We start from the raw sequence: 55,463 nt of genomic DNA, 5'->3' as shown, positions 1-55,463 counted from the left end.
CTCGCCAGGCGGCCCGAGCGGGTGATCGCTCCCTTCGCCCTCAACGTCGTCCACCACACCGCGGTCGAGGGGCCGCTGGTCAACGGCAAACCGATCCTCGGCCAGCGGGCGTACGCCCAGTTCGCGCCGTTGATGTGCAAGCCGTCGGTCAAGCGGGTGCCGGCCGCCTGGAGCTCCGCCTCCCACGGGATCAGGGCGCCGTTCGTGCCCGATCCCGGCCTGTTCATGCTCCACATGAAGTTCGCCGACGTGGATCTGCTCCGGCGGCAGGCCGACCGTCGCAACGAGCTCGCCAAGGCGGTGGGCCGCGGCAAGGGCAGCTCGTGGGGACGCTCCGGCGACGATCTCGCCGACCTGCTGACCAGGGTGACCGCCTCGGTCTCTGCCGATGTCGAGGAGTTCGACCCGACCTCGGTGCTGCCGGCCAGGCTCGTGCGCGAGGAGAAGCAGAAGGGGCTGCACCGTGCCGTCGGCGCGGGCCACATCGACAACCTCCGCAACCAGCCGTTGCTACGCATCCCGGAACGCCTCCACGGGATGGTCTGAGCTAGGTTACCCTCCGGTAATCAACGCTTCGCCAGACTCACCGACGAGAGGCCGCAGATGAGCAAGACGAACCCCGGCAACTTCTTCGAGGACTTCCAGGTCGGCCAGGTCATCGAGCACGCGACGCCGCGCACGGTGACCGAGGGAGACCGGGCTGCGTACGGGTCGCTCTACCCGACCCGCTTCGCGGTGCCCTCGAGCGCGGCCTTCGCGGCCTCGGTGGGTCTGGGCGTGCACCCGGTGGAGGAGCTGATCGGCTTCCACATCGCCTTCGGCAAGACCGTCCCGGACGTGTCGCTGAACGCGGTCGCCAACCTCGGCTACGCCGAGTGCCGCTTCCACCAGCCGGTGGTGCCGGGCGACACGCTCTCGACCCGGTCGGAGGTCATCGGCCTCAAGCAGAACTCCAACGGCAGGTCCGGCGTCGTCTACGTACGCTCCACCGCCACCAACCAGCGTGGCGAGGTCGCCATCGACTGGGCGCGCTGGGTGATGGTCCACAAGCGCGACCAGGAGGCCGCGGCCCCCGAGACCGTGATCCCGGAGCTGGCCGCTGTCGTCGACGCGAAGAACCTGATCGTGCCGAAGGGTCTCGACTTCTCCGCCTACGACTTCACCGCCGCCGGTGAGCCGCACCGGCTCGGCGACTACGAGGTCGGCGAGAAGATCGACCACGTCGACGGGGTGACCCTGACCGCCTCCGAGCACCAGCAGGCCACCCGGCTGTGGCAGAACACCGCGAAGGTGCACTTCAACGTCGAGGCGCGGCCCGACGGCCGCAACCTCGTCTACGGCGGCCACATCATCTCGCTGGCCCGGGCGCTGTCGTTCAACGGCCTCGCCAACGCCCAGCTCATCGCCGCGATCAACGCCGGCGCGCACACCTCCCCGGCCTTCGCGGGCGACACCGTCTACGCCTGGTCCGAGGTGCTCGACAAGGTCGAGACCGACGCCCCGGGCGTCGGCGCGCTACGGCTTCGGCTGGTCGCCACCAAGGGGCGCGACGAGTCGATGACCCTGCGCGGCGAGGACGGCAAGTACGCCCCCGGGGTGCTGCTCGACCTGGACTACTGGGCGCTCATCCCTGTGTAAGGAGCACGTCATGGCAGGTAAGAAAGCACTCTTCGTCTCCGGCTCCGCCCAGGGGATCGGCAAGGCGATCGTCGAGAAGTTCGCGACCGAGGGCTGGTTCGTCGGCGTCTACGACATCGACGCCGACCTGGCGCGTGACGTCGCCGCGATCCTCGGCTCCGACAACGCCATCGGTGGCACGCTCGACGTCACCGACCCGGCCTCCTGGAAGGCGGCGCTCGAGGAGTTCGCCACCGCGGCCGGTGGTCGCCTCGACCTGCTGGTCAACAACGCCGGCATCCTGCGCGCCGGTCGCCTGGCCGACGTCGACCTGGCCCAGCACCACCAGACCATAGAGATCAACGTCAACGGTGTGATCAACGGGTGCCACACGGCCTACCCCTACCTCCGGGCCACCCCGGGCTCCGGCGTCATCAACGTGTGCAGCGCGAGCGCGATCTACGGCCAGCCGGAGATCGCCTCCTACAGCGCCTCCAAGTACGCCGTGCGGGGGCTCACCGAGGCGCTGGAGCTGGAGTGGCGCAAGGAGGGCATCCGGGTGCAGGCGGTCTGGCCGCTGTGGGTGCGGACCGCGCTGCTCGAGGGCAACGTCGCCTCCTCCCACCAGACCCTCGGCATCCGGCTCACCGTCGAGGACGTCGCCGACCAGGTCTGGGAGATGGCCCAGCCGCGCAAGGGACTGCTCCGGCTGCCCAAGGTGCACACCACCGTCGGCCTCCCGGCCAGGGCGCTCTCCACCGCTGCCGACCTCGCCCCCAACGTGTTCGTCCGCGAGGTCAACCGGCTCATCACTCGGGCGTAGCGCGTCGCCTGGGCGGATGGCTGGTTGGATGGGGGCATGGCGCTCTACCTCGTCAGGCACGGCACCACCGAGTGGTCCCTCAACGGCCGGCACACGTCCCGCACCGACCTTCCCCTCCTGCCCGAGGGGGAGGAGGCGGCGAAGTTGCTCGCGTCCCGCCTCCAGGACCAGAAGTACGCCGCGGTCCTGACCTCCCCGCGACAGCGGGCGCTGCGTACGGCTGAGCTGGCGGGCTTTCCCGACGCCGAGGTCACCGAGGACCTGGTCGAGTGGGACTACGGCGACTACGAGGGCATCACCACCGACGAGATCCACCGGACCGACCCCGGCTGGAGCCTGTGGACCGGGTCGACGCCCGGGGGAGAGGCGGCGGCCTCCGTCCAGGAGCGGCTCGGCCGGGTCGTGAAGGCTGCCCGCGAGCGCGACGGCGACACCCTGGTCTTCTCCCACGGGCACGCGCTGTGCGCGCTCGCGGCGGTGTGGCTGGAGCTCCCGGTCACCGAGGGACGGCTCTTCCGGCTCGACACCGCGACCGTCTCGATGCTGGACGCGCACCACGGCCAGCCCGTCGTCAAGCAGTGGAACACCTAGCCGGACCGAACGGGTCCGCGGGAAGACGAGCGATCGACGCTCGACCCTGACGCTTGACCAGACGGATGCCACGGGTCACCGTTGGGGGGTGGCACTTGCGGTTGGCTGTCCACGCTGCGCGACGCCGGTGGCGAGCATCGGCGCCGGCGGCACCCGGTCCTGCCCGGAGCACGGCGTGGTGACGCCGCTGTGGCATACGGACGTGGCCTCCTACGAGGACCTGGTGCAGGTTCTCTCGTTGGCCGGCGACGTACCCACCTACGTGCCCTGGCCGATCGAGTCCGGCTGGTCGATCGCGGACCTGGCCGTGGTCGGCGACGAGGGCAAGGGAGCGGCGACCCTGGTCACCGTGACCGGTGTGACGCCCGACGACGGCCAGGTGGAGATGACCGTGGTCACCGAGGAGGCCGGTGTCGGGCTGGGCGCACGGTGTGCGCGCACCGAGGGACCGGATCCCGGCATCGACGCCTGCACCGGGCCACCCACGACGCGGGTCCGCGTCGGCGGGCAGCTGGTGCCGCTGTGGCCGATCACCCAGTGGACCAACGGCGCCGAGGAGTGGGAGCGGTCCGTGATGGTCGGCGAGGCCGCCGGACGCTGGCTGTGGCTGGTCTTCCGGCCGGCCACCGCGATGCTGACGCTCCAGGACGGCTGGCACCTGCGCCAGGTCGGCGACCTCGGCGTCCAGATGGTCGAGCTGCCCTTCGGTGGCCCCGGTGGATCTTGGTCGAACTCCCCGTAGAGGCTCCGCGAGCAGAGGCGACCTGCTGCGCGCCGCGATACGCGCACTCTCGCGGCGTTGCCGCCTCTCGACGGTGCAACCAGACCGCCGTCGAGACGGCGCCTTGCGAGAGTACGCGTCTCGCGCCGCTCGCGACGGCCGCCTCTGCTCGCGAAACCTCTAGGATGTGCAGGTGCGCATCGACCTCCATACTCACTCGCGGGTGAGTGACGGGACCGATTCGCCCACCGAGCTGATCCAGGCGGCGAAGGCCGCGGGCCTCGATGTCGTCGCGATCACCGACCACGACACGGCCGCCAGCTGGGACGAGGCGGCCGCTGCGGCCGCCGAGGCCGGGATCGAGCTCGTACGTGGCATGGAGATCAGCGCCAACCACGCCGGGCACGGTGTCCACCTGCTGGCCTACCTGCCCGACCGGACCTTTCCGCCGCTGGTCGAGGAGCTCGCTCGCGTGCTCGCCGGCCGCGACGGACGGCTGCCGCTGATGCTGGACCGGCTGGCCCGCCTCGGCATCGAGGTGTCCCTCGAGGACGTCGCGGCGGTCTCCGGCGATGCCGCCGCCTCGGGGCGCCCGCACCTCGCCGACGCGCTCGTCGCCAAGGGGTACGTGCTCAGTCGTGACGAGGCGTTCAACCGTTATCTCGGGGCCGGCAAACCTGCGTACGTCAATCGCTACGCGGCCCCGCTCGAGCCGATGATCCGCACCGTCGCCGCCGCCGGCGGAGTCACCGTGATCGCCCACCCGTGGGGCCGGTCGGGACGCGAGCAGCCCGACGAGGCGGCCCTGTCCGCACTGGTCGACGCGGGCCTGTCCGGGCTGGAGGTCGACCACCAGGATCACACCCCGGAGACCCGCGAGAAGCTGCGCGTGATCGCCCGCAACCTCGACCTCGTGGTGACCGGATCCAGCGATTACCACGGCACCGGGAAGGTGGGTCACCATCTGGGAGTGAACACCACTGCACCGGCCGAGTACGAGCGGCTCCTGGAGCGGGCCGCCGCAGCCTCGGCGGCCTCCGGACGCACCACCCCTGAGGTCGTACGGTGACCGAGATCTTCGTCTCCACGTTCGTGACGCTCTTCGTGATCATGGACCCGGTCGGGACGATCCCGATCTTCCTGTCGCTGACCGCGGGACAGTCACCGGGCAAGCAGCGCCGCGCGGCGCTCCTCGCGGTCGCGGTCTCGTTCCTGGTGATCACGATCTTCGCGCTCTTCGGTCAGGCGATCCTGCACTTCCTGCACATCTCCCTCGAGGCGCTGCAGTGCGCCGGCGGCCTGCTCCTCCTGCTGGTCGCCCTCGAACTGCTCACCGACAACTTCGACGACCCCGTCGCCGCCGCCGGAGCCAACGTGGCGATGGTGCCGCTCGGCACCCCGCTCCTGGCCGGCCCCGGCGCCATCGTCGCCACCATGGTCTTCACCCAGGAGGTCGACTCCGTCGGGAGCGCCTTCGGGCTCGGCCTCGGACTCGTCGTCGTCCACATCGCCCTGCTGATCGCGATGATCTTCTCCATCCCGATCCTGAAGGTCCTCAAGGAGTCCGGCGTCCTGCTCATCACCAGGATCGCCGGTCTGCTCCTCTCCGCGATCGCCGTCCAGATGGTCGCCGACGCGGTCACGACGTTCATCGCGAACGCCTGAGCCGTTTCCGTCCCGGGCTACTTCCGGCCGAGCGACTGGAACTTCTGGAGTACGCCGGAGGGAACCGCTCGCGCGACGGTGGCCAGGGCCTTGTAGCGCTTGCTCGGGATCGAGAAGGTCTTGTCGTCCTCGTAGTCGTCGAGGGCCTCGCGGACCAGGTCGTCGACGTCGAGCCACATCCAGGCCGGGGCGGAGTCGTAGCCGGAGCCGAGGCGCTCGTGGAACTCGGTCTTGGTGAACCCGGGCAGCAGGGCCATCACCTTGATGCCCTTGCCGGCGTACTCGTTGTGGGCCCACTCGGTGAACGAGTTGATCCAGGCCTTGGCGGCGGAGTAGGTGCCGCGGGGGAGGTAGGAGGCGACGGAGCCGACGTTGATGATGCCGCCGTGGCCGCGGGTCACCTGGGCACCGAGCGCCGCGTGGGACAGGCGTAGCGGGGCGATGACGAGCACCTCGGCCATCGCGGTCTCCTCGTCGGCGGTGTTGTCGAGGAACCGGTGCTTGAGGCCATGGCCGGCGTTGTTGACGAGCAGGTCGACCGGATGGTCGAGGTCGGCCAGCCGGGTCTCGACCCTGGCCAGGTCGGCGCTGTCGGTCAGGTCGGCGCGGAGCACCTCGACGTCGACGCCGTGGGCCTCGGTGAGGTCCTTGGCGACGCCGTTGAGACGCTCCTCGTCACGGGCGACGAGCACGAGGTGGTGGCCCCGTGCGGCGAGCTGCTGGGCGAAGGCGAGTCCGATGCCGGCGGTCGCGCCGGTGATCAGGGCGGTGGGGTTCGACATGGGGCAATCCTGCCACCACCGCGGGCGCGCGATACGGGCGTCGCGCCGTCGGATCCACCGAGGAATCCCGGTTTCTGTCTGTCGTGTGACAGTTGACTTGCGGTCGTACGAGTTTGGATGATGTTCGACGTGGATTGGGCATGCGGACTCGGGCGCGTGATGGAGACGTGAGCAGCGGTGGGCGACATCGGATGATGTCCCGGCCCCTCAGGCGCATCAAGATGCTCTTCGCCGCGTCCTTGCTGACCTCGGCCGGCCTGTACGGCGGGATCGAGATCGTCGCCGAGCCCGAGGCCGACGGCCGGACCGCCGTGGCCGACAACGGCATGAAGATGGGCGTCGACGACGAGGCGCGCACCCCGGTCTGGCCGCACGAGGCCCAGCGTGAGGCGGGGATCAACCGCTACGTCGACGCTCGGACCGCGGCCCGGGAGAAGGTGCTTCCCGCCGACTCCGGCCGGGGTCGCCGCGCGGTCTTCTCGATCAGCCGTCAGCGGGTCTGGATGGTGTCCGCCGCCGACAAGGTGCGGCGTACCTATCCGGTCTCGGGCAGCGTCTACGACAACCTCGAGCCCGGCACCTACAAGGTCTTCTCCCGCTCCAAGCACGCGAGAGGGATCGACGACTCCGGCACGATGCAGTGGTTCGTACGCTTCGCCAAAGGCCCCAGGGCCGCGATCGGGTTCCACAACATCCCGGTGGACAAGGGCAAGCGCGTGCAGACCCGCGCGCAGCTCGGCACACCCCTGTCGCACGGGTGCATCCGCCAGGCCGAGCCGGACGCGAAGGCCATGTGGCGCTTCGCGCGGCTCGGCACCAAGGTGGTCGTGATCCCCTAGGGGCTCAGCCGAGGCTCAGGCGTCGGCCTTCGGCGCGGAGCTGCCGCTCGAGCCCGACGAGCGGCGGCGACGACGGCGACGGGGAGCGGAGCCCTCGGCGCCAGCCTCGCCCTCGGCGGGCTTGGCGGAGGCAGTGGCCTCGGCGCCCGGAGCAGCGGACTGCTCCACGACCTGGCCGCCACGGGACCGGGTGCGCTGGCGGTTGCGGTTGCGGGGAGCGCGCTCGCGCTTCTCGCCGTCCGTGCCGGCGTCCTTGTCCTTCGGCTTCTCGGGCGCGGCCTTCTTGATCCGGCCCTTGGTGCCCTTCGGGATGCCCATGTCGTGCAGGAAGTGCTCCGAGGAGGAGTAGGTCTCCTGCGGGTCGTCGAAGGGGAGGTCGAGAGCCTTGTTGATCATCTTCCACTTGTGGAGGTCGGCCCAGTCGACCAGCGTCACGGCGACACCGGAGGCACCGGCACGGCCGGTGCGGCCGATGCGGTGGACGTAGGTCTTCTCGTCGTCGGGGGTCGTGTAGTTGACCACGTGGGAGACGCCGGTGACGTCGATGCCGCGGGCGGCGACGTCGGTGGCCACCAGGACCTCGACCTTGCCGTCACGGAACTTCTGCATCACCCGCTCGCGGGCGGCCTGCTGCATGTCGCCGTGCAGGGGAGAGGCCGGGAAGCCGCGCTCGGCGAGATCGTCGGCCACGCGCTGGGCCTGCCGCTTGGTGCGGGCGAAGACGACGACCTTGTCGTGGTCCTCGCACTGCAGCAGGCGGCCGATCATCTCGGGCTTGTCGAGGTCGTGGGCCTGGTAGACGAACTGCGCGGTGGCGGGCACCGTCTCGCGCTCGGCCGCGGACTCGGCACGGATGTTCATCGGGTGGCGCATGTAGGAGCGGGCCAGGGCCACGATCGCGCCCGGCATGGTCGCCGAGAACAGCAGGGTCTGGCGGGTCTCCGGGGTGAGCGTGACCAGCTTCTCCACGTCGGGCAGGAAGCCGAGGTCGAGCATCTCGTCGGCCTCGTCGAGGACCAGCGCGTGCACGTGGGAGAGGTCGAGGACCTTGCGGTTGGCCAGGTCGATCAGCCGGCCCGGGGTGCCGACGACGATGTCGACGCCCTTCTCCAGCGCCTCGATCTGGGGCTCGTAGCCGGCGCCGCCGTAGACGGTCAGCACGCGGAGGCCGCGGTCCTCGGAGATCATCGAGATCTCGGCCGAGACCTGCATGGCGAGCTCGCGCGTCGGCGCCACGATCAGCGCCTGCGGCTTGCCCTGCGGAAGGTCGATGTAGTCGCGGTCCTTGGGGGACACGCTGCGCTGCACGACCGGGATGCCGAAGGCCAGCGTCTTGCCGGAGCCGGTGCGGGCCTGGCCGATCAGGTCGGTGCCCTGAAGGGCGACCGAGAGCGTCATCTCCTGGATGGCGAACGGGGTGGTGATGCCTTTGCGCTCGAGTGGAGCGCAGATCTCGGGATGCACCCCGAGGTCCTTGAACGTTGTCATGTTTTCGTCGCTACTCGCTTGTCTCATCGAATGCGGCGAGCGACTCACGGGTGTCTCGAGCTTGCCAAGCGAGTGCCACGCCGCGCACATACGGGAACCAGACCACCGCGATATCGAGTTGAATATCTGCAGTGCTGGGTCGGTCAAAAGGCATTCTATCGGTAGGGTTCTCCCGTGGTTGCATCCTCAGAGTTCACGGGTCCTCAGAATCCCTTCGATGATCCTGTTTACAAGGCTGCCGTCATCGACCTGTTGGGTGCGGTCGCCTACGGCGAGGTCTCGGCCGTCGAGCGACTGACCGACGACGCGAAGATGGCTCCCTCGCTGGAGGACAAGACGGCCCTGCTCGCGATGGCGGCCGCGCAGCACGCCAAGATCCAGCCGGTCCTGGACCGGCTCGTGGAGCTCGGGGTCGACCCGTACGTGGCCATGGAGCCGCTGCGCGAGGGGTTCGACGAGTTCCACCGCCACACGAAGCCTGCCGACTGGTGGGAGTCGCTGGTCAAGGCCTACGTCGGTGACGGGCTCGCCAACGACTTCTACCGTGAGGTCGCGAGGTATCTGGACGAGGAGACCCACAAGCTCGTGGTCACCACCCTCGAGGACGCCGGCCGGGCCGACTTCGTCGTCGACCGGGTTCGGGCCGGCATCGAGGCCGACCACCTCATCGGCGGCCGGCTCGCGCTGTGGGGCCGTCGCCTGATGGGCGAGGCGATCATCCAGGCGCAGCAGGTCGCGGCCACCCGTGAGGGCCTCAGCGAGCTGATCACCGGCGGTCACCTCCCGGGCCTCGACCTCGGCACCATCGGCGAGATGCTCACCCGCCTGACCCAGCGCCACGTCGAGCGCATGGGCAAGCTCGGGCTCGAGCACTGAGGTTCCTTGAGCCCTGACATCTGCTGGACCGGCTGGTCGGGGGCGCAGATCGCGCCCGAAGCCGGTGTCTGGGTGTCGCCCGAGGTCAGTCCAGGGTTCACCTTCGACGAGCTGGTCGCCTCCTGGAACGTGGTGACGCCGCCCGGGAGCTGGGTGGAGGTCGCGGCTCAGGTGGTCGCCGAGACGGGGGAGCGGAGCGGCTGGCTGGTGCTGGCACGCTGGTCCTCGGACCCGGCGTTCGCGTCCACCTCGGTCGCCGGTCAGGACGACCCGGTCGCGGTCGCGGCCGACGACACCATCCTGGGCCGGGACGGCCGCCGCTTCACCACGTTCTCGTTGCGGCTGAGCCTGCACGGTCCCACCGACGGCCTGCCGCGGGCGAGCCTGCTCGGGGCGATGGTCTCGGCGGATGCCCGGGGCTCGCAGCCGGCACCGGGCACGGTGGCTCGCGGGGCGGTCGTGGGTGGCGTACCGGCCTATTCGCAGCAGCTCCACCGCGACCGCTACCCGCACTGGGACGGTGGCGGCCAGTCCTGGTGCAGCGCCGCCTCGACGGCGATGGTCGCCGACTTCTGGGGTGTCGGGCCCACCCCCGCCGAGACCGCCTGGGTGGACTACGACACCCCCGACCCGCAGGTGCCGTTCACCGTGCGGGAGGTCTACGACGAGTCCTTCGGCGGCGCCGGCAACTGGGCCTTCAACACCGCCTATGCCGGTTCGCGCGGCCTGGTCGCGTACGTCACCAGGCTCCGCTCGTTCGCCGAGGCCGCCCGGTTCGTCGAGGCCGGGATCCCGCTGGTGCTGGCCGTCTCCCACCAGGCCGGCGAGCTGACCGGCGCCGGGTACGTCACCAACGGCCATCTGCTCGTGCTGACCGGCTTCGACGACGACGGCCGCCCCGTCGTCCACGACCCTGCCTCCCACAAGATCGCCAGCGATGCGGAGGTGCGGGCGACGTACGACCTCGACGAGCTCGACCGTGCCTGGGCCCGCTCGGGGCGGATCGTCTACGTCATCCGGCCGCCGCACGTGGTGCCGCCGGAACCGCCGGCTCAGCGCAACTGGTGATCGTGCACCGGGCCGGCCCGTGCACATGCAGAAGCGGTCCCACCCCGAGGGGCAGGACCGCTTCGCATGACCTGGGCGAGGCTCAGGCCTTGGACCTTCCGGTGATTCCAGATGCGACGACGACCGCGACAGCGGCGACGACGACCTGCCAGATGTGACGCCACCAGTCGACACCGTTGGTGGCGTTGTCCCAGGCAGCTTCGTGGCCATCGAAGGCCGGGTTGTTCTGGCCGAAGATGACCCAGTAGAGCAGGCTTCCCACGATCATGCCGACGATGCCGCACACGACAGTCAACCAGAGCGGGATGTTGTCCTTGTCGCCTGGCGCAAGCCACTTGCCAAGCAAACCGATGACAACACCACCGATGAGGGTGACGAGAATGGTCCCGATCATGCCCTTTTCCCTTCAGGTTGTGGTTGGCGCCAACGATGCGCCTATTCCTCGATATTGCACCTGTTGAGACGGCTTTGCACGGGCAACATGGCCCAAACCAGGAACTTCTCCGTCGGAATCAGGGTCATCCCCGACTGGATCAGCCGGCGAAACCGACCTTGCCGACCTTGGCCGGGCCGATCTCGACGTAGGCGAGCTTCTCGGTCGGGACGATGACCTTGCGGCCCTTGCTGTCGGTCAAAGCGAGCACAGCGCCGCCGCCGAGGGCGTCGGCGATGAGCTTCTCCACCGATTCGCTGGACTCCTCGGTCTCCACGACGAGCTCACGGGCGGCCTGCTGGACGCCGATCTTGACCTCCACGGGTCCTCCTTGCGATGGGTCGATCAATGCTTCGGAATCCTCTCACACGGAAGGTGAGGAACCCCGTCGTTGCGCTACGAGCGGAATCAATCCGTCTTGGGGTAGCCGCCGATGCCGCGCCAGGCGAGGCCGGCGACGAGACGCGCCGCGTCGGCCTGGGAGAGATCGCCGTTGTTGTGGAGCCAGTAGCGTGCGCTGACCTGGATCTGGCCGACGAGGCCCACGGCGAGCAGGTGGGAGGCGGTGGCGGCGAAGCCGGTGTCCTCGGCGATGACCTCGGCGATCACCTCGGCACACTCGTTGGTGACCCGGTCGACCTGCTCGCGCACGGCGGGGTCGTTGGTCAGGTCGGACTCGAAGACGAGCCGGAAGGCACCGGACTCGGAGGCCACGTAGTCGTAGAAGACCTCGACGGTGCGGGCCACGCGCTCCTTGTTCTCGTCGGTCGACGCCAAGGCCTCCCGGCAGCGATCGATGATCTCGCTGGCGGACTTCTCCAGCAGGGCGAGATAGAGGTCGAGCTTGCCGGGGAAGTGCTGATAGAGAACGGGCTTCGAGACCCCGGCCCGCTCCGCGATGTCGTCCATCGCGGCAGCGTGGAAACCGTAGGCGACGAAGACCTCGAGAGCGGACTCGAGAAGCTGGGCTCGTCGCTCCGTTCGGGGCAGTCGCGCCCCTCGCGGTCGAGTGGGGTCGAGCTCGGATTGGTGCGTGGTCACCCCAGCAGCCTACCCGCTGGTACTCGGATCGCGGGACGCGTCGTTGCCTTGCCCACGGATGAGGGAACATGGAGAAGTGCCCGCGGTGTTCAAGCAGGCATACGTACGTCCGAACTGAGGAGCCGTTGTGTCCCTAGCCCCGCTCGTGGAGCCCGCTGACGAGCTGACGATCGACGAGGTGCGCCGCTACAGCCGCCACCTCATCATCCCCGATGTCGGCATGGACGGGCAGAAGCGCCTGAAGAACGCCAAGGTGCTGGTCATCGGCGCCGGCGGTCTCGGCTCGCCCGCCCTGCTCTACCTGGCCGCGGCCGGCGTCGGCACCCTCGGCATCGTCGAGTTCGACGAGGTCGACGAGTCCAACCTGCAGCGCCAGATCATCCACAAGCAGTCGACCGTGGGTCAGCCGAAGGCCGAATCGGCCGCGGCCGCGATCCGGGAGGTCAACCCGTACGTGAACATCGTGCTGCACGACGTGCGGCTCGACAACGACAACGTGCGCGAGATCTTCACCGGCTACGACCTCATCGTCGACGGCACCGACAACTTCGCGACCCGCTACATGGTCAACGACGCGGCCTACTTCCTGGGCATCCCGTACGTCTGGGGCTCGATCTACCGCTTCGACGGACAGGCTTCGGTGTTCGCGCCGACCCTGACCGACGACGCCCCGTGCTACCGCTGCCTCTACCCGGAGCCCCCGCCCCCGGGCATGGTCCCCTCTTGCGCCGAGGGCGGCGTGCTGGGCGTCCTCTGCGCCTCGATCGGCTCGATCCAGGTCAACGAGGCCATCAAGATGCTGACCGGCATCGGCGAGCCGCTGGTCGGCAAGCTGATGATCTATGACGCACTCGAGATGGAGTATCGCAAGCTGAAGGTCCGCAAGGACCCCAACTGCGCGCTGTGCGGCGAGAACCCGACGGTCACCGACCTGATCGACTACGACGCCTTCTGCGGTGCGATCTCCACCGAGGCGGCCGACGCCGCGGCCGGCTCGACCATCTCGGTCAACCAGCTCTCCGAGATGATCAAGGAGCGCGAGGAGGGCAGCCGCGACTTCGTCCTCGTCGACGTGCGCGAGCCGAACGAGTACGAGATCAACAAGATCCCCGGCGCCGTCCTGATCCCCAAGGGCGAGTTCCTCAACGGCAACGCGATCCCGCAGGTCGCCGAGCTCACCGGTGACGGTGCCAAGCCGCTCGTGTTCCACTGCAAGAGCGGCGTCCGCAGCGCCGAGGTGCTCGCGATCGCCAAGGGTGCCGGCTACGCGGACGCGGTCCACGTGGGCGGTGGCGTGGTGGCATGGGTCAACCAGATCGACCCGTCGCAGCCCTCGTACTGAATCAACCCGGTCTGAGCATTACTGAACTGTTGGCCAGCGGTGGCTCCTCTGGGGCCGCCGCTGGCTTTATCTGTGCGTGGCGATACCGATAGTTTTGCGATCGCAGCTGCGGGGGGCGGAGTTGCATCAATGCACGAACCTCGGAGGATTCGACGTTGTCCACACGCGCTCGTCTCAGCGCGACGCTCGCCGGTGCCACTCTGGCCGGCGGACTGTTTCTCGGTGCCCCTGCCAACGCGAGCGACCAGGCCCCGGAGCCGGCCTCCGGCGCGGCCGTAGGCTCTGCGATCGACCCGGAGAGGCTGGAGTCGAACGTCGCGGACCCGACCCGCGGCGTACCGCCGTCCTATGTCTTCGCCGGGGTCGGTGCGCTGCTGATGGGGGCGGGGGCCGGAATGGCCATCCGTCGCAGACGAGCTGAGGCTGTGGCACGCTCGGCAGAGTGAGCAACGGCCACCACCCCCACGAGCCTCCCCGGCGACCCAGGCAACCCAACCTGAGGACCTTCCTCGGGGAGATCTTCGTGGTCGTCCTGGTGGTCGCCGTCGCCGTGCTCGGCTATGCCGCCTACGACTACTACACCAAGATCGACGAGGCGCAGAAGAGCAACGCGACCCCGCCGGCGACGACGTCCTCGATCCCGGCCGAGGCGCTCGCCGAGGTGCCGAAGAAGAAGGGCAAGGTACGCGGCGTCTCCATCCCCACGCTCAACGTCCATGCCGACGTGGTGCCGCTGGCGATGGACGGAGGCACGCTCACGCCGCCCGCCGACGCCGCCCTCATGGGCTGGTGGAAGGGCGGCGCCAAGCCCGGTGCGGACGAGGGATCGGTGCTGATCGTCGGCCACACCCTGCACAACGGCGGCGGCGTCCTCGACCGGCTGGGCGAGGTGAACGAGGGCGACGAGATCGTCGTGCGGACCAAGAAGGACGAGTTCAGCTACACCGTCCGGTCGGTGCGCGACCTCTCCAAGGAGCAGGTCGCCAAGCGCAGCTCGAAGCTCTTCGACCCCGACGGCGAGGCGAAGCTGGTCGTGGTGACGTGCGACGACTGGGACGGCACCTCGTTCCAGGGCAACACCGTGGTGGTCGCGATCCCGGAGGGATGAGGCGGGGGCGCGGACGCCCGGAAACCCCGGGTGGTGTAAACGGGTCGTAACCTCAGCCCACCGGTCCTCGTTGTTCTGTGAGTCACATCACCTACGAACAGAGGCCCCCACATGCTCCGCACCCGTAGCTCCGTACGCCGCGCCGCAGCAATCGCCGCCGGCACTCTGACCGCCGCGCTCGTCCCGGCCCTGATCCCGACCCCGGCCCACGCCTGGGCGCCGGCGGACACGGCCACCATCACCCCGGGCGTGATGATGTACACCGACGGTGCGCAGTGCACCGCCAACTTCGTCTTCGCCGACTCCGCGTCCAACGTCTACGTCGGCTACGCCGCTCACTGCGCCGGTCTCGGCGAGGCCACCGACACCAACGGCTGCGCCGCCGAGTCGCTCCCGCTGGGCACCCCGGTGACCTTCAACGAGGGCGGCTCGCTGCTGAGCGAGGGCACCGTCCTGGGCAAGGGGAAGCTGGCGTACTCCTCGTGGCTGACCATGAAGAAGCTGGGCACCAAGGACGAGGACACCTGTGCCTACAACGACTTCGCCCTGGTCAAGGTGGACGCCGCCGACGCGGGCAAGGTCAACCCGAGCGTTCCGATCTGGGGCGGCCCGACCGGCATCGACACCGACGGCACCGTGGCCGGCGACAAGGTCTACTCCTACGGCAACTCCTCGCTGCGTGCCGACGTCGACCTGCTCTCGCCGAAGATCGGCCTCTCCCTCGGTGACAGCGTCAACGGCACCCGCTGGTCGCACCCGCTCTACAACCTCACCCCCGGCATCCCCGGTGACTCCGGCTCCGGTTTCCTGAACGCCGACGGCAAGGCGGTCGGCACGCTGTCGACCCTGGGCCTGGCTCCGCTGGCCGGCTCCAACAACATCGGTGACATGGACCTCGAGCTGAAGTTCGCCCAGGCGAACTCGGGCATCTCCGGTCTGCATCTGGTCAACGGCACGGAGCCCTTCAGCCCCATCCTGTGACACCGCGCTAGCCTGCCGGACATGAGTGACCGGGAGGCGTACGTGGAGGCCGTTCTGCGTCTCGTCGAGCAGATCCCTCGCGGGAAGGTGACGACGTACGGTGCGATCGCCGATGCCCTCTTCGACGAGTTTGGAGGTGGGCCTCGGCAGGTCGGTTCGGTGATGGCGCGCGAGGGCGCGGGAATGCCGTGGTGGCGGGTGGTGCGGGCCGATGGCTCGCTCCCCGCCTCCCACGGCGAGGAGGCCCGGCAGGCCTATCTCGAGGAGGGCACGCCGCGGCGCGTCTCGGGGGCGGTGGACCTGCGTCAGGCGATGTGGCTGCCGCCTACGATGATCCCGTGATGTATCGCGTCCTCCACGCCATCGTGCCGCCCGCCCTCCGAGCAGTCTGGCGCCCTACGGTGACGGGGGCCGAGAACGTCCCGCGCACCGGTGGGGTGATCCTGGCCAGCAACCACCTCAGCTTCGCCGACTCCATCGTGATCCCGTCGGTCTCGCCCCGGCCGGTGCACTTCCTGGCCAAGTCCGACTACTTCACCGGCACCGGGATCAAGGGTGCCGCCCAGCGCGCGTGGTTCGAGGGCATGGGGATGCTGCCGGTTGACCGCGACGACCCGCAGGCCGCGCTCGGCTCGCTGGAGGTCGCGCTGGAGGTCCTCGGCAAGGGCGAGGCGTTCGGGATCTACCCGGAGGGCACCCGCTCGCGCGACGGGCGGCTCTACCGTGGGCGTACGGGGGTGGCGCACCTGGCGCTGACCGCCGGCGTACCCGTGGTGCCGGTGGGGCTGCGGGGGACCGCGGAGCTGCAGCCGGTGGGGTCGAGCCTGCCGCGGCTGGCGAAGGTCACGGTCGAGTTCGGAGAGCCGATCCAGGTGGCCGGGCGCTTCGACGGCGTACCTCTGGGCAAGGCCCGCCGGGTCATCACCGACGAGGTGATGGCGGCGATCGCTGCGCTGAGCGGCCAGGACGTGGCCGGGGTCTACAACGAGCGGCCGGCCGACGCCTGATCGCCTGTTGCGCTGGGGCCCGAAGGGGCGCACTCTGGAGGGTGACCCAGTACATCAGAGGGCTAGCAGCCGAGGTGAGGCAGATGGCCACGACGACCGTGTTGCAGGAAGAGCTGCGACACAAGCACGAAGAGCTCGCTGGGCGCCTGGCCCACGCTCGGAGCATCATCGCCAGGCCGGAGCAGACCCGTCGGGGCTGCCCGCCGATCGACCAGTTCAACGCCGGTACGTCTCGACACCTGCATGCGGTGGACGAGGCGCTGCTGCCGGCCGTCAGGTCCGAGTGCGAGGGCGGGGGCCGTCTGGTCCACGACTATCTCCCCACGGCCAAGCACCTGGAGGTGCTCCTCTTCCACGTGAAGGCGCACGAGTATGGCTCCACCTGGGAGACCGCCCACGAGTGGCCGACGCTCTGGGGCGAGGTCGAGGAGGCGCTCTACGCCCAGGAGGAGAAGGAGGACGAGTTGGTCGCGCACCTCGCCGAGGAGGCCTCCGACGACGTGCTCGTCCTCGTCGCGGCGCGGCTGACGGTGGCCGAGCGGAGGGCGCCCTCGCGCCCGCACCCCTACCTGCCTCACACCGGCCTGCCCGGGAAGGTCGTACGCCGCGTGGCGCGGCCCGTCGACGCGATCTGGGACAAGGTCGAGGGCCGTTCGGTCGGCGGGCCGAAGCCGTTGCCGCACAAGGCGCCGGGGCTGCTCGGGCAGTATCTGCTCGGCGATCCGCGCTTTCCCGAGGAACCGGCTGACGACACCCGGCACAATGAGCCAGGTGACCGCTGATCCCATCACCTCCGACCTCGATCTCGCGCCGCACCCCGAGGGCGGGGCGTTCCGGCAGACCTGGGCCGCTGCCGAGACCGTGACCCTGCCCGACGGCCGCGTGCGCCCGACCGCGACCCTGATCTACTTCCGGCTCCTGGCCGGGGAATCGTCCGCGTGGCACCGCGTCGCCTCCGACGAGATCTGGCTGGCCCACACCGGCGTCGTGTCCCTGCAGTACGGCGGCGCCGGCGCGGCTCCGGTCGACGGCGAGACCGTGCTCGTCGGGGTGGACGTCGCCGCCGGCCAGGTGCCGCAGGCGGTCGTGCCGGCGGGGGTGTGGCAGCGTACGGTCCCCTCGGACGAGGACGCGCTCGTCTCCTGCGTGGTCTCGCCCGGGTTCGACTTCGACGACTTCGAGCTCGTCTCGGAGTAGGACCGATGGAGTACGCCTTCGAAGGAGCCGTGATCGAGTGGCGCGGGCCGGCGCCGTTCTACTACGTCCCCATGCCCGTCGAGGACGCCGAGGACCTCAAGGAGGACGCCCGCGGTCTCGAGTACTGGGGCCAGGTCGCCGTCACCGCCACCATCGGTGCGACCACCTTCACCACCGCGCTCTTCCCCAAGGACGGCACCTACCTGCTGCCCCTGAAGGTCGTCGTGCGGAAGGCGGAGGGGATCGACCTCGACGATGTGGTCGCGGTGCGGATGCGGCTGGGGCATGACATCTGAGAAGCGGGAGCCTGATCCAGCGCTGGAGCGCTCCTCGTCTGGACGCAGCGCAGTGAGGAGCGCCAGCGACGAACGGAGCGGAGGAAGACGAGGATCAAGCGGAAGCGCTGCGCGAATTGCGAAGCAATCGCCAACAACACTGTCGGTGCTCTCTGATTGGCTGGTCCTGTGAGTGTCGCGTACCGCCTTGCCCCGCCGCCGAGTGCTGCCGCCGTGCCGGTGCTCGACGAGCACCAGCGGTCGGTCGTGGAGCATCCCGGCGGGCCGCTGCTGGTGCTGGCCGGCCCCGGGACGGGCAAGACGACCACGCTGGTGGAGGCGGTGGTCGACCGGATCGAGAACCGCGGCGTACGTCCCGACCAGCTGCTGGCGCTGACCTTCTCCCGCAAGGCCGCCGAGCAGCTGCGTGACCGGGTGACGGCGCGGCTGGGCCGGACGCTGTCCGGGGCGGTCTCCTCGACGTTCCACTCCTTCGCCTACGGACTGGTGCGGAGGTACGCGCCGGCCGAGCTCTACGCCGCTCCGCTGACGCTGCTCTCGGCCCCCGAGGCCGATGTGGTGCTGCAGGAGCTGCTGGCCGACAGCCCCGAGTCGGTGCGGTGGCCGGAGCGGTTCCGGATGGCGGTCGGCACCCGCGGGTTCGCGCGCGAGGTGCAGACCGTGATCGCGCGGGCGCGCGAGCGCGGGCTCGACCCCGACCAGCTGGTCGCGCTCGGCCGTGACGAGGGGATCGAGGAGTTCGTCGCCGCCGGGTGGTTCCTGGAGCAGTATCTGGACGTGCTCGGCGCCCAGTCGGCGATCGACTACCCCGACCTGATCATGCGCGGCGTGATCGAGGCCGAGCGGCACGCGACCGAGCTGCGGGCCGAGTTCGCGTGTGTGTTCGTGGACGAGTACCAGGACACCGACCCGAGCCAGGTCGCGCTGCTGCAGGCGCTGGCGGGCGACGGCCGCGACCTGATCGTCGTGGGCGACCCGGACCAGTCGATCTACGGGTTCCGGGGCGCGGACGTCAACGGGATCCTCGACTTCCCGTCGCAGTTCCTGACCCGCGAGCGCCGGCACGCGCCGGTGGTCGCCCTGGGCACCACCCGCCGGTTCGGCTCCCGGCTGCTGCGGGCGTCGCGGTCGATCGCCGCGGGCATCTCGGTGCGTGGCTCGATCCCGGCCTCGGCCTACGACACCTTCCGCAACCCGCATCCGCTGGCCTCCGACCCGGGCCGTGCCGAGGTGCTCACCTTCGACACCGACCGCGCCGAGACCGAGCACATCGCCGACCTGCTGCGCCGGGCGCATCTCGAGGACGGCCTCGACTGGTCCGACATGGCGGTCCTGGTGCGCTCGGGCCGCACCTCGATCCCGCAGCTGCGCCGGTCGCTGACCGCCGCCGGTGTCCCGGTCGAGGTCGCCTCCGACGAGACTCCGCTGGTCCGCGAGCCGGCCGCGGCCGTTCTTCTCGACGCGCTCGGGGTCGTGGTCGACGCCGACGTCGAGTCGGACCTCGACGAACGCTACGTACGCCCCGAGCGCTGCGAGGAGCTGCTCACCGGCCCGCTCGGCGGCCTCGACGCCACCGACGTCCGAGCGCTCATCCGCACCCTCCGGGCTCGCTTCCCGGACGTCGCTGCGCACGATCTCGTACGTCGCGCCGTGCTCGATCCCAGTTTCGCCGCTGGTCGAGCCGCGAGCGCCAGCGAGCGTGTCGAGACCAACACAGTCGAATCGAGCGCCGATGGCGACCGTGTTGGTCTCGACACGGATTCGCTCGTACCTCACGAATCCGGCTCGACCAGCGGGGCTGGCGGGGAGCGGGTGCTGGGACGCGTACGCCGGCTGGCGGTGCTCCTCGCCGAGGCCCGGGCGGCGCTGAAGGACGGCGCCGGGGCGGAGCAGGTGCTGTGGACGCTGTGGGACGGTGCCGAGTGGGGGCAGCGGCTGCGGGCGCAGGTGGAGTCGGGCGGTCCCGCGGCGCGGCTGGCCCACCGTGACCTGGACGCGGTCGTGGCGCTCTTCGACACCGCCGCCAAGATCGAGGGCCGTCAGGAGTTCACCTCGGTCGAGACCTTCCTGGCGACGCTCCGCGCCCAGGAGATCCCGGCCGACACCCTGGCCGACAAGGGTGTGCGTGGCTCCTCGGTGCGGCTGCTCACCGCCCACCGCTCCAAGGGCCTGGAGTGGGGTCTCGTCGTGGTCGCCCACGTCCAGGAGGGTGCGTGGCCCGACCTGCGCCGACGCGACTCGCTCCTCGGCCCCGACCGGATCGCCCCGGCGCTGCCGGACGGCCGTCACGGCGGGCTGCTGCCGCCGCTGACCCGGTCGGCGATGCTCGCCGAGGAGCGCCGGCTCTTCTACGTCGCGGCCACCCGCGCCCGGTCCCGGCTGGTCGTGACCGCGGTGAAGTCGCCCGACGACGACGGCGACCAGCCGTCGCGGTTCATCAACGAGCTCGGCCTGCGCGAGGACCAGATCCGGCACCGGGTCGGCCGGCCGGCGCGCCCGCTCTCGCTCGCCGGCCTGGTCGCCGAGCTGCGCCGCACCGCCGCCGACCCGGCTCAGCCTCTCGCGCTGCGTGAGGCCGCCGCGAGGAGGCTGCAGAAGCTGGCCGCCACCGAGGTGCGCGGCAAGCGGATCGCCCTCGCCGCGGATCCCTCGACCTGGTGGGGGCTGCGGGCCCCGACGTACGCCTCGGCCGCGGTCCGTCCCGAGGACCGTCCGATCACGCTGAGCGCGTCCGCGCTGGAGGCGATCCTGACCTGTCCCGCGCAGTGGTTCCTGGCCCGTGAGGCGGGCGGCGCGGTCACGGACTCCTCGAGCCAGGGCTTCGGCAAGGTCGTGCACGCGATCGCCGAGCAGCTCGCCCGTGGCGACCTCGACGCCGCCACCGTCGAGGACCTGATGCCGTTCGTGGACGAGGTGTGGGGCCGCCTCGAGTTCCGTACGCCCTGGTCCGCCGCCCGTGAGCGGGAGGCGGTCCGGGAGGTGCTGGCCCGGTTCCTGACCTGGCACCGGCGTCCCGGCGCGCGCACGGTGATCGGGTTCGAGGAGCAGTTGACCGCGAAGGTCTCGCTCCCCAGCGGGGAGACGGTGCGGCTCAACGGCTACGCCGACCGGCTGGAGCTCGACGAGAGCGGCCGGATCGTGGTGGTCGACCTGAAGACCGGGAAGTACCCGCCCACAGCGCAGGAGGTCAAGGAACACGGCCAGCTCGGCCTCTACCAGCTGGCGGTGGAGCACGGTGCGGCCGCGTCGCTGGCGGAGGGCGCGACCTCCGGGGGAGCGGAGCTGATCCAGCTGCGCCACCCGGCGGGCTCGGGGAGCGAGCTGCCGAAGGTGCAGGTGCAGGCACCGGAGCCGCCCGAGATCATCAACCAGCTGGAGAAGGCGGTGGCGACGGTGCGCGCCGAGGAGTTCGTGGCCAGGCCCGGCAAGCAGTGCGACCGGTGCCAGTTCGTGGCCCTCTGCCCGGCGCAGACCTCGGGATCGGTGCTCTCATGAACCCGATGAAGGTCGAGACCCCCGAGGAGCTCGCCAAGCTGATGGGCCATGACTGGCTCTACAGCGAGGAGCAGTTCCGCGCGATCACCGCTCCGCTGGAGCCGGCCGTGGTGATCGCCGGTGCCGGGTCCGGCAAGACGGCGGTCATGGCTGCCCGCGTCGTGTGGCTGGTCGCCACCGGCCGGGTGCTTCCCGGGGAGGTGCTCGGTCTGACCTTCACCACGAAGGCGACCGCCGAGCTGGCCACCAGGATCCGGGAGTCGCTGCAGAAGGCCGGCCTGTGGCCGGAGCGTCGCGAGGGCCCGCCGCGGCCCGGCGAGGACGCGGAGGAGGAGCCGACCGAGCCGACGGTCGCGACCTACCACTCCTACGCCTCCGGCCTGCTCTCCGAGCACGGGCTGCGGATCGGGCACGAGCCCGACACCCGGCTGATCGCCGACGCGACCCGCTACCAGCTCGCCGCGCGGGCGGTGGCCCGGCACACCCACCCGGTGGAGAAACTGACCGACTACCCGAAGCTGGCCGTGCAGCAGCTGCTCGCGCTCGACTCCGAGCTCTCCGAGCATCTCGTCGACCCCGCCACGCTGCGGGCCTACGACCGCAACGAGCGGTCGCTGTTCGCGCTCGAGGTGGCCGATCTCAACGCCCAGCTCGCCGACGGCAAGCGGGTCAAGACCAAGCTGACCAAGGTCGAGAAGGCGATCGACGCGATCGACAAGCGCTATGAGCTGCTCGACCTGGTCGACGGCTACCGGCGCCTCAAGGACCGGCTCGGGCTGATGGACTTCTCCGACCAGATCGCGCTGGCCGCCCGGCTGGCCGTGGAGACCCCCGAGGTCGGCGAGATCGAGCGCGGCAAGTTCAAGGTGGTGCTGCTCGACGAATACCAGGACACCTCGGTGGCCCAGGCCCAGATGCTCGCCCGTCTCTTCGGCGACGGACACCCGGTGACCGCCGTCGGCGACCCCAACCAGGCGATCTACGGCTGGCGCGGTGCCTCGGTGAGCAACATCCTCGAGTTCGGCCGCGACTTCCCGACCAAGGACGGGCGTCGTCCGTCCTACTCCCTGACCGTCAACCGCCGCTCCGACGCCCGCATCCTCGCCACCGCCAACCACCTCGCCGCCCAGCTCTACGAGGGCCGGGAGAAGGAGCGCCTGGTCGCCGCCGAGGGCGCGCGTGACGGTGAGGTGCGGGTGCATGTCCACGAGACGTACGACGACGAGCTGGTCTGGCTCGCCGACAAGGTGATCGAGGCTCATGAGGCCGTCGGGGAGTGGAAGGAGATCGGCGTCCTGACCAGGGACAACTCGCAGGCCGCGGCGGTCTTCGACGCGCTCACCGCACGCGAGATCCCGGTCGAGATCGTCGGCCTGAAGGGGCTGCTCCGACTGCCCGAGGTGGCCGAGGTCGTCGCCACCATGGAGCTGCTCCACGACGTCACCGCCAACGCCGCGCTGCTCACCCTGCTCGCCGGGCCGCGCTGGGCGATCGGGCCGCGTGACCTGGCCATCCTCGGCCGCAGGTCACGTGACCTGGCCGGGGTCGTCGGGGGTGCGGAGGAGTTCGCCGACATCGAGCGGCAGCTGGAGGCGGCGGTCGAGGGCACCGACTCCACCGAGATCCCCTCGCTCAACGACGCGCTCGAGGACCCGGGCGACGCCGCCGACTACGACTACTCCCCGCAGGCGCGGGAGCGGTTCAAGCTCCTCGCCGACGAGCTCCGCGGGCTCCGGCGAGCGGTCAACGAGCCGCTCCTCGACCTGGTCCGGCGGATCATCGACGTCACCGGCATCGACGTCGAGCTGGCCGCCTCGGTCTCCCCGGCGGCGTCGGCCCGACGCGACAACCTCGATCTCTTCGTGCAGGCGGTCGCCGAGTTCGAGGGGCTCGACGGCCAGGTCACCCTCGCCGCGCTGCTGGCCTACCTGGAGGCGGAGGACGAATACGGCCAGGGTCTCGACGTCGCCACCCCGTCCGAGGCCGACTCGGTCAAGCTGCTCACCGTCCACCGTGCGAAGGGGCTGGAGTGGGACGTCGTCTTCTTGGTCGGGGTCACCCACAAGAAGTTCCCGACCGGCCAGACGCGCTCCTCCTGGCTGACCGTCCCCTCGGTCATGCCCGCCGCGCTCCGCGGCGACCGCGACGACCTGCCCCAGCTCCACGGTCACGACGCCGACTCGATCGACGAGCTCCTCGCCGAGCGCAAGGAGCACGAGCGGGTCGAGGAGCTCCGGTTGGCCTACGTCGCCTGGACCCGCGCCCGCCACATCCAGTTCGTCTCCTGCTGGCGCTGGTCACCCTCGCTCAAGGAGGGCCGCGGGCCGTCGGTCTACGTGGAGAAGACCCGCGAGGCGCTGGTGCAGTGGGGTGCCAAGCCCGACCGCTGGGCCGACGTCGTCGTGAAGGGTGAGGAGGAGAGCCCCTACGCCGCACTCGAGGTCGACCTGCCCTGGCCGATCAACCACCACACCCCGGAGGTGGAGCGCCGCCTGGAGGCGGCCAGGCTCGTCCGGGAGGTGGGTCCGGGACCCGACGACCTCGACGACCTCACTCTGCTCGAGACAGTGAACCAGTGGGACGAGGAGATCGAGCGACTGCTCACCGAGGCGGAGCGCGAGCGCGCTCCGGAGGTGGTCGTACCGCTCCCGTCCTCTCTGTCGGCCACCGCCATGTCCAAGCTTCGCGACGACCCGCTCGGCTTCGCCGCCGACCTGGTCCGCCCGATGCCGCGCAAGCCGTCCTCCCAGGCCCGCTTCGGCACCCGGTTCCACGCCTGGGTCGAGGCCCGCTTCGGCCAGCAGGACCTCTTCGACCCCGACGACCTGCCCGGCCGCGCCGACCACGGCATCGAGGACGAGTCCGGGCTCGAGGAGGTCATCGCCGCCTTCGAGCAGGGACCGTTCGCCGACCGGCCACCGTTCCGGGTCGAGGCAGCGTTCGCGATCGTCCTGGCCGGTCAGGTCGTACGCGGCCGGATCGACGCGGTCTACCAGGAACCCGACGGGAGCTTCCTGATCGTCGACTGGAAGACCAACCAGGCCCAGAACGCCGACCCGCTCCAGCTCGCGCTCTATCGGGTCGGGTGGGCCGAGCTCATGGGTGTGCCGTTGTCACGGGTTCGGGCGGCGTTCTACTACGTGCGGTCGGGGAGGTTGGTCGAGCCGCCTGGGCTTGCTGATCGGGGGGAGTTGGAGCGGATCCTGGGTGGGGATCGCTAGCGACTTCTTTCGGCGCGCATTGGCCTCTGTGTTTTGTGGCTGGTGTTTGCCGCCGACCCGTTACGGGAGGGTGTTCTCAGCGGCGTCCGGAGTAAAGGACGGCCTTCGGCCGCCGGCTTCGCCGGCCGCTTCGCGGTCCTTGACACCGGCCGTCGCTGAGAATTTTGGCTGGTTATCGGGTCGGCGGCAGGGTCTGGCGCGGTGATGTGGGTTGGGTAGGGGCTTGGGATCTGGGGTGTACGAATTTTCGTTCACTGCGTTGCGACCGGGCCAAGGGTGGCTCGGTCCGTGAAAGAAAATTCTCTTTCACCCGGAGGAGGCTGGGCGGATTGGTGGGGGTGAACGAATTTTCGTTCACCCAGGAGAGCGTCTTCTTCCGCGGGGGTGAATGAATTTTCGTTCACCGTGGAGCGTCCGCCTCCCGAGGGGCGACTGTCTCCCGGCCACATTGGGGCCGCCGCCCCTGATAGCCAGCCAAATCTTTCTCGACGTGGTCCGGTGTCAAGGATCGCCGAAGGCGACCGGCGTCAGCCGGCGGCCGTAGGCCGTCCTTGACTCCGGGGCAGGTCGAGAAATACTCGAGGACAGGGTCGGCGGCCCAGACCAGCCCCAAAAAACAGCCCCGTACCAACGCCAGACCACGACGCAAACTAGAAGACGACGCGATCAGCGAAAAGCTACTTCACCGTCCGAGCAACCTCCGGCAGCTCCCCCGACTCCCGCAGCGAGTCGAGCAGATCCCCAGGAAGGATCCAGACGGTCGCAAGCGGGAACGGCCGCTCGCGCAGCATCACCGCGCCGGTGACGAAGGAAGGCTCACCGTTCGGGCAGGAGAAGACGATGTCGTCCTCCCACTCCCACTGGCGCTTGACGATGGTGGGGAGCATCCACCACATCAACCAGTTGCGCTCCGAGTTCATCGACGAGCGGCGGCGGGGGCAGTTGTTGTCGTAGGCGACGACGGCTTCGGGGTGCTCGGCGAGGATCGAGCGGAGCTCGCCGACGACCGGGGTGTCGCGGTTGAAGTGGTCGTGGAAATCGTTCGAGGCCACGTCGGCGACGGCAGAGCCGGCGGTGCCGACCACCAGGACGAGCGCGGTGACGACCACCGAGCGCACCCGGTCGGAGAGTCGCGGGCTCACCCGGAAGAGGGCGGCGAGGAGCGTCCAGATCGCCAACGGCACCAGCGAGCAGAGAGTCGCGATCAGCCAGAAGCGGTTGTCGTTCGTGAAGGACGGGATCGGCCCGGGCTGCGGGAACTGCCCGTCCGGAAGCGCCCACCACCACGGGATCGCGCCCGGGATGTGGGCCGGGGTGGTGTAGGCCCAGGTGGGTGCGTCGGGGGCGACGACGAGGATGGTCACCAGCGAGACCCCGGCGACGATCACCCATGTCCAGACGAGGACGGCCCGGGAGCGTACGGCCTGGATCGCAGCGCAGACCCCAGCCAGCACCAGGACCGCGAAGACCGGGTCGATGTAGCGCCCGTAGATCCAGTAGTCGAAGCGCCGCCACTCCATGGTGAACAGCGAGTACTCGTTGCCCCAGTTCAGGCAGCTGAGGACGTACATCGAGCCGGCAGCGATCAGCACGAACCCGGCCGGCCCGACCTGCCGTCCGCGGAGCTCCTTCCAGAACGCCGCGGTCACCACGACCAGGCCGACGACCACGACCCCGAAGCTGCCGATCATCTGCGTCCAGGCCTCACCGGCGAAGGTGTCGACCCAGAAGCGCGGGTTGGCGTGCACGACCTTCTCGAAGAAGCCCTGCGCCTGGATGAACTTCCACGGCACCAGCTGCGCGTGGAACCAGAGCGCGGCCTTGTTGGCGATCACGGCGAGCACACCGGTGGTGACCAGCCCGACGAGCGCGATGAGGGCGACCTGCCGCTTGCGTACGAGGAGGCCGTGCACGAGGAGGCAGATCAGCCACAGCGCGACCGCGGCGACGAAGACCTGCATCCGGGCGTGCGAGAACAGGGCCAGTCCGGTGACCAGGCTGAGCAGGAGTACGCCGCGGTAGCTCGGCTTCTCCCAGAGCCGGAACGCGACCAGCGTCGCCACGACGACGAGCAGCGTGATCAGCCGCTCGGACAGGATGTAGTCGGCCTGGATCGCGCGTGGCGGCATGGCCATCACGACGGCGCCGGCGACCATACCCTGCGCCGGGGTGACGCCGCTGAGCCGCACCGCGACCCGGGCCAGTGGCCAGATCGTGAGCATGCTGATCACCAGGCCGACGACGATCGCCAGCTGGTAGAAGACGAAGACATTGGACGTGACCAGCCACAACGGCGCCAGCAGCACACCCCAGCCGGGGTAGTAGCCAGGGGTGTTCAGCTGGGGCGCGTCGAGGCCCAGAACGGTCCGCCCATGGATGACCGTGCCGATCTCGTCGTACATGAACGAGAGGTTCGAGCCCCAGGCGACGTAGACGTTGATCGCGAGAGCGACCACGACGGAGACGACAGCGGCGATGCGCCAGAACCGATCCACGCCGCGGAACATATACCCACCTCATAGGCTCTGACGGGTGGACTCCCCGAAGCTGCCCATCCATCTGAGAATCACCCAGGATCCCCACGACCGCTCCGGCCATCTGCGTGCCGACGACGGCTGGGTCGAGAAGGCCTGGACGGACGAGACCACGAGGGTCCTCGTGGTCGCCGGCAACAGGGTCGAGCCGTCCGGCGAGACCGGGGTGAGGTGGCGTACGCCGGCAGACTCCCCGGAGGGGATCCGGCTGCTCCTCGGCGACACCGCCGACGGGGCCAGGTTCGCGGTGCTCACCGGCCGCGAGGAGGCCGGCGAGACCTGGCGTGACCTGCGCGGGCTCTTCCCCGCGATGCTCGCCGACACCACCGAGGCGAGCTTCCTGATGCACGCGATCGGCCTGGCCGAGTGGCACCGGGCGACCCGGTTCTGCTCACGGTGCGGCGGCAGCCTGGTGCCGCGCGCGGCCGGTCATGAGCTGGCCTGCCCGGAGGGCCATCTGACCTTCCCGCGCACCGACCCCGCGGTGATCATGCTGGTGACGTCGGGCGAGCCCGGGACCGACGAGGAGCGTTGCCTGCTCGGCAACCACACCCGCTGGCCCGCGCCGAACTTCTCCACGCTCGCCGGCTTCGTCGAGCCGGGGGAGTCCCTCGAGGACGCGGTCCGTCGCGAGGTCGCCGAGGAGGTCGGCGTACGCGTCGGGCAGGTCGACTACTTCGGCAACCAGCCGTGGCCGCTGCCGGCCAGCCTGATGCTCGGCTTCTTCGCCCGTGCGGCGTCGACCGAGATCACGGTCGACGAGGACGAGATCCGCGAGGCGCGCTGGTTCACCCGCGCCGAGCTCGCCGCCGTCGCGCGCAGCGGCGAGATCAAGCTGCCCAGCGGCATCTCGATCAGCCGGTCGCTGGTCGAGGCCTGGTACGGCGGCGAGCTGCCCGGTTCGTGGTGACGGAGACCGAGGAGGTCAGACCAGCTCGGCGAGCTTCGCCTTGACCTGGGCGATCGACGGGTTGGTCATCGCGGTGCCGTCCGAGTAGACGAGGGTCGGGACGGTCTGGTTGCCGTCGTTGACCTGCTCGACGATCTGGGCGGCCTCGGGCACCTGCTCGATGTCGACCTCGTCGAAGGTGATGTCCTCACGGCCGAGCTGTCCCTTGAGTCGCTGGCAGTATCCACACCAGGGAGTGGTGTACATGGTGAAGCTACTCATCGGGGATCTCCTCATCAGAACTGTCGGTGCGAGCCAATAGTGTTGACCCGCAAGGCACAACGTTCCCACCCCGAGGAGTTCTTCCCGCCCATGACCTCCGAGTCCCTCCTCGCCGCACTGGACCCCGAGCAGCGCCGGGTGGCCGAGGCGCTGCGCGGTCCGGTCCGGGTGCTGGCGGGTGCGGGGACGGGCAAGACCCGGGCCATCACCCACCGGATCGCCTACGGCGTCGCCACCGGCGTCTACGCGCCGCAGGAGGTCCTCGCGGTCACCTTCACCACCCGGGCCGCCGGGGAGATGCGTCAGCGGCTGCGCGCGATGGGCGCCGGCGCGGTCCAGGCGCGTACGTTCCACTCCGCCGCCCTGCGCCAGCTGCGGTTCTTCTGGCCCAAGGTCTACGGCACCGAGCTGCCCACCCTGACCGAGTCGAAGATCCCGCTCATCCGCGCGGCCGCGCAGCGCCAGCGGATCAACGTCGACCAGGCCCAGGCACGCGACCTGGCCTCGGAGATCGAGTGGTCGAAGGTCTCCAACGTCCACCCCGACGACTACCCGAAGTCGGCCGAGGCGCGGGGCCGGGAGGTCGGCGGGCTGACGCCGTCGATGGTGGGGCACATCTACGCGGCGTACGAGGACGTCAAGCGCACCCAGGCACGCATGGACATGGAGGACGTGCTGCTGCTGACCGCCGGGCTCCTGGAGCACGACGAGCGGGTCGCGGCGCAGGTCAGGCGGCAGTACAAGTGGTTCACGGTCGACGAGTTCCAGGACGTCTCACCGCTGCAGTCGGCGCTGCTCGACCTGTGGCTGGGCGGGCGCAACGAGATCTGCGTCGTCGGTGACCCGGCCCAGACGATCTACACCTTCGCCGGCGCCGACGCGGCCTACCTCCGTGACTTCCCGAAGAAGCATCCCGGTGCCACCTCGGTCGAGCTGGTCCGCAACTACCGCTCCTCGCCGCAGGTTGTGAGGGCGGCCAACAAGATCCTGGAGGGCACGCCCAGCGCCGGTGTGCAGCTGCAGGCGCAGCGTGACGCCGGGCCGGCCGTGGAGCACGTCGAGCAGCCCGACGAGGTCGCCGAGGCCGAGGGCGTCGCCGCCGAGATCCTGCGCCTGCACCAGTCCGGCAAGCCCTACAACGAGATGGCGATCCTGTTCCGGATCAACGCCCAGTCGGAGGCCTACGAGGACGCCCTCACCGCCCGCCGGATCCCCTATGTCGTACGCGGCGCCGCCAGGTTCTTCGACCGGCCGGAGGTGCGCGAGGCGGTGACCCGGATCCGGGGCGCGGCCCGAGGCGGCCAGGGAGCCGTGATCGGTGACGAGCTGCTGGAGTCGGTCCACGGGATCCTGGCCGGGATGGGCTGGACCTCGGAGCCGCCGGACGGCCGCGGCCAGACCCGCGACCGCTGGGAGTCCTGGCAGGCGCTGATCGACCAGGCGCGCGCCTTCGCCGCGGCGGGTGGCGACCTGGCCGGCCTCGTCGCCGAGCTCGACCGCCGCGCGGCCGAGCAGCACGCGCCGGTGCCGTCGGGAGTGACTCTGGCGACCTTCCACGCCGCCAAGGGGCTCGAGTGGGACTCGGTCTTCCTGGTCGGGCTCCAGGACGGCACGATGCCGTTCATCCTCCGCGGCGAGGAGCCGACCCCGGCCGAGATCGAGGAGGAGCGGCGCCTGCTCTACGTCGGCCTCACCCGGGCGCGGGTGGACCTGACCCTGTCCTGGGCGCTGGCCCGCCAGCCGGGCCAGGCGGCGCGGCGCCGGCCGTCGCGGTTCCTCGACCCGCTGCGACCGACACGGTCCACGGCACCGGCACGCCGGCCCGGCTCCGGCAAGGCGCGGATGTGCAAGGCCTGCGGCGGGCCGCTCGGCTCCGCGGCCGAGAAGCGGATGGGCCGCCACGAAGGCTGCGACGCGCCTTACGACGAGGAGCTCTACGGCCGGCTGAAGCAGTGGCGAAAGGAGACCGCCGAGGCGATCCGCAAGCCGGCGTTCGTGGTCTTCACCGACGCGACCCTGGAGCAGATCGCCGAGCAGAAGCCGGGCACGCTCCAGGATCTGCAGCGCATCGCCGGCATCGGCCGCGGCAAGGTGGAGGCGTACGGCTCGGAAGTCCTTCAGGTGATCTCCGCCGAGGCGTAAAAGTCCTTCACGGAAATTCCTCGAAATCAACGGGTTTAATCGTTTGCGGGCTACCTGCCCGGCCAGTTAGTGTTCTTCCATCAAGTAAAGCCGCGTGCTGCTCAAGCGCGCCCGACAGCCCCGAAGGAGGTGGCCCCAGTGAAGATCAACCAGATCAAGACGCCGATCAATGGCATCGCCATGTCCGCGTGCGGCCACCCCGAGCTGTCCAGCCCGACCTGGGCCACCCCGGCTGCCGGTGCCTTTGCGGGCGCCGGTTACGGCATGCGCGTCGAGGGACTCGTGTCCCCGCAGGCGGATGCCATCAAGGTCAAGTCCCTTGGGATTCGAGCCTGGAGCTGTCCGACTACGTAGAACCACGTAGTCACAGCAGCCTCCAGGCCGCGGAACCCGAAACCCGGGATCCGCGGCCTTTCTGTTTCTCAAAACCCGCGATCAGTCACAAAGGAGGTGTACATATGACCAGCATTCTCGAGCCCGAGGTCAAGCTCGGCGTTCTCCACGACCGCGCCAACCGCTACGACGAGGACCTGCTGCCCTGCCGGGCCAACAACCCCGAGCTGTGGTTCGCCGAGTCTCCTGCCGACGTCGAGTTCGCCAAGGCGCTCTGCGCGACCTGCCCCGTGCAGCCGCTCTGCCTCGCCGGCGCCCTCGACCGGCGTGAGCCCTGGGGCGTCTGGGGCGGCCAGTTGCTCCTGCAGGGGAAGGTGATCCCCCGCAAGCGGCCCCGTGGCCGGCCCCGCAAGGACGCCGCCTGATCGACCGAACAGCACCGAAGCACAGACAGCCGTTTCAACGACGAAAGGCGACAGCCATGAACACGATTGTGATGACCATGGGCGCCGGAGCCCGCTGACCAGCAGGAGAACCACCAGACATGAACACCAACCGAGTACGGAGCACTCAGATGAACTTGCTTTACGAAGACCTGGCGCGCGCGCAAATGGCCGCGCGCCTGGGAGAGGCGCGTGAACTGCGGCGAGGCCATGCCCTCGTCAAGGCTGCTCGCCTGGGCCGCAAGGCCGAGCGAGCCGCCGTCCAGGCGAAGCTGGCTCTTGCCCGCGCGCTGTAAGTCCCCCATGGGACACCAGACCTCACCCCTCTGATCGCGGGTGTGGAAGATGACCGGCCGGTCCGAGAAACCCTCGGACCGGCCGGTCCTACCTTTTCCGGCACCTACCTCCGGCCGGTCAGAGGTCGGTGGCGATGATCCTTTCGATGTTCCGCTCCGCGAGGGCGGTGATCGTGACGAACGGGTTGACGCTCGTGTTGCCGGGGATGAGCGAGCCGTCGATGACGTACAGACCGGCGTAGCCGTGCAGCCGGCCGTAGTTGTCGGTCGCCCTGTTCAGGACCGCACCGCCCAGCGGGTGATAGGTCAGGTGGTCACCCCAGATCTTGTTGGTGCCGAACAGGTCGGTTCGGTAGATCGTCCCTTCGGTCTTGTTGATCTTGTCGAAGATGGTCTTCGCCATCGTGATCGAGTCCTGCTTCCACGCGGTCTGCCACGACAGGTCAACCTTGCCGGTGGTCGAGTTGTAGCTGAACGCCGCCCGGCGCTGGGTCTTGGTGATCGCGAGATAGAAGGACGCGAACGTCTCGATACCGGTAGGCAGCGGCGCGACCTCCGCGAAGGCGCCGCCGGCGTCCCAGTTGTCGATGCCGGAGCACGGGATCGTCGACTGCACGTCACCGGTCGGGTCCCACATGTGGTTGGCGCGCCCGACCATCACGTTGCCGTTGTCACCCCAGCCCTGGCCTATCTCGCCGTTCAGCGCCGGCAGCGCGCCGGTCGCCTTCAGCTTCACCAGCAGCTTGCTCGTGCCGACGCTGCCGGCCGCGAAGAACACCTTGCCCGCGTTGACCGTCTTCGTCGCCACCACGTCGCCGGCGGTGTTGATCTGCTCCAGGACGACGTCGTACCCACCGGTCGCGGCGGGCCGGACCGACGTAGCCCGGTGCAGGGAGGAGATCGTGACCTTCCCGGTAGCGGCGGCCTGAGCGAGGTACGTCTTCGGCAGCGTCCTCTTGCCGTGGTTGTTCCCGTAGATGACCTCCTGGGCCAGTGCCGACTTCGGGACGCTGCCGTTGTCCTCGGCCACCATGTAGTTCCAGTCGTACACGTCCGGGACGAACGTCCACGCGAAGCCGGAGCGCTGGGCGTGCTTCCGGCCCACGCGTGAGTACTGGTAGTAGGAGGTCCGTTCGAACCAGTCGGGGTCGACCGATCCGACGCCGAGTGCGGCGTTGGCCCGCGGATAGTAGGTGGAGTACATCTCGGCGGCGTCCACCGAGGGCAGGACGGCGCCGAAGTTCTCCCGCTTCGGGGTGACGGCCATGCCTCCGTTGACGAGCGAGCCGCCGCCGACTCCTCGTCCCTGGTAGACGGAGATCCCGGCGAAGTCCTCGGCATCCAGGATGCCGGCGTACTTCGGGACGTCCTTGTCGATGGGGAACCCGAGGAAGTTGCTGAGCGGCTGCTTGGTTCGCGTACGCATCCAGAAGGACCGGTAGTCCGGAGCGCTCACCTTCGGGTGGATCTTGCCGTCCGGGCCGGGCGCGACCGTGGACCAGTCCTGGCCCATCTCGACCATGTGGACGTTGATGCCGGCCTGGGCCAGTCGCAGGGCTGCGACCGAGCCGCCGTAGCCGGTGCCGATGACCAGCACCGGCACCTGCGCGCCGTTGCCGATCGACGACGGTGCCGCGGTCGCCCAGGTCGGGCTGGTTCCGAATGCTCCTCCCAGCATCCCGACCCCAGCCAGCGAGCCCGCGCCGAGCACGAATCCGCGCCGCGAGAGCCCTCGCGACCGGTCCTGTCGTGGTGTGTTGCTCAAGATGACCTCCCTTTTCATCACTGATTGCTAGAACATGTTCTAGTATGCCGGTGGGGGTGTCAGAGGTTTCGCAACATTCACGCGACAGGGAGGTCGCATGGTCACGGTATGCGTATGGGGCACGGGGAACATCGGTCGACTCGCCATCCGGGCCGTCGACGCACATCCACGGCTCGAGCTCACCAGCGTGCTCGTCCACGACCCCGCGAAGGTCGGTCGCGACGCGGGTGATCTCGGAGAGGTCGACCATGGCCTCGGTGTCGCCGCCACCGACGACATCGACGCGGTGCTCGCGACGCGCCCCCAGGCGATCGTGTATGCCGCGTCCGGCGACATCCGCCCCGACGAGGCCCTCGCCGACATCGTGCGCGCGCTCCGGGCCGGCGCCGTGGTCGTCACGCCCGCGCTCTACGCGCTCTACGACCAGCGCAACGCTCCGCCGGAGATGCGCGAGCCGGTGCTCGCTGCGATCGCCGAGGGCGGCGGGTCGCTCTTCGTCTCCGGCGTCGACCCGGGCTGGGCGAACGACGTGCTGCCGCTGCTGGTCAGCGGTCTGGGGAGCACCGTGGACGTCGTCCGGTGCCAGGAGATCTTCGACTACTCGACCTATGACCAGCCCGACTCCGTCCGCTATCTCGTCGGGATGGGCCAGCCGATGGACTACGACGCCCCGATGCTCGCCGAGACCGTGCCGACCATGGTGTGGGGCGGCCAGGTCCGGCTGATCGCCCGTGGTCTCGAGGTCGAGCTCGACGAGATCCGGGAGACCGTCGAGCGGCTGCCGCTGGACGAGACCGTGACCACCGCGTCGATGGGCGACTTCGAGAAGGGCACCCAAGGGGCGGCGCGCTTCGAGGTCCAGGGGATCGTCGCCGGGAAGCCGCTCGTCGTCGTCGAGCACGTCACCCGCATCCATCCCTCTTGCGCCCCGCACTGGCCGACGCCGCCCGACGGCGACGGTGCCCACCGGGTGATCATCGAGGGCGACCCGCGGATCGAGGTCACGGTCGAAGCGACCGACAAGGCGGGCAACCGGGCCGGGGGCGGCAACGCCACCGCGGTCGGGCGGCTCGTCGGCGCGATCGAGTGGCTCATCGACGCAGAGCCAGGACTCTACGACGCGCTGGACGTGCCGCTGCGTCCGGCGACCGGCAGGCTCGGCGCGGCCAGGGCCGCCCAGGAAGGTGTGACCGCATGATCATCGACGTCCCCGATGGCAAGGACCCGATCGCGTACGTCTGGGGCGAGATGGTCCCCGGGATCGGTCCGGCCGCGGCCGGGCTCTCGCTCGCCGTCTACGAGCACACCACGCTCGGGCTCCGTGAGTTCGAGGCCGCCCGGCTGCGGATCGCGCAGATCAACGGGTGCGTGTTCTGCCTCGACTGGCGCACCGAACGAGACGGCCAGAAGGTCGAGGAGTCGTTCGCCGAGGCGGTGGAGGAGTGGCGTACGACGGACGCGTTCGACGAACGCACCCGCCTCGCCGCCGAGTACGCGGAGCGCTACGCGAGCGACCACCACGGGATCGACCAGGCCTTCTGGGACCGGATGTCGGCCCACTACACCGATGCCGAGATCGTCGAGCTGAGCATGTGCCTCGGGTCGTGGCTGGCCTTCGGGCGGCTCAACCACGTCCTGGGCCTCGACACCGCCTGCGTGCTGCCTGCCCGGACGTAACACGGTCCTGACAATCAGGTGATGCAGAATTTCGGTGTTGCGCCCTCTGAACCGCAGGATTTCGACCTATCGTTGATACATGAAGACCTGCGATTTCTGCGGATGCTACGAGGCCGACCCCCACCGCCTCCTCGCATGGACCACCGCGGTTGAGCGTGGGCGCTCGAAGGCGTTCTGCGAGGCCTGCTCGCGACGTCACGTGCGCTCCATGGAAGCCAAGCTCGACTCCGACTGGTGGGCCTGAGCTCACATCCTTCGAGGCGCCTCGATGCCGAGGAGCCTGAGTCCGTCTGACAGCACTCGCCGGGTCGCTTCGCACAACGCGAGCCGGGTCTGCCTGACCTCGCCGTCCGCCTTGAGCACGGGACAGTTCTCGTAGAAGGCGGTCAGCGCGGTCGACAGACCGTAGAGGTACGCCGTCAGGTGATGCGGCTCCAAGGTGTCCGCGACCTTGGCGACCACGGATGCGAAGCCGGTCAGCTCCAGCGCGAGCCGCTGCTCGGCCGGGTGGGACAGGGTGCCGAGGGCGCGGTGTCCTGAGCCTGTCGGAGGGTTCGTCTGCTGCGGTGCCTGCGCGAGGATGCTGCACACCCGGGCATGGGCGTACTGCAGATACGGGCCGGTCTCACCGGTCGTGGCCGACATCCGGGCGAGGTCGAAGGCGTAGTCGCGGGCGAGGTGGTTGGAGAGGTCGGCGTACTTCACGGCGGCGTTGGCCACGGCACGTACGACCTCGGGATTGTCGTAGCGCGCGGCGACGGCCTCCTCGGCGTCATCGAGGAGCGAGGTGAGGGTGACGGTCTCGCCCGAGCGGGTCTTGAAGGGCCGGCCGTCAGCGCCGAGCACGGTGCCGAAGCCGATGTGCTGGACCTCGACCGAGTCGGGCAGCCAGCCGGCGGCGCAGGCGACGGCGAAGACCATGTCGAAGTGGTGGCTCTGCCGGTGGTCGACCACGTAGACGACCCGGTCGACCGCCAGGTCGTCAACCCGGTGCCGGATCGTGGCGAGGTCGGTGGCGGCGTAGCCGAACCCGCCGTCGGCCTTCCGCACGATCAGCGGCAGCGGTGCGCCGTCGCGACCGGTGAAGCCGTCGGGGTAGACGACGAGGGCACCGGCCGACTCGGTCAGCAGACCCGATGCCCGAAGGTCGTCGACGACGCCGGGAAGCTGCGGGTTGTAGCGGCTCTCGCCGTCGAAGTCGTCCCTGGTCAGGAGTACGCCGAGCCGACTGTAGGTGGTCTCGAACTCGGCCAGCGACGCCTCCACGAGCGCCTGCCAGAGCGCAAGCGTGGTCGGGTCGCCGGACTGCAGCGCCACCACCCGGCGCCGGGCGGACGCGGCGAAGCCCGGGTCGTCGTCGAAGCGCGCCTTGGCCCGCTGGTAGAGGGCTAGCTGTACTCGGCCAGGAGGTTGGTGACACTCCGGGTTGGTCGTTGACGGAGCGAAGACCTCCGGGTGCGGTGGTTGCTGTCTAGGTCATCCACCATCCGGAGGTCTTCGTGTCCCACCGTAATGCCCGGCTGAACTTTCGTGGTCGGCAACTCTTGGTCCAGCGAGTCTGCGAGGACGACTGGACCGTCGCACACGCGGCCAAGGCCCAAGGTGTCTCCCGCCAGTGTGCCCACCGCTGGATCAACCGGTTCCGTGCCGAAGGCGAAGCCGGCCTACACGACCGGTCTTCGCGCCCGCGCCATTGCCCGACCCAGACACCAGCCGTGGTCGAGGAAGCGATCGTGGCCAAGCGCCACCAAGAGCGCCGCGGCCAGGACTGGCTCGGACCCGAACTCGGTGTCCCCGCACGGACCGTGGGCCGGGTCCTACGCCGCCACCGGGTCCCCTACCTGCGTGAGTGTGACCCGCTGACCGGCGAGGTCATCCGGGCCTCGAAGACCACCGCGGTGCGCTACGAACGCGACCGCCCCGGTGAGCTGGTCCATGTCGACGTCAAGAAGATCGGCAAGATCCCCGACGGCGGCGGCTGGAAGGCCCACGGCCGAGAAAGGGGCCAGAGCGGCGCACAGAAACGAGCCCGGATCGGCTACGACTACGTGCACTCGATGGTCGATGACCACTCCCGGATGGCCTACTCCGAGATCCTTCCCGACGAGAAGGGCCACACCTGTGCCGGGTTCATCCTGCGCGCCGCCGACTACTTCGCGGCCCACGGCATCACCCGCATCGAGCGTGTCATCACCGACAACCACTTCTCCTACCGCAGATCCAACGACGTAGCCGAGGCGATCACCACGCTGGGAGCCAAGCACAAGTTCATCAAGCCCCACTGTCCCTGGCAGAACGGCAAGGTCGAGCGATACAACCGCACCCTGGCCACCGAATGGGCCTACCGCCAGGTCTACCTCACCAACACCGACCGAACAGCAGCGCTTGCGCCATGGCTCGAGCGCTACAACACCACCCGACGCCACAGCGCACTCACAGGACTCCCGCCGATCAGCCGACTGTCACCAACGTGACGGCCGAGTACAGCTAGCAGCTCGCTCATCTCCAGGCCGGCGACGGCCGCGGGGTCATGGAGATCCTCACCGAGCAGCTCCTCGACCAGCATCCCGAACTGGGTGCCCCAGTCGCCGAGATGGTTCTGCCGCACCACGTCGTGGCCGGCGTAGGCCAGCACCCTGGCCAGGGAGTCGCCGATCACCGTGGAGCGCAGGTGGCCGACGTGCATCTGCTTGGCGACGTTGGGGGAGGAGTAGTCGACGACGACCCGTTGCGGTGTCTCCGGTGCGGGGACGCCCAGGTGGGGGTCGGTCAGCAGGTCGCCGACGGCCTCGCCGAGGACCGCGGGAGACCAGGTGAGGTTGAGGAACCCGGCGCCGGCCAGCTCGGCGGTGGCGAGATCGCCGAGGTCGACGGCATCGAGGAGGCGGGTGCCGATCTCCCGCGGTGCCAGGCCGAGCGGACCGGCCAGCCGCAGCGGGAGGTTGGACTGGAGATGCCCGAACTCGGGCCGGGTGGCCGGGCGCAGCTCGGGATCGATGCCGGCGTGGGCGTCGCCGAAGCAGGCGACGACGGCATCGTGGAGGTGTGCGGACAGGGCGAGGGTGTGCTCGTGCACGAGTGTGGTCCTAGGAGGTGAAGAGGGCAGGCTGACGCGAGGGCGGGGTCAGAGACCCATGCCTCGTCGTCGCAGCGCGCTCTTCGTGACCATGTCGGCAAGGGTGCCTGGACGTGCCGTCGTTGGTCAAGCCGGTTCGCTCCCCTCGGCCCTGGCCGAGGCGATCAGGTCCCAGGCGCAGCCGCAGTAGGGATGACGCAGCCACGGTCGCACGGTGGGTTCGTCGTCGCGGGTGAGGATCACCGACGCCGACCACGATGCCGGGGTGCGGCCGGCGAGGTAGGTGCGGGCGTCGCGTACGGCCCACGAGAGCGCCAGCGACTGCAGCAAGGCATCGCTCGGCACCTCGTTGCCGACGAGCTGGCTCACGACCACCGCCCGTCGGTCGTCCTCCTCGGCGAGGGCCGCGTCGACGCAGCGCAGGCAGGCGGTGACGCCGGGAACGACCAGCGGGCCCACGGTCCAGGTGTCGGGGCCGCTCTCGACGACGAGGTGTGCCCGGCCCTCGCGCACCATCTCGTCGGTCCGCTCCCGGTCCAGCGGCCCCTCGGAGAGGAGGACGACGAGGTCCGGCTCCGCCGACGCGGACGGCGCCGATCCGGCCAACGCCCGCGCCGCCGCGACCATCCCCGGCGGCCCGGCGAAACCGACGCGCAGCGGCGGCTCGCCGCCGTCGGCGTCCATCAGCAGACCGGCGCTGCCGAGCTGCTGCATCGCATGCCGGCCGGGTAGATGGTCGGGCTCGACCGCTCGGCCGGCGGCGAGGTCGGTCAGCAGGCGGCGTACCTCCACGCCGTCCTGCACGATCGCCCGCCGGGGCGGGTCGATGCCGATCTGGAGTCGGGTCTCATCACGTCGTACGGCCACATACCCCGGCCGAATCCGGTAGCGCGTGCTCATGCCAAGGAGTCTCACACCGCCCGAGATTCCCTGCATCAACAATCCACAGCCCCTGTGGATAACGTGCCGAGACGTCGCTCGCGTCGGTCGAGTCGGCACCAGCGTGACGCTTCGGCCGACGGGGCCGACGCCTCGGCAAAACGTGGCAGCGGCGCCGCCGGACTTGCCGGGGGCGCCGCCGCGAGTCGTGCGGTAGGTCTCGAGTCGCGCTGGCCGACTGCCACGGGAAACGTGGATCTCGACCCGCTTCGCGGGTTCGCAAGCTCACCCGCTGCGCTCGCTCGATCCCCTCGCGTTGCGACCCCGCTCCTTCGTCGCGGGGTCGCAGGCTCGGGCTCAGGCCTTACCGAGGATGCGGTTGAGGTTGGTGCTGCAGACGGGGCAGACGGCCTTGGCCATCTTGGTGCCCTTGTCGTTCACCCGGATCTCACCGGTTGCCTCGCGCTTCTCCTTGCACTTCACGCAGTAGAACTCGCCGCTCCAGGTCTCCGCCATGACGGCCTCCTTGCCTATGTGTAACTGGTCGTCGCGACGGGGTTGTCAGGGAAGCCCGTCGGAAGCTCGTCGGACGAGCCAACTCGACCCTACGACACGCGGCGCTTCCTGCGGCAACACGGGCTGTCCAGCGAGTGTCGGCGTGTTGGCGTCATACCGGGGGATTCGGGGCTTTCGAGGACGCATCGAAGGTCTGTCGAAGGCTCCCGCGAGGTCTGGGAGGCGACCCGAAAACTGGAGGGACCCCCGGTGCCTGGATCGTCCTTCGCCTTCCCCTTGCGAAGGCCGTCCGGCGGCGCCGGGGGTCCCACTGACATCGAACTTAAAGAGGATGTGGGGGCCCGTCAACGTCCCACTCCGCGATCCTTGTGGACAAGATGTGGACAACCCCGCTTTGCTTGGGGAAAGCCGGTGGAAGACACGCCCGTTTCTGTGGGTAACCAGGGTGAACGGATGGAGAATGATCGGTTGAATACGGACTGTGACCTGCGAAAAGCATTCTCCACCGGCTGTGGAGGAGAAAATAGTTGGAGGAAGATTTGGTAGGCGAGGCGTTGTCCCCCGTCGCAGCCCTGCGTCGGATCGCGTTCCTGCTCGAGCGCGGCCGTGAGGACAGCTACAAGGTGAAGGCCTTCCGCACCGCGGCGGCCGCGATCCTTCCGCTCCCCGAGGAGGAGGTACGCCGCCGGGCGGCCGAGGGCACCCTGACGGAGCTGAGCGGGGTCGGCGCGAGCACGGCCAAGGTCATCACCGAGGCCGCGCGCGGCGAGGTGCCGCAGCGGCTGGCGGACACCGAGCGGGTCCACGGCGGTCCGCTGACCGAGCGCGGGACAGGGGAGGGACTGCGGAGCAGGCTCCGGGGCGACCTGCACAGCCACTCCGACTGGTCCGACGGCGGCTCCCCGATCGAGGAGATGGCCTTCACCGCGGTCGAGCTGGGCCACGAGTACCTCGTGCTCACCGACCACAGTCCGCGGCTGACCGTGGCCAACGGGCTCAGCGCCGCTCGTCTGGAGCGCCAGCTCGGGGTCGTCGACGCGGTCAACGACCACCTCGCGGGGCACGGGTTCACCCTGCTGAAGGGGATCGAGGTCGACATCCTCGACGACGGCAGCCTCGACCAGACCGACGAGATGCTCGCCAAGCTCGAGCTCCGCGTCGCCAGCGTCCACTCCAAGCTCAAGATGGACAAGGAGCTGATGACCAGACGGATGGTCACGGCGGTCTCCACGACGCGGATGAACGTGCTCGGCCACTGCACCGGCCGCCTGGTCACCGGGAACCGCGGCACCCGGCCCGGCAGCCAGTTCGACGCCAGGAAGGTCTTCGAGGCGTGCGCCGAGCACGGGGTCGCGGTCGAGATCAACTCCAGGCCCGAGCGGAGAGACCCGCCGACCAAGCTTCTCGAGCTCGCTCGCGACCTCGGTTGCCTCTTCTCGATCGACTCGGACGCGCACGCTCCGGGGCAGCTCGACTTCCTCGTGCTGGGGTGTGAACGAGCCGAGAAGGCGGGTATCGAAGAGGAACGGATCATCAACACCTGGCCGCGGGACCGCCTGCTGGCCTGGGCGAACAGGTAGTTTCTTGACCTATGGACGGCCCGGAGATCGAGGTGCGACGCAGCAAGCGGCGTCGGCGTACGGTCTCTGCCTACCGTGACGGCGACCGCATCATCGTGATGATCCCGGCCGCGATGTCGCAGCGCGAGGAGGCCGAGTGGGTCGAGCAGATGGTCGCCCGGCTGGAGAAGGCCGAGCGGCGTCGCAAGCCCAGCGACGATGACCTGATGCGCCGGTCGGCCGCCTTGAGCGACCAGTACTTCGGGGGCCTGGCCAAGCCGGACTCGGTCCGCTGGGTCGACAACCAGAACAGTCGCTGGGGTTCGTGCACCCCGGGCGACCGCTCGATCCGGCTCAGCGACCGGCTGCGGGGCATGCCGAGCTGGGTCATCGACTACGTGCTCGTCCACGAGCTCGCCCACCTCTTCGAGGCCAAGCACAACGAGGCGTTCTGGGCCTGGGTCGACCGCTACCCCCAGGCCGAGCGCGCCAAGGGCTACCTGGCCGGCTGGTCCGCGGCCGCCAAGCTCCCCGCGCCGCCGGGCGAGGAGGACGACGACGTCGACGGGGACGACCAGGTCGACTAGCGCTCGCGGGAGACCAGCTCCCGGACCTGCGGTGCGACCTCGGCTGCGAACCGCTCGGCCACCGCAGGATCGTCGCCGCCGATCAGGAAGGCCGAGAACCCGTACTCCAGGACCAGCCCCGCGAGATCCTCGACCCACTGGTCGACCGGGCCGTTGAGGAGCGCGCGGCTCGTGGGCTGGAACGAGACGTTCATGAGGTTGAGGAGGCGGCGTACGTCACCGGGCGAGCGCCCGGCCGCGACGGCTGCCTCGTCGATGCGGCCGTTGAGGCCCGGCACCGCGTCCAGCCCACCCTCGATGTACTCCAGCGTCGGCAGCCACCCGTCCGCGTACGCCCCGGTGAGCTCCAGCATCCGCGGCTTGTAGGAGCCCACCCAGATCGGGATGTCGTGGGCCGGCTCGGGGCCCCGCTTGGCCCCGTCGGCCTGGTAGAACTCGCCGTCGAGGTGGATGCCGCCGCGGGTCGAGACGTCCCAGATCTCGCGGATGATCCCGATCGCCTCGCGCAGCGCCGTCACGCCCTGGGCGGCGGTGAGCCGCCGACCGCCCATCGCCGCGATGCCGTCCCAGAACGCGCCGGCGCCGATGCCGAGCTCGATCCGCCCGCCGGAGAGCCGGTCGAGCGAGGCGACGGAGCGGGCGAGCATCGCCGGCGGCCGCAACGGCAGCGAGTGGACGTTGCCGGCAAGGTGGATGCGCGAGGTGCGCGCGGCGGCGTACGACATCAGGGTCCAGGTGTCGAGGAACGCGGGTTGGTAGGGGTGGTCCTGGAAGGTCACCAGGTCGAGCCCGGCGCGGTCGGCGGTGACGGCGAGGTCGACCACCTTCTGCGGGGACTGGGCGGACGGGGTGACGAAGGTGCCGAACAGCAGGTCGTGTCCGTAGTCGGTCATCGGTTCTCCGAAGGGTCGATGTTGACGATGTTGAAGATGTTGAAGTTGTCGCGAAGCAGGTTGGTCGGGTCGACGCGCTGCTTGAGCTCACGCAGTCGGGCCAGGGTCGCGGGCGGGAACGCGTCCGCGACCCGCTCGGGGGACGTAGTGGTCTCGAAGCTGAGGTAGAGCCCCTCGAGATGCGGTCGCAGCCGCGACCACGCCGTGTCGAGTGCCGCCGGGTCGCCGCCCATCGCGGTGACCTGGAACGCAGCGGTCCGGTGGGCGAAGGCGGTCGCATCAGGATCCACGTCGGCGATCGCGCCGCCCATGGTGCGCAGCTGGAAGAAGTAGACGTCACCGGTGCGCAGCATCTGCGCCGCGTCGCGGGCGAGGTCGCCGGTCATCGCCGGGATCAGCCCTGAGCGGGCGTGCGGCTCGCCGTGTCCGTGGTGGCCGTCGGAGCCGACGTCGGGGGCCTGGTTCATCACGTCGGTGTAGCGGGCGCGGAACACCTGCTGCTGGACCAGCGCCCCGAGGGAGGCGAATGGCGTCAGCCGCTCCACGATCACCTCCGGGTCGGGCGAGTCGACCAGGCCGTAGAGCTGGATCACGGCGCCCTCCGGCCGCGGGCGACCGGTCACCAGGAACACGGTGGTGTCGCGCGGCGCCGCGGCCGCGACCGCCCCGAACCGGAGCAGCGCCTCCTCGATGTCGGGGACGACCAGCGTGAGCTGGGCCGAGCCGACCTCGGCGACCTCGTACACCTCGAACTCGAAGGCGGTCACGATGCCCAGGTTGGCACCCGCACCGCGTACGCCCCAGAGCAGGTCGGGGTTCTCCTCGCGGTCGGCGCGCACGATCGACCCGTCGGCGAGCACCATCTCGACGGCGACCAGGTGGTCGATGGTGAGCCCGTGCTCGCGGGAGAGGAAGCCGATCCCGCCCGCGGTCGCGAGCCCGCCGACCCCGACACCGCCGTAGTCGCCCGAGCCCAGCGCCCACCCGTAGGGATCCAGCGCTGCCGCCACCTGCTTCCAGGTGGCTCCCGGCCCGATGCGTACGCGGCGGCTGGACGCGTCGAGGACCTCGATCGAGCTCATCCCGCCCAGGTCGATCACCAGGCCGCCGTCGTTCGTCGAGCGGCCGCTGACGCCGTGCCCGCCGCTGCGGATCCCGAGCGGCAGATGCCGGTGATGGCCGGCGAAGCGGAGTGCGTCGGCCACCTGGGCCGGGGTCGTCGGTCGCAGCACCAGGCCGGGTCGGCCGCCGCGGAGGTAGGTCGAGCGGACCGCGCGGTAGGCGGCGTCACCGGGCTCGACGGCGGTCGCCGCGAGCGAGGCGGGCACGTCGTCGTAGGCGATGCCCGGCCGCCGCTTCGCCCGGACCGATGACGTACGCCGCGGCCCCGACGGCCGCGGGCCTCCGTGCTCCACGAGCAGACGAGCCACGCGGTCGACCTCGGCCTCGGTCGCCACCGGGACGATCATCGGCACGCTCGTCGCCACGGCCTGCTCGAGTGCGGCGTCGGAGACATCGGCAGGGGCGCTCGTCCATGCGTCCGGGTCGGTGATCAGGCGTGCGCCGGCCAGCAGGTCGAGGCTGTCGCGGGCTCGCTCGGCGACGCTCGGGTAGCCGGCGTCCGGGTCGCGCGGGTCGGGCGCGCCGGTGGGCGTCAGCGTGACGCCGATCGGGACCGACTTGGTGCTGCCCAGCAGCCAGGTCGCGGTGGTCCAGGGGTCGAGGTCACCGGGGTCGATCACCACCAGGTCGAGGCCGGCTTCCTCTGCGCGCTGCGCGAGAGCGGTCATCGCATCGGGTGGCAGCGCCGGGTCGAGGGCAACACCCAGCTCGAGAGTCATTCGATCGTTCCTCCAAGAATCGTTCGTCACGAGATCGTATGTGACACAGACGATTGGTTCAACAGAACGATTTGCTAGGATGTTCCCGTGACCACCCGAGCCGAACCACAGACCGAAGCCCACCCGGCGCAGCCGGAGGGTGCCGACGACCTCGGCTGGGGCCTCGGCGCGCTGCTGCGCGGCTACCGGCAGCGGGTCACCGAGGCGATCGGAGACTTCCCGCACGGGGCGCGGGGCTACCAGACGATGTGCGCGGTGGTCGGCGGCGACCACCCCAGCCAGCTGGCGCTGGCCGGCCACCTCGGCATCGACAAGACGGTGATGACCTACCTGCTCGACGATCTCGTCGACGCGGGTCTGGTCGAGCGGCGCCCCAACCCGGCGGACCGCCGCCAGCGTCAGATCGTCGCCACCGACCAGGGCACCCTGGCCGTCGCCGAGCTCTGCCGCCGGGTCGACGCCGCCGAGAACGACCTGCTGGGCCGGCTCGACGACGACGAGCGCGCCACCCTGCGCCGTCTGCTCAGCAAGGCGACCGGCCGCGCTCCCGGCAACACCGCCGAGGCCTGCGCGGTCGTCACCGGGACGCCGACGGAGTCGCCCGACCCACGGAGTAGGTGAGCGCCACGGTCCCGAGGCTCGTCGAGGCGATGTCCTCGAGCCTCAGCGAGCTCGGCAGCGGCAGGTCACCGAAGAGCCGCTTGCCGGTGCCGAGCAGCAGCGGGTGCAGGAACAGCCGCAGCTCGTCGACGAGACCGGCAGCCATCAGCTGACGGACGAGGACGCCGCTGCCGAGCGTGACGACGGTGCCCGAGCCGTCGGCCTTCAGGCTGCTCACCGCGTCGAGGACGTCGCCCCCGAGCACGGTCGCGCCGCTCCAGGCCAGGTCGCGGAGCGTGCGGGTCGCGACGTACTTCGGCGTGGCGTTGAGGCTCGCCGCCATCGGGTCCGTGTCGGGCTGGGTCGGCCAGAAGGCCGCCATCTTCTCGTAGGTGCGCCGCCCGAAGAGATAGGCCGAGGTCCGGGCGCCGACATCGAGGGAGAGGACCTCTCCGAGCGCCGCGCCGAACGGTGCGCCCCAGCCGCCGTGCTCGAAACCACCGTCCCGGTCCTCGTCAGGGGAGCCCAGCCCCTGCATCACCCCGTCGACGCTCAGGAACTCCACGATCGCAAGTCTTCGCATGGCCACATGCTGCGCCGCGGCCGAATCGGCTGGCTTGAACGAAATCGACCGGCGAGGATCGGTCCATGACGGGTGTGACCCGCGAGATCGTCCGACTGCCGACCCACCCCGGGCTGCGGGGTCTGGTCGCGGGCGTCGTCGGTTTCCGCGAGCAGTCGGCCACGCCGCTCGAGCGCCGCCAGCCCGCCGGGACGCTGCTGCCGCTGGTGCTCTCCTTCGGTGACCCGTTCGAGATCGTCGACGTCGCCGCGGGGGAGGGGGAGGGGACGTACGGGTCGTTCCTCTCCGGCTTCATGCCCGGGCCGGTCTCGACCCGGTCCGGCCGCAGTCATGCGTGCGTGCAGGTCTACCTGACGCCGCTCGGCGTCACCCGGCTGCTGGGCGTGCCGGGCCATGAGATCGCGAGCCGGGTGGTGAGGGTCGAGGACCTGGTCCCCGAGCTCGGGCCGTCCTTCTCGGAGCAGCTGGCGGAGGCCGCCACCTGGCGGCGGAGGTTCGACCTGGTCCAGTCCGCCCTGCTGGCGCGAGCCGGCGACCCCGCCGACCCGATGGCGTCCTGGCTGTGGGACCGGATCACCGAGTCCGGAGGCCAGGCGCCCATCCGGGACCTCGTGACCGAGACCGGCTGGAGCCACCGCTACGTCACGACCACCTTCCGACGCGCCGTCGGGCTCACCCCGAAGGCGGCCGCGGGCGTCGTACGTTTCGAGCGGGCCGCCGCCGACCTCGGCCGGCTGCCCGTCGCCGAGGTCGCGGTCCGGCACGGCTACGCCGACCAGAGCCACCTGACCCGCGAGGCGGTCAGGTACGCCGGCGAACCGCCTGCTGCGCTCGCCGCCAGCCGGCGGCCGACCGCCCACACCGCGCTCGGGACGACCCCGTCCGGCTCGCGCGTGCGCTAGAGGCGCGCCTGCGCGAGCTTGATGAGCTCGAGGAGATCGTCGTCGGCGTCAGGCACGCCGTCGACCGGCCACCAACGTACGTCGAGGGACTCCTCGCTCACCTCCGGAACCGCACCGGCGGGAGCGACCGCCATAAAGCGCACGTCGAGGTGGTGGACATCGCCCGACGGAGCGCAGAACGGCACCGGGTGCTCGGAGAGCTGCACGAGTCCGGGCAGCGGCACCAGGTCCGGCACCCCGGACTCCTCACGCAGCTCGCGGGCCGCGGCCGCCCACAGGGTCGCGTCGTCCTGCTCGAGATGTCCGCCGAACTGGAACCACCGCTGCGCCTTGCGGTGATGGGTCAGCAGCACCGAGGTGCCATCGTCGGAGAGCACCACGCACGAAGCCGTCAGGTGGTCGGGGACGCACGACTTGAAGACGCCGGTGGGCTCGGCCTCGAGGTGAGCGACGTAGCGCTGCCGCAGGGTCTCCTGCGGAGCCGACGGAGCATCCCACGCCCGCAGGGCTGCGAGCGCGTCAGCGTGCAGACTCACTCCTCGTCCGGCTTGTCCGAGTCGGTCCCGCCGAGGAGCTTCTTCAGCTCCTCGTCGAAGTCGATCGAGTCGACGTCGGGCGCCTCGGCGCCCTCGCGGAAGCCGAGCGGGTCGTCGAGGTCCGCCGAGGTGGGCAGCAGCGCCGGTGACATCCAGACGCCGTCGCGGGCCTCGATGCCCTGGCGGGTGCGCAGCGAGCCCCACAGGGCAGCCGCGTCGCGCAGGCGTCGCGGACGGAGCTCGAGGCCGACCAGGGTCGCGAAGGTCTGCTCGGCCGGGCCGCCGGCAGCGCGCCGGCGGCGCACGGCCTCCTGCAGCTGCGCCGCGACCGGCATCCGCTCGGCGGTGGCCAGGGCGACGACCTCGTCGACCCAGCCCTCGACGAGCGCCAGCACGATCTCGAGGCGCTCCAGCGCGGCCTTCTGCACCGGCGAGTCGGGCACCTCGAACATGCCTTCCTCGAACATGTTCTGCAGCTGCGAGGGGTCCTGCATCGCGGAGAGGTCGAGGCCACGCATCTGCTCCTCGATCCGCTGCTGCATGGCCTCCATGTTGAGCTCCACGCCCTGCGCGTACTCGGTGACGGCGGTGACCACGTGGTCACGCAGCCACGGCACGCCGGCGAAGAGCCGCTGGTGGGCGGCCTCACGGAGGGCCAGGAAGAGCAGCACGTCGTCGGTGCTGACCCCCAGACCCTCGGCGAAGGGCTCGACGTTGACCGGGAGCAGCGCCGCCTGGCCGGTCTCGGCCAGCGGGATGCCGATGTCGGAGACCGAGATGACCTCGCCGGCGAGGTGACCGAGGCCGGTGCCGGCCTGGTTCGCGTACAACGCGCCCATCGCCTTGCCGACGAACCCGATCATCGGGCCCATCTGCGCCTTCATCTCCTCGGGCAGCTGACCGCTCATCGCGGCCGCCGTCGAGGCCGCGACCGGCTCGATCAGCGGCTTCCACGCGTCCAGCGTGTTGACCAGCCACTCGGCCTTGGACCAAGCGGTGGCGGACTTCACGCCGGAGGGGAACGAGGTGGTGTCCTCCAACCAGTGGTCGGCCAGCTGGATCGCGTCGGCGACCGCGTCCTTCTGCTTCTGAGAAGGCGTCGGGTCGGGCGTGGACGCGGCGACCTTTCGGGCGAGGTCCATCGCGACGTCCCAGTTCAGCGGGCCGTCATAGGGCTGTAGCAGCGACTGGATCTGACCGAAGATCTGGCTCAGGTCAGGCATGCCGCCGGGGCCGCCACCGACGCCGCCGATGGGGAAACCACCGAAGAACGCTTCAAAGGGCGTGCCCTTGAAGGGGTTCTCCGGCTCCTCCGGCTCGTCGGGGCCACCTGGGGTCTGACTCATGTGTCCAGCCTACGCGGTTACGGAAGCCCGCTGTCAGCAAGCACTACGCTGGTCCCATGGCTGAACCGAAGAAAGGCGCCGTCAAGCTTCTGGACATCCGGGAGACCCCTCTCGATGTCTCCGAGGTGATGGACGCCCTCGACGACGACGCGTCCGGCGGCGTGACTCTCTTCGTCGGTCGCGTACGTGACCACGACGGGGGCAAGGGCGTGACCGGGCTCGACTACCAGGCCCATCCCACCGCCCTCGCGCGCCTGACCGAGGTCGCCGAGAAGGTCGCCGCCGACCACGGCGTCGCGGGCGTCGCCGCCGTCCACCGCACCGGCCACCTCGACATCGGCGACATCGCCGTCATCGTCGCCACCGCCTCCGGCCACCGTGGCGAGGCCTTCGCCGCCTCCCGCGACCTCATCGACACCCTCAAGGCCGAGGTGCCCATCTGGAAGCACCAGGTCTTCACCGACGGCACCGACGAGTGGGTCGGCGCGCCGTGACATGGCGATTGCTTCGCAATTCGCGCAGCGCCTCCGCTTGACCCTCGTCTTCCTCCGCTGCGCTCAGTCGCTTCGCTCCCTCGCTCCGCTGCGTCCAGACGAGGGGCGCTCCGGCGCTGGGATGTCGCGCTGGCGGGTCTTGGACGGCGCGCCATGATGCGCGGCGTTGGGTGACCAAATAGGCTGCGTACGTGGACATCCTGCTGTGGCTCGTGCCGTCCGCGGTCATCACCGTGCTGGCGATGGCGTGGGTCGCATTTCTCGGCCGTGAGGGGCGCGAGGAGGACCGCGAGGAGGTCGTACGCCGCCTCGGCATCGCGCTGGAGAAGGAGAAGACGCGCGAGCGCTCGAAACGGTACGCAGCCCCGCAGCCGCCGCCCGACAGGTCGACCGGCGTCGCGGTCCGGGTGAACCGCGATGCCTCTGAGAGTGCACTTGGTCGCGAATGAGAAGGTGACGCTATGACCCCGTGCGGCGTAGCCCTTGTCTGGACTGACTGGAGCGAGGGAGCGCCAGCGACTGAGCGTAGGGAAGGAAGACAAGGAATGCGCGGAGCCGCGCGCGCCGAGCGGAGCGAGGCACGATGACGCAGCGCACCTTGGCAGGTCTTGTCGCCCTGCCGCTCGTGGTCGCCCTGATCGTGATCGCGTGGGTGGTTCCGCTGCCCTACACGATCTACAGCCCCGGGCCGACGGTGAACGTCCTGGGCAAGTTCGACGGCAAGGACATCGTCCAGGTGAAGGGCCACGAGAGCTACCGCGACAAGGGGCAGCTGCGGATGACCACGGTCTCCGAGACCACCCGCGAGGCGCGGCTCGGCCTGTGGACCCTGCTGGGCGCATGGATGAGCGAGACCGAGGCGGTCTACCCGCGCGAGGTCGCCTACCCCGACCAGGGCACCGTCGAGGACGACCGCGAGGCCGGGCAGGTGCAGATGGCCAGCGCGCAGGACGCCGCGATCGCCGCGGCCCTGACCAAGCTCGGTGAGGATGTCGACGAGGTCTCGGTCGCCGAGGTCAGCAAGGACGCTCCCGCCGAGGGCAAGCTGAAGGCCGAGGACGTCGTCACCAAGGTCGGCGACAAGGCGGTCGACACCCCCGAGGAGGTCGTCACCGAGGTGCAGAAGGTGAAGCCCGGCGACACCATCGAGCTGACCGTCGAGCGCAAGGGCAAGACGCTCACCCAGACCATCAAGACCGGCGAGAAGGACGGCAAGGCCTTCATCGGCGTCTCGCTGGGGGCGACCTACGAGTTCCCCTACGACGTCAAGATCACGCTCGACCCGGCCATCGGCGGACCGAGCGCCGGGCTGATGATGGCGCTCTCGGTCTACGACACCCTCACCAAGGGCCCGCTGACCGGTGAGCAGAAGATCGCCGGGACCGGCACCATCGACGGCGACGGCAACGTCGGCCCGATCGGCGGGATCCAGCAGAAGATCCCGGGGGCGGCCTCGGACGGGGCCAAGCTCTTCCTGGTGCCCGCCGGCAACTGCCAAGACGTCGAGGGCGCCGAGAACGGTGACATGCGCCTGACCCGTGTGGAGAACCTCGACGACGCCATCAAGGCCATCGAGACCTGGACCGAGGACCCGAATGCCAAGCTGCCGACCTGTGGGAGCACGAAGTGAACGACACCCCTGAGCCCACACCCGGGCCCACGCCAGAGCTCAGCCGCGGCCTCGACCTGGAGACCGATCCCGCTCTGGCCGCGGCCGTCCTCGAGATCGAGGCCCACGTCGCGAGCGAGGGCTGGGACGGGCCGGCGAGGCTGTTCGCGCTCGTCGACACCGCCGCGCTGGTCAAGGCCGAGCCCGCGCTCGCCACGATGATGGGCCTGGACAACCCCGACCAGGAGGGGTCGCTGACCCCGATCGAGCAGGACCAGGTGCCGGTCACGACCCAGCTGGAGGAGGTCCTCCAGACGACGGCCTGGCCCGCAGGGGTCACCGGCTGCGCCGCGGTCGTCGAGCGCCTGGTGCTGCCGCCCGACGCCGACGGCAAGATCCCCGACGACGCCGAGGCGGCCGCGGAGTTCGCCAAGGCGCACCCCGACCGGCAAGAGGTACGCATCGTGGCCGGCGCGACACGTGCTGGTGCCACGTACTGTGCTCTGCGGTTGAAGGCCCACGACGACGACCAGTCGGTCATCGGCGGCGTCGACCTGGTCCCCGAGCTCCTCGAGCTGCTGCGTGGCACGCTCGAGGAGAACCCAGACAGCGAGGGTGACGAATGAGCTTGTTTGACGACGACGACCCGGCGCAGGCGCCGGTGCGACAGAGCAGCGGCCGCAACCGATGGCTGGTGATCGCCGCCGTCTCGGTCATCGTGCTCTTCTTCGGGATCAGCGCCTTCGCGGCGGTCTACACCGACGCGCTGTGGTACGACGCAATCGACTTCAGCAGCGTCTTCGGCACGGTCTTCTGGACGCGTACGGCGCTCTTCGTGATCTTCGGCGTGCTGATGGGGATCATGATCGGGCTGCCGGCCGCGCTCGCCTACCGCACCCGTCCCTACTTCCACCCGGCCGACGACATCGGCGGCCTGGACCGCTACCGCGACGCGATCGCCCCGATCCGCACCTGGCTGCTGGTCGGCATCGCGGGGGTGTCGGGGATCTTCGCCGGCTTCTCCGGCGCGGGCCACTGGCGTACGTACCTGATGTGGCGCCACGGGCGCGACTTCGACAAGGTCGACGAGTTCTTCAAGAAGGACATCGGCTTCTACGTCTTCGACCTGCCGTGGTGGCACTACCTGGTCAACTTCGCGCTGACCGGGCTGATCCTCGGCACCATCGGCGCGATGATCGTGCACTACGTCTACGGCGGGATCCGACTCACCGCGCAGCGCGACCGGTTCACCCGCTCGGCGCAGATCCAGCTCAGCGCCATGCTCGGGCTGATCCTGCTGGTGAAGGGGCTCGACTACTGGGTCGACCGCTACGACCTCGTCAACGGCTCCGGTCCGCGCCTGGACGGGATGACCTACACCGACGAGCACGCGGTGCTCCCGGCCAACCAGATCCTGCTCGCGATCGCGGTGATCTGCGGCGTGCTGTTCCTCCTGAACATGTGGCGACGCAGCTGGCAGCTGCCCTCGATCGCGATCTCGCTGTTCGCGATCTCGGTGCTGCTGATCGGGATGATCTGGCCCGCGATCGTGCAGGGCTTCCAGGTCCGACCGAGCGAGCAGGACAAGGAGAAGCCCTACCTGGCGGCCAACATCAAGGCCACCCAGGACGCCTACGGCATCTCCAAGGACGACCTCGAGGTGACCGAGTACACCTCGCAGGCCGAGGCCGACGGAGCCTCGCCCGACCAGCTCGACGAGACCGCGTCCTCGCTGCCGATCGTCGACCCCGCGGTCGTCCACCGCGAGTTCGAGCAGGTCCAGCAGGGTCGCTCCTACTACTCGGTGCACGAGCCGCTCGACATCTCCACCTACGACGTCGGTGGCAAGGAGCGGGCGGTCGTGCTCGGCGTACGCGAGCTCAACCAGGCCGGCATCTCCGACTCCGACCGCACCTGGACCAACCTGCACACGGTCTACACCCACTCCAACGGCGTGATCGCCTCCTACGCCAACATGCGCGGCGCCGACGACAAGTCGGAGTCGAGCCAGATGCAGTGGGCCGAGGGCGACCGCACCGGTCAGCACGACCTCACCTCGGGCCAGGGCAAGTTCCAGGACAAGGTCTACTTCGGCGAGGACTCCCCGGAGTACTCGATCGTCGGCAAGTCCGGCGAGGGCGCCGCGGTCGAGCTCGACTACAACTCCGAGGACGGCGAGACCCGGACGACGTACGAAGGTGCCGGCGGTGTCCCGATCGGCTCCAACTTCCGTCAGCTGATGTACGCCATCCAGTTCGGCTCCACGAACTTCCTGCTCTCCTCGCGGGTCAACGAGAACTCCGAGATCCTCTACGACCGCTCCCCGAAGGAGCGGGTGCAGAAGGTCGCGCCGTGGCTGACGCTCGACGACGACGTCTACCCGGTGATCGTCGGTGGGCGGATCCAGTGGGTGGTCGACGGCTACACGACCACCGACCGCTACCCGCAGGCCGCGCGCGACTCGTTCGCCTCGATGACCGACGACGCCACCCAGACCTCGGCCGGGGTGCAGACGCTGCCCACCGACGAGATCAACTACATGCGCAACGCGGTGAAGGCGACCGTCGACGCCTACGACGGCACCGTCACCCTCTACGAGTGGGACGAGGCGGACCCGATCCTGCAGACGTGGGAGGCGGCCTTCCCAGGCACCGTGATGCCGAAGTCGTCGATCCCGAAGGAGCTGATGGAGCACCTTCGCTACCCCGAGGACCTCTACAAGGTGCAGCGCTACCAGCTGGCGCGCTACCACGTCTCCGACCCGGACGTGTTCTTCTCCGGCAACGAGCGGTGGGCCGTGCCCGAGGACCCGAACGACGACAACCACCAGCAGACGCCCTACCGGATGTTCCTCGACGACGGCTCGGGCACCGCGCGCTGGTCGCTGACGTCGGCCTTCGTGCCCTACAACCGCCCCAACCTGGCGGCGATGATGTCGGTCGATTCCGATGCCACCTCGGAGAACTACGGGAAGATCCGGATCACCACCGGCTTCCCCGACGACACCCAGGGCCCCGGCATGGTCTCCAACGAGTTCCGTACGGACAAGGCGATCGCGGACGAGGTCGCCTCTTTCAACCGCTCCGGGTCGGCGCCGGTGTGGGGCCAGGTCATCACGTACCCGACGGCGAAGAACGGCATCCTGTACGTCGAGCCGATCTACGCCCGCCGGGCGACCGCCTCCACCTCCGGCTATGCCCAGCTCGCCTTCGTGCTGGTCTCCTACGACGGACGGGTCGGTTACGGATCGACGCTGAGCGAGGCCCTCGAGGTCGCGCTCACCGGCGCCGCCCCGACGCCCCCGACGGCCTCCGATCCCGACGAGGAACCGGCCGAGACCACCCCACCCTCCTCCGGTGACTCACCGCGCGAGGTCGGCCAGCTCCTGGAGGACGCGCGCGCCCTCTTCGCCCAGGCCGACGAGGCCGGCAAGGCCGGCGACTACGCCGAGCGTGAGCGGCTCATCGCGGAGGCGCAGGACAAGGTCGACCAGGCCGCCGAGCTCATCTCGGGCGGGTGAGGACATCTCCGATTAGGGTTCGTTTCCCTTCGCGTGTAATGTTCTTCTTGCGACGCGGGGTGGAGCAGCTCGGTAGCTCGCTGGGCTCATAACCCAGAGGTCACAGGTTCAAATCCTGTCCCCGCTACTCCGAAGAAGAAGCCCGGACCAGCTGGTCCGGGCTTCTTCGATTTCCGGCCCGATCTGCGGTTCGTTGCGCTGTCGGTCTCAGTCGGCCAGAAGTGCGTCCTGCAGCGTGCGGGCGAGCCAGGCCACGTACTCGTCCACGGACCAACCGCGGCCGAGAACGAGTGCGTCGTGGTTGGCCTGCGCGCACAGGGTCCAGATGATGTCCGCCGCTCGATCAGCCGTCAGCTCGGGCCGTAGAGCGCCACGCGACTCCAGGAGGGCGGCGAACCGACCCAGACCTGCTCGCCGGGTCGCGGCGTGCTCGCGCTGCAGCCGCTGCAGGTCCGGCTCCGACGCCGCTGCGGCGTCGAGGACCCGCAGCAGAGGTCCTACCCGGCCCCACACGCCGGGCTGTGTGGCCGCGTAGAGCTCGAGCTGGCGACGCGGGTCGGCCTCGTCGATGATCGTGCTGATCGCCGGGCGCTCCTCCACGGGTACCTGTGCGCGACCGGCGCCCCCGGCCACCGCTGCCTGGACCGCTGCATCGAGCAGTCCTGCTTTGCCCGGCGCCGCGCGGTAGACCGTCTGGAGGGCGACTCCGGCCTCGGCTGCGATCGCCGGGATCGTGGCGCCGGCGTAGCCACGCTCGAGGAACAGGCGAGTGGCCGCCTCGATCACGCGATTTCGGGTGTGCTCCGCCTTCGCGCGACGGCCGGCCGCGTCGTACGTGCGTTTGGGGGTTGACGAGTCAGACATTGAGTAGAATGCTACTAACATCAATATCTCGGGATCATGCGACACGCCCGAGACAGGAGATCGAGATGGAAGGCACCGAGATCACGGCCAACGCCCGCCGCGTGCTCGAAGAGGTGTTCCCCGCCAACGACAAGAAGTCCCTGGGGGAGCTGATCAGCGACCGCTTCGTCAACCACGAGGCGCCCCCAGGGACACCCCCGGGCCGGGGGAGTGTCGAGATGTTCATGGACCTGCTGGCCGCGGCTTTCACCGACCAGCGGTGGGAGATCCACCAGACGGTGACGCAGGGAGACACGGTCGTCCTGCAGTGCACCCACAGCGGCGTGCACACCGGCGACTGGTTCGGCATCCCCGCTTCCGGGAAGCGGTTCGCCTACAAGCAGGTGCACATCGTGCGGTTCGAGGACGGGATGGGCGTCGAGCACTGGGCGGTGCGCGACGATGCCGCGCTCATGCGCCAGCTTTCGGGTTCCGATCGCCCGCTCGGCGCGGCAGTCGGCGCCGGGTCCTGACGATCCGCGAGTGGTGCGACATGCCTGACAGGCTCGAGAGGCGGTCGAGCTGACCCAGATTTGGGTTCGGCACGGTTCGCGGTAGAGTTGCTCCTGCGACGCGGGGTGGAGCAGCTCGGTAGCTCGCTGGGCTCATAACCCAGAGGTCACAGGTTCAAATCCTGTCCCCGCTACTCCGAAACAAGACCCGGACC

At 69.8% G+C, this 55,463-nt stretch carries 56 protein-coding genes, 2 tRNA genes and 1 pseudogene (1 of these 59 cut by a window edge); 41 read left to right on the top strand and 18 right to left on the bottom strand.

The window, feature by feature from the left end:
- The 7 genes from ACWZJV_RS08615 to ACWZJV_RS08585 all read left to right on the top strand — a co-directional run.
- Nucleotides 1–546, top strand: the 3' portion of a protein-coding gene (locus tag ACWZJV_RS08615) for a glycosyltransferase family 2 protein (protein ID WP_457181156.1). Its footprint begins 390 nt before the window's first position; only the last 546 of its 936 coding nucleotides appear in the window; the start codon falls outside the window, past its left edge; its stop codon occupies nucleotides 544–546.
- A gap of 57 nt (nucleotides 547–603) precedes the next feature.
- Nucleotides 604–1,638 (top strand): MaoC family dehydratase, encoded by a 1,035-nt coding sequence (locus tag ACWZJV_RS08610; protein WP_457181155.1) that lies wholly within the window; start codon nucleotides 604–606, stop codon nucleotides 1,636–1,638.
- Nucleotides 1,639–1,648: 10 nt separating this feature from the next.
- Nucleotides 1,649–2,440 (top strand): SDR family oxidoreductase, encoded by a 792-nt coding sequence (locus tag ACWZJV_RS08605; protein WP_008364164.1) that lies wholly within the window; start codon nucleotides 1,649–1,651, stop codon nucleotides 2,438–2,440.
- A gap of 36 nt (nucleotides 2,441–2,476) precedes the next feature.
- Nucleotides 2,477–3,031 (top strand): histidine phosphatase family protein, encoded by a 555-nt coding sequence (locus ACWZJV_RS08600; RefSeq protein WP_196872919.1) that lies wholly within the window; start codon nucleotides 2,477–2,479, stop codon nucleotides 3,029–3,031.
- Between the two features lie 88 nt (nucleotides 3,032–3,119).
- On the top strand, nucleotides 3,120–3,773 hold the full coding sequence (locus tag ACWZJV_RS08595) for a DUF6758 family protein (RefSeq protein ID WP_008364167.1): 654 nt from the start codon (nucleotides 3,120–3,122) through the stop codon (nucleotides 3,771–3,773).
- A 172-nt stretch (nucleotides 3,774–3,945) separates the two neighbouring features.
- Complete coding sequence (locus tag ACWZJV_RS08590) at nucleotides 3,946–4,821, top strand: PHP domain-containing protein (protein WP_457181154.1); 876 nt, start codon at nucleotides 3,946–3,948, stop codon at nucleotides 4,819–4,821.
- On the top strand, nucleotides 4,818–5,417 hold the full coding sequence (locus ACWZJV_RS08585; RefSeq protein WP_008364170.1) for a MarC family protein: 600 nt from the start codon (nucleotides 4,818–4,820) through the stop codon (nucleotides 5,415–5,417). The genes ACWZJV_RS08590 and ACWZJV_RS08585 overlap by 4 nt, the downstream gene beginning before the upstream one ends.
- A gap of 17 nt (nucleotides 5,418–5,434) precedes the next feature.
- Here ACWZJV_RS08585 and ACWZJV_RS08580 read toward each other — a convergent pair whose 3' ends face one another.
- Nucleotides 5,435–6,199, bottom strand: coding sequence for an SDR family NAD(P)-dependent oxidoreductase (locus tag ACWZJV_RS08580; protein WP_008364171.1), 765 nt, complete (start codon nucleotides 6,197–6,199; stop codon nucleotides 5,435–5,437).
- 194 nt (nucleotides 6,200–6,393) lie between these two features.
- Between ACWZJV_RS08580 and ACWZJV_RS08575 the strand changes: the two genes are divergently transcribed.
- Nucleotides 6,394–7,038 carry a L,D-transpeptidase gene (locus tag ACWZJV_RS08575; RefSeq protein WP_196872922.1) on the top strand — a complete coding sequence of 215 codons (645 nt, stop codon included), beginning with the start codon at nucleotides 6,394–6,396 and terminating at the stop codon, nucleotides 7,036–7,038.
- Between the two features lie 15 nt (nucleotides 7,039–7,053).
- On the opposite strand, the gene ACWZJV_RS08570 is transcribed toward ACWZJV_RS08575, so the two are convergent.
- On the bottom strand, nucleotides 7,054–8,526 hold the full coding sequence (locus ACWZJV_RS08570) for a DEAD/DEAH box helicase (protein WP_457181150.1): 1,473 nt from the start codon (nucleotides 8,524–8,526) through the stop codon (nucleotides 7,054–7,056).
- Nucleotides 8,527–8,700: 174 nt separating this feature from the next.
- Between ACWZJV_RS08570 and ACWZJV_RS08565 the strand changes: the two genes are divergently transcribed.
- Both ACWZJV_RS08565 and ACWZJV_RS08560 read left to right on the top strand, forming a co-directional pair.
- Nucleotides 8,701–9,402, top strand: a complete 702-nt coding sequence (locus ACWZJV_RS08565) for a ferritin-like fold-containing protein (RefSeq protein ID WP_008364174.1) — start codon at nucleotides 8,701–8,703, stop codon at nucleotides 9,400–9,402.
- Nucleotides 9,403–9,408: 6 nt separating this feature from the next.
- The gene (locus ACWZJV_RS08560; RefSeq protein WP_457181148.1) at nucleotides 9,409–10,470 is read left to right on the top strand and encodes a C39 family peptidase; all 1,062 of its coding nucleotides are present in this window, start codon (nucleotides 9,409–9,411) and stop codon (nucleotides 10,468–10,470) included.
- Nucleotides 10,471–10,552: 82 nt separating this feature from the next.
- Here ACWZJV_RS08560 and ACWZJV_RS08555 read toward each other — a convergent pair whose 3' ends face one another.
- The 3 genes from ACWZJV_RS08555 to ACWZJV_RS08545 form a co-directional block, all read right to left on the bottom strand.
- The gene (locus ACWZJV_RS08555) at nucleotides 10,553–10,864 is read right to left on the bottom strand and encodes a hypothetical protein (protein ID WP_008364176.1); all 312 of its coding nucleotides are present in this window, start codon (nucleotides 10,862–10,864) and stop codon (nucleotides 10,553–10,555) included.
- A gap of 139 nt (nucleotides 10,865–11,003) precedes the next feature.
- The gene (locus ACWZJV_RS08550) at nucleotides 11,004–11,225 is read right to left on the bottom strand and encodes a DUF3107 domain-containing protein (RefSeq protein ID WP_008364177.1); all 222 of its coding nucleotides are present in this window, start codon (nucleotides 11,223–11,225) and stop codon (nucleotides 11,004–11,006) included.
- Between the two features lie 86 nt (nucleotides 11,226–11,311).
- The gene (locus ACWZJV_RS08545) at nucleotides 11,312–11,944 is read right to left on the bottom strand and encodes a TetR/AcrR family transcriptional regulator (protein ID WP_008364179.1); all 633 of its coding nucleotides are present in this window, start codon (nucleotides 11,942–11,944) and stop codon (nucleotides 11,312–11,314) included.
- Nucleotides 11,945–12,071: 127 nt separating this feature from the next.
- On the opposite strand from ACWZJV_RS08545, the gene moeZ reads away from it, so the two are divergent.
- The 11 genes from moeZ to ACWZJV_RS08490 all read left to right on the top strand — a co-directional run bounded on the left by moeZ (nucleotide 12,072) and on the right by ACWZJV_RS08490 (nucleotide 24,591).
- Nucleotides 12,072–13,286 carry an adenylyltransferase/sulfurtransferase MoeZ gene (moeZ, locus tag ACWZJV_RS08540; protein ID WP_457181144.1) on the top strand — a complete coding sequence of 405 codons (1,215 nt, stop codon included), beginning with the start codon at nucleotides 12,072–12,074 and terminating at the stop codon, nucleotides 13,284–13,286.
- 155 nt (nucleotides 13,287–13,441) lie between these two features.
- Entirely contained in the window at nucleotides 13,442–13,732 is a 291-nt protein-coding gene (locus ACWZJV_RS08535; RefSeq protein WP_378838835.1) for a hypothetical protein, read from the top strand.
- Entirely contained in the window at nucleotides 13,729–14,394 is a 666-nt protein-coding gene (locus ACWZJV_RS08530) for a class F sortase (protein ID WP_457181142.1), read from the top strand. Before ACWZJV_RS08535 ends, ACWZJV_RS08530 begins: the two co-directional genes overlap by 4 nt.
- Nucleotides 14,395–14,505: 111 nt before the next feature.
- Nucleotides 14,506–15,375 (top strand): hypothetical protein, encoded by an 870-nt coding sequence (locus ACWZJV_RS08525; RefSeq protein WP_457181140.1) that lies wholly within the window; start codon nucleotides 14,506–14,508, stop codon nucleotides 15,373–15,375.
- A gap of 21 nt (nucleotides 15,376–15,396) precedes the next feature.
- A complete protein-coding gene (locus ACWZJV_RS08520) occupies nucleotides 15,397–15,717 on the top strand; it encodes an MGMT family protein (protein ID WP_008364184.1) in 321 nt (106 codons plus the stop codon).
- Entirely contained in the window at nucleotides 15,717–16,382 is a 666-nt protein-coding gene (locus tag ACWZJV_RS08515) for a lysophospholipid acyltransferase family protein (protein ID WP_457181940.1), read from the top strand. The genes ACWZJV_RS08520 and ACWZJV_RS08515 overlap by 1 nt, the downstream gene beginning before the upstream one ends.
- 83 nt (nucleotides 16,383–16,465) lie before the next feature.
- On the top strand, nucleotides 16,466–17,164 hold the full coding sequence (locus ACWZJV_RS08510; protein WP_457181138.1) for a hypothetical protein: 699 nt from the start codon (nucleotides 16,466–16,468) through the stop codon (nucleotides 17,162–17,164).
- On the top strand, nucleotides 17,145–17,579 hold the full coding sequence (locus ACWZJV_RS08505) for a cupin domain-containing protein (protein ID WP_457181136.1): 435 nt from the start codon (nucleotides 17,145–17,147) through the stop codon (nucleotides 17,577–17,579). The genes ACWZJV_RS08510 and ACWZJV_RS08505 overlap by 20 nt, the downstream gene beginning before the upstream one ends.
- A gap of 5 nt (nucleotides 17,580–17,584) precedes the next feature.
- Nucleotides 17,585–17,875, top strand: coding sequence for a DUF1905 domain-containing protein (locus ACWZJV_RS08500; RefSeq protein ID WP_457181134.1), 291 nt, complete (start codon nucleotides 17,585–17,587; stop codon nucleotides 17,873–17,875).
- Nucleotides 17,876–18,043: 168 nt separating this feature from the next.
- On the top strand, nucleotides 18,044–21,370 hold the full coding sequence (locus ACWZJV_RS08495; protein ID WP_457181131.1) for an ATP-dependent helicase: 3,327 nt from the start codon (nucleotides 18,044–18,046) through the stop codon (nucleotides 21,368–21,370).
- Nucleotides 21,367–24,591, top strand: coding sequence for a UvrD-helicase domain-containing protein (locus tag ACWZJV_RS08490; protein ID WP_457181129.1), 3,225 nt, complete (start codon nucleotides 21,367–21,369; stop codon nucleotides 24,589–24,591). Before ACWZJV_RS08495 ends, ACWZJV_RS08490 begins: the two co-directional genes overlap by 4 nt.
- A gap of 677 nt (nucleotides 24,592–25,268) precedes the next feature.
- Here ACWZJV_RS08490 and ACWZJV_RS08485 read toward each other — a convergent pair.
- Nucleotides 25,269–27,086: a hypothetical protein gene (locus ACWZJV_RS08485; protein ID WP_457181127.1), complete on the bottom strand. Its 1,818-nt coding sequence runs from the start codon at nucleotides 27,084–27,086 to the stop codon at nucleotides 25,269–25,271.
- 37 nt (nucleotides 27,087–27,123) lie between these two features.
- Between ACWZJV_RS08485 and nudC the strand changes: the two genes are divergently transcribed.
- Nucleotides 27,124–28,035, top strand: coding sequence for an NAD(+) diphosphatase (gene nudC, locus ACWZJV_RS08480; protein ID WP_457181125.1), 912 nt, complete (start codon nucleotides 27,124–27,126; stop codon nucleotides 28,033–28,035).
- 15 nt (nucleotides 28,036–28,050) lie between these two features.
- Here the strand turns inward: nudC and ACWZJV_RS08475 are convergent, their stop codons facing one another.
- Nucleotides 28,051–28,296 (bottom strand): mycoredoxin, encoded by a 246-nt coding sequence (locus tag ACWZJV_RS08475; protein ID WP_008364195.1) that lies wholly within the window; start codon nucleotides 28,294–28,296, stop codon nucleotides 28,051–28,053.
- A gap of 90 nt (nucleotides 28,297–28,386) precedes the next feature.
- Here ACWZJV_RS08475 and ACWZJV_RS08470 point away from each other — a divergent pair, with 90 nt between their 5' ends.
- From ACWZJV_RS08470 to ACWZJV_RS08455, 4 genes are all read left to right on the top strand, one after another.
- Complete coding sequence (locus ACWZJV_RS08470) at nucleotides 28,387–30,438, top strand: ATP-dependent DNA helicase UvrD2 (RefSeq protein WP_457181122.1); 2,052 nt, start codon at nucleotides 28,387–28,389, stop codon at nucleotides 30,436–30,438.
- Between the two features lie 138 nt (nucleotides 30,439–30,576).
- On the top strand, nucleotides 30,577–30,792 hold the full coding sequence (locus tag ACWZJV_RS08465) for a hypothetical protein (protein ID WP_008364198.1): 216 nt from the start codon (nucleotides 30,577–30,579) through the stop codon (nucleotides 30,790–30,792).
- A 104-nt stretch (nucleotides 30,793–30,896) separates the two neighbouring features.
- Nucleotides 30,897–31,196, top strand: coding sequence for a WhiB family transcriptional regulator (locus ACWZJV_RS08460; RefSeq protein ID WP_008364199.1), 300 nt, complete (start codon nucleotides 30,897–30,899; stop codon nucleotides 31,194–31,196).
- 149 nt (nucleotides 31,197–31,345) lie between these two features.
- Nucleotides 31,346–31,510, top strand: coding sequence for a hypothetical protein (locus ACWZJV_RS08455; RefSeq protein WP_231380176.1), 165 nt, complete (start codon nucleotides 31,346–31,348; stop codon nucleotides 31,508–31,510).
- Between the two features lie 118 nt (nucleotides 31,511–31,628).
- On the opposite strand, the gene ACWZJV_RS08450 is transcribed toward ACWZJV_RS08455, so the two are convergent.
- Nucleotides 31,629–33,275 carry a GMC oxidoreductase gene (locus ACWZJV_RS08450; RefSeq protein ID WP_231380177.1) on the bottom strand — a complete coding sequence of 549 codons (1,647 nt, stop codon included), beginning with the start codon at nucleotides 33,273–33,275 and terminating at the stop codon, nucleotides 31,629–31,631.
- A gap of 97 nt (nucleotides 33,276–33,372) precedes the next feature.
- Between ACWZJV_RS08450 and ACWZJV_RS08445 the strand changes: the two genes are divergently transcribed.
- Both ACWZJV_RS08445 and ACWZJV_RS08440 read left to right on the top strand, forming a co-directional pair.
- A complete protein-coding gene (locus ACWZJV_RS08445; RefSeq protein ID WP_457181118.1) occupies nucleotides 33,373–34,473 on the top strand; it encodes an NAD(P)H-dependent amine dehydrogenase family protein in 1,101 nt (366 codons plus the stop codon).
- Complete coding sequence (locus tag ACWZJV_RS08440; RefSeq protein WP_196872946.1) at nucleotides 34,470–34,952, top strand: carboxymuconolactone decarboxylase family protein; 483 nt, start codon at nucleotides 34,470–34,472, stop codon at nucleotides 34,950–34,952. Before ACWZJV_RS08445 ends, ACWZJV_RS08440 begins: the two co-directional genes overlap by 4 nt.
- Before the next feature lie 246 nt (nucleotides 34,953–35,198).
- Here ACWZJV_RS08440 and argS (ACWZJV_RS08435) read toward each other — a convergent pair.
- Nucleotides 35,199–36,359: pseudogene (gene argS, locus ACWZJV_RS08435) on the bottom strand (arginine--tRNA ligase); the annotation flags it as partial.
- 92 nt (nucleotides 36,360–36,451) lie between these two features.
- Here argS (ACWZJV_RS08435) and ACWZJV_RS08430 point away from each other — a divergent pair.
- Nucleotides 36,452–37,426 (top strand): IS481 family transposase, encoded by a 975-nt coding sequence (locus tag ACWZJV_RS08430; RefSeq protein ID WP_457181115.1) that lies wholly within the window; start codon nucleotides 36,452–36,454, stop codon nucleotides 37,424–37,426.
- Here the strand turns inward: ACWZJV_RS08430 and argS (ACWZJV_RS08425) are convergent.
- From argS (ACWZJV_RS08425) to ACWZJV_RS08415, 3 genes are all read right to left on the bottom strand, one after another.
- Nucleotides 37,357–38,028, bottom strand: coding sequence for an arginine--tRNA ligase domain-containing protein (gene argS, locus ACWZJV_RS08425; protein ID WP_457181113.1), 672 nt, complete (start codon nucleotides 38,026–38,028; stop codon nucleotides 37,357–37,359). The two genes, ACWZJV_RS08430 and argS (ACWZJV_RS08425), sit on opposite strands and share 70 nt — an antisense overlap.
- 126 nt (nucleotides 38,029–38,154) lie before the next feature.
- The gene (locus ACWZJV_RS08420; protein WP_457181111.1) at nucleotides 38,155–38,928 is read right to left on the bottom strand and encodes a hypothetical protein; all 774 of its coding nucleotides are present in this window, start codon (nucleotides 38,926–38,928) and stop codon (nucleotides 38,155–38,157) included.
- A 336-nt stretch (nucleotides 38,929–39,264) separates the two neighbouring features.
- A complete protein-coding gene (locus tag ACWZJV_RS08415; RefSeq protein WP_091051197.1) occupies nucleotides 39,265–39,423 on the bottom strand; it encodes a DUF5679 domain-containing protein in 159 nt (52 codons plus the stop codon).
- A gap of 554 nt (nucleotides 39,424–39,977) precedes the next feature.
- Here ACWZJV_RS08415 and ACWZJV_RS08410 point away from each other — a divergent pair.
- Both ACWZJV_RS08410 and ACWZJV_RS08405 read left to right on the top strand, forming a co-directional pair.
- Nucleotides 39,978–41,003 carry a PHP domain-containing protein gene (locus ACWZJV_RS08410; protein ID WP_457181109.1) on the top strand — a complete coding sequence of 342 codons (1,026 nt, stop codon included), beginning with the start codon at nucleotides 39,978–39,980 and terminating at the stop codon, nucleotides 41,001–41,003.
- 11 nt (nucleotides 41,004–41,014) lie between these two features.
- Nucleotides 41,015–41,569, top strand: a complete 555-nt coding sequence (locus ACWZJV_RS08405; RefSeq protein WP_196872954.1) for a M48 metallopeptidase family protein — start codon at nucleotides 41,015–41,017, stop codon at nucleotides 41,567–41,569.
- On the opposite strand, the gene ACWZJV_RS08400 is transcribed toward ACWZJV_RS08405, so the two are convergent.
- The gene (locus ACWZJV_RS08400) at nucleotides 41,566–42,462 is read right to left on the bottom strand and encodes an LLM class flavin-dependent oxidoreductase (protein ID WP_457181106.1); all 897 of its coding nucleotides are present in this window, start codon (nucleotides 42,460–42,462) and stop codon (nucleotides 41,566–41,568) included. The genes ACWZJV_RS08405 and ACWZJV_RS08400 overlap by 4 nt on opposite strands.
- A complete protein-coding gene (locus ACWZJV_RS08395; RefSeq protein ID WP_457181104.1) occupies nucleotides 42,459–44,303 on the bottom strand; it encodes an FAD-binding protein in 1,845 nt (614 codons plus the stop codon). The genes ACWZJV_RS08400 and ACWZJV_RS08395 overlap by 4 nt, the downstream gene beginning before the upstream one ends.
- A gap of 87 nt (nucleotides 44,304–44,390) precedes the next feature.
- On the opposite strand from ACWZJV_RS08395, the gene ACWZJV_RS08390 reads away from it, so the two are divergent.
- A complete protein-coding gene (locus ACWZJV_RS08390; protein WP_457181101.1) occupies nucleotides 44,391–44,924 on the top strand; it encodes a MarR family winged helix-turn-helix transcriptional regulator in 534 nt (177 codons plus the stop codon).
- On the opposite strand, the gene ACWZJV_RS08385 is transcribed toward ACWZJV_RS08390, so the two are convergent.
- Nucleotides 44,881–45,486, bottom strand: a complete 606-nt coding sequence (locus ACWZJV_RS08385; protein ID WP_457181099.1) for a dihydrofolate reductase family protein — start codon at nucleotides 45,484–45,486, stop codon at nucleotides 44,881–44,883. The two genes, ACWZJV_RS08390 and ACWZJV_RS08385, sit on opposite strands and share 44 nt — an antisense overlap.
- Before the next feature lie 65 nt (nucleotides 45,487–45,551).
- On the opposite strand from ACWZJV_RS08385, the gene ACWZJV_RS08380 reads away from it, so the two are divergent.
- A complete protein-coding gene (locus tag ACWZJV_RS08380) occupies nucleotides 45,552–46,388 on the top strand; it encodes a helix-turn-helix domain-containing protein (protein WP_457181097.1) in 837 nt (278 codons plus the stop codon).
- Here the strand turns inward: ACWZJV_RS08380 and ACWZJV_RS08375 are convergent.
- Nucleotides 46,385–46,924, bottom strand: coding sequence for an NUDIX hydrolase (locus ACWZJV_RS08375; protein ID WP_457181095.1), 540 nt, complete (start codon nucleotides 46,922–46,924; stop codon nucleotides 46,385–46,387). The genes ACWZJV_RS08380 and ACWZJV_RS08375 overlap by 4 nt on opposite strands.
- Nucleotides 46,921–48,270: a zinc-dependent metalloprotease gene (locus tag ACWZJV_RS08370; protein WP_457181093.1), complete on the bottom strand. Its 1,350-nt coding sequence runs from the start codon at nucleotides 48,268–48,270 to the stop codon at nucleotides 46,921–46,923. The genes ACWZJV_RS08375 and ACWZJV_RS08370 overlap by 4 nt, the downstream gene beginning before the upstream one ends.
- A 56-nt stretch (nucleotides 48,271–48,326) precedes the next feature.
- Between ACWZJV_RS08370 and ACWZJV_RS08365 the strand changes: the two genes are divergently transcribed.
- From ACWZJV_RS08365 to ACWZJV_RS08340, 6 genes are all read left to right on the top strand, one after another.
- On the top strand, nucleotides 48,327–48,764 hold the full coding sequence (locus tag ACWZJV_RS08365; RefSeq protein WP_008361863.1) for a molybdenum cofactor biosynthesis protein MoaE: 438 nt from the start codon (nucleotides 48,327–48,329) through the stop codon (nucleotides 48,762–48,764).
- Nucleotides 48,765–48,955: 191 nt separating this feature from the next.
- Entirely contained in the window at nucleotides 48,956–49,213 is a 258-nt protein-coding gene (locus tag ACWZJV_RS08360) for a hypothetical protein (protein WP_008361864.1), read from the top strand.
- Between the two features lie 134 nt (nucleotides 49,214–49,347).
- Complete coding sequence (locus tag ACWZJV_RS08355) at nucleotides 49,348–50,394, top strand: YlbL family protein (protein ID WP_196872977.1); 1,047 nt, start codon at nucleotides 49,348–49,350, stop codon at nucleotides 50,392–50,394.
- Nucleotides 50,391–50,999: a PPA1309 family protein gene (locus ACWZJV_RS08350; protein WP_008361868.1), complete on the top strand. Its 609-nt coding sequence runs from the start codon at nucleotides 50,391–50,393 to the stop codon at nucleotides 50,997–50,999. Before ACWZJV_RS08355 ends, ACWZJV_RS08350 begins: the two co-directional genes overlap by 4 nt.
- Nucleotides 50,996–53,893 carry a UPF0182 family membrane protein gene (locus tag ACWZJV_RS08345; protein WP_008361870.1) on the top strand — a complete coding sequence of 966 codons (2,898 nt, stop codon included), beginning with the start codon at nucleotides 50,996–50,998 and terminating at the stop codon, nucleotides 53,891–53,893. The genes ACWZJV_RS08350 and ACWZJV_RS08345 overlap by 4 nt, the downstream gene beginning before the upstream one ends.
- A 53-nt stretch (nucleotides 53,894–53,946) precedes the next feature.
- Nucleotides 53,947–54,020, top strand: a tRNA-Met gene (locus ACWZJV_RS08340).
- 80 nt (nucleotides 54,021–54,100) lie between these two features.
- Here the strand turns inward: ACWZJV_RS08340 and ACWZJV_RS08335 are convergent.
- The gene (locus ACWZJV_RS08335) at nucleotides 54,101–54,757 is read right to left on the bottom strand and encodes a TetR/AcrR family transcriptional regulator (protein WP_457181088.1); all 657 of its coding nucleotides are present in this window, start codon (nucleotides 54,755–54,757) and stop codon (nucleotides 54,101–54,103) included.
- 65 nt (nucleotides 54,758–54,822) lie between these two features.
- Here ACWZJV_RS08335 and ACWZJV_RS08330 point away from each other — a divergent pair, with 65 nt between their 5' ends.
- Together ACWZJV_RS08330 and ACWZJV_RS08325 are read left to right on the top strand one after the other, a co-directional pair.
- Nucleotides 54,823–55,269 carry an ester cyclase gene (locus ACWZJV_RS08330; protein ID WP_457181086.1) on the top strand — a complete coding sequence of 149 codons (447 nt, stop codon included), beginning with the start codon at nucleotides 54,823–54,825 and terminating at the stop codon, nucleotides 55,267–55,269.
- 99 nt (nucleotides 55,270–55,368) lie between these two features.
- Nucleotides 55,369–55,442, top strand: a tRNA-Met gene (locus tag ACWZJV_RS08325).
- Nucleotides 55,443–55,463: the final 21 nt, after the last annotated feature.

Source organism: Nocardioides sp. WG-D5, assembly GCF_054031175.1.
Note: the sequence above shows the minus strand (reverse complement) of the source record. Positions and strands in the feature narration are given on the sequence as shown.

Coding starts and splice junctions, on each gene's coding strand:
- ACWZJV_RS08510 (WP_457181138.1), top strand. CDS start 16,466: ATGGCCACGACGACCGTGTTGCAGGAAGAGCTGCGACACAAGCACGAA.
- ACWZJV_RS08400 (WP_457181106.1), bottom strand. CDS start 42,462: ATGACCGACTACGGACACGACCTGCTGTTCGGCACCTTCGTCACCCCG.
- ACWZJV_RS08470 (WP_457181122.1), top strand. CDS start 28,387: ATGACCTCCGAGTCCCTCCTCGCCGCACTGGACCCCGAGCAGCGCCGG.
- ACWZJV_RS08515 (WP_457181940.1), top strand. CDS start 15,717: ATGTATCGCGTCCTCCACGCCATCGTGCCGCCCGCCCTCCGAGCAGTC.
- ACWZJV_RS08505 (WP_457181136.1), top strand. CDS start 17,145: ATGAGCCAGGTGACCGCTGATCCCATCACCTCCGACCTCGATCTCGCG.
- ACWZJV_RS08405 (WP_196872954.1), top strand. CDS start 41,015: ATGGACGGCCCGGAGATCGAGGTGCGACGCAGCAAGCGGCGTCGGCGT.
- ACWZJV_RS08575 (WP_196872922.1), top strand. CDS start 6,394: ATGTCCCGGCCCCTCAGGCGCATCAAGATGCTCTTCGCCGCGTCCTTG.
- ACWZJV_RS08440 (WP_196872946.1), top strand. CDS start 34,470: ATGATCATCGACGTCCCCGATGGCAAGGACCCGATCGCGTACGTCTGG.
- ACWZJV_RS08370 (WP_457181093.1), bottom strand. CDS start 48,270: ATGAGTCAGACCCCAGGTGGCCCCGACGAGCCGGAGGAGCCGGAGAAC.
- ACWZJV_RS08490 (WP_457181129.1), top strand. CDS start 21,367: ATGAACCCGATGAAGGTCGAGACCCCCGAGGAGCTCGCCAAGCTGATG.
- ACWZJV_RS08335 (WP_457181088.1), bottom strand. CDS start 54,757: ATGTCTGACTCGTCAACCCCCAAACGCACGTACGACGCGGCCGGCCGT.
- ACWZJV_RS08415 (WP_091051197.1), bottom strand. CDS start 39,423: ATGGCGGAGACCTGGAGCGGCGAGTTCTACTGCGTGAAGTGCAAGGAG.
- ACWZJV_RS08355 (WP_196872977.1), top strand. CDS start 49,348: ATGACGCAGCGCACCTTGGCAGGTCTTGTCGCCCTGCCGCTCGTGGTC.
- ACWZJV_RS08600 (WP_196872919.1), top strand. CDS start 2,477: ATGGCGCTCTACCTCGTCAGGCACGGCACCACCGAGTGGTCCCTCAAC.
- ACWZJV_RS08555 (WP_008364176.1), bottom strand. CDS start 10,864: ATGATCGGGACCATTCTCGTCACCCTCATCGGTGGTGTTGTCATCGGT.
- ACWZJV_RS08520 (WP_008364184.1), top strand. CDS start 15,397: ATGAGTGACCGGGAGGCGTACGTGGAGGCCGTTCTGCGTCTCGTCGAG.
- ACWZJV_RS08610 (WP_457181155.1), top strand. CDS start 604: ATGAGCAAGACGAACCCCGGCAACTTCTTCGAGGACTTCCAGGTCGGC.
- ACWZJV_RS08385 (WP_457181099.1), bottom strand. CDS start 45,486: ATGCGAAGACTTGCGATCGTGGAGTTCCTGAGCGTCGACGGGGTGATG.
- ACWZJV_RS08460 (WP_008364199.1), top strand. CDS start 30,897: ATGACCAGCATTCTCGAGCCCGAGGTCAAGCTCGGCGTTCTCCACGAC.
- ACWZJV_RS08445 (WP_457181118.1), top strand. CDS start 33,373: ATGGTCACGGTATGCGTATGGGGCACGGGGAACATCGGTCGACTCGCC.
- ACWZJV_RS08580 (WP_008364171.1), bottom strand. CDS start 6,199: ATGTCGAACCCCACCGCCCTGATCACCGGCGCGACCGCCGGCATCGGA.
- ACWZJV_RS08475 (WP_008364195.1), bottom strand. CDS start 28,296: ATGAGTAGCTTCACCATGTACACCACTCCCTGGTGTGGATACTGCCAG.
- ACWZJV_RS08455 (WP_231380176.1), top strand. CDS start 31,346: ATGAACTTGCTTTACGAAGACCTGGCGCGCGCGCAAATGGCCGCGCGC.
- ACWZJV_RS08525 (WP_457181140.1), top strand. CDS start 14,506: ATGCTCCGCACCCGTAGCTCCGTACGCCGCGCCGCAGCAATCGCCGCC.
- ACWZJV_RS08420 (WP_457181111.1), bottom strand. CDS start 38,928: ATGAGCACGCGCTACCGGATTCGGCCGGGGTATGTGGCCGTACGACGT.
- ACWZJV_RS08605 (WP_008364164.1), top strand. CDS start 1,649: ATGGCAGGTAAGAAAGCACTCTTCGTCTCCGGCTCCGCCCAGGGGATC.
- ACWZJV_RS08365 (WP_008361863.1), top strand. CDS start 48,327: ATGGCTGAACCGAAGAAAGGCGCCGTCAAGCTTCTGGACATCCGGGAG.
- ACWZJV_RS08500 (WP_457181134.1), top strand. CDS start 17,585: ATGGAGTACGCCTTCGAAGGAGCCGTGATCGAGTGGCGCGGGCCGGCG.
- ACWZJV_RS08330 (WP_457181086.1), top strand. CDS start 54,823: ATGGAAGGCACCGAGATCACGGCCAACGCCCGCCGCGTGCTCGAAGAG.
- ACWZJV_RS08380 (WP_457181097.1), top strand. CDS start 45,552: ATGACGGGTGTGACCCGCGAGATCGTCCGACTGCCGACCCACCCCGGG.
- ACWZJV_RS08570 (WP_457181150.1), bottom strand. CDS start 8,526: ATGACAACGTTCAAGGACCTCGGGGTGCATCCCGAGATCTGCGCTCCA.
- ACWZJV_RS08395 (WP_457181104.1), bottom strand. CDS start 44,303: ATGACTCTCGAGCTGGGTGTTGCCCTCGACCCGGCGCTGCCACCCGAT.
- ACWZJV_RS08345 (WP_008361870.1), top strand. CDS start 50,996: ATGAGCTTGTTTGACGACGACGACCCGGCGCAGGCGCCGGTGCGACAG.